Genomic DNA, 42,482 nt, shown 5'->3' with positions numbered 1-42,482 from the left:
AAAATCCTTCATCGAAAAAAAAAACCCGGTCATTAAAAGAACCGGGGATTGTAATTAACATCCTGGGCTATTTCCAGAAGAACTGCCAGGTAATCTTTATCTGCTTCCGGATATTTATTTTTTTTCCATGCTGTAACAGCCAGCTCAAGTACCTGCTTCAATTTCACATTTACTTTACACTTATCGATATTCAGTTTTCATCACACATTCTTTCTGAGTAGATCAGCACATTACCAAGGGTGCAGAAGCGTGACAATATGGTTCTTTAAGGGCGGGCAGATTGCTTTCCACTATCCAATAAACTATCTTTAGCAGCCAGGCGGGTGATTTTGTCTTGTTGTGCCATTCCGGTAAACACAAGCAGCATGCTAGCTTCGTAAAATAGATCCATTTTCAAAGTTGTTGTTTCAGCAACAATAAGGTTTTTAATGAGTAAATACCTTCAATTACAAACCTATCACAAGCACAAATCTTAATTCTTATTACTGGACAATTTGGGAGTTGGATCGGTTATACAACAGCAAACTGCAGCCCGGATAAACTTGTTTCTACTAAAAAGAGGCGCTGGTCTTTTTACCGACAAAAGTAATGATTGATCAAAGTGAATTGATGAGCGGAGTACTATGTAAAACAGTTTAACAAAACCCGGCATGCGGGATCTTCATACTGTGGCAGAGTTGGCACATTGAACAGCGTCGTTACAACATAGCAGATAAAGCTTAGCACAACACAAAGCCCTTTAAAAGTTGGTGAGAAAATTCCCGCATGCCAATGGTTTTCGTTATTCCTTGCACAAGAAAACCTGCCTGGTAAACCTGATATCGTATTACAAAATACAAAACCAATATCTCTATTCATGGATGTTTCTGGCATGGTCATACAAATTGTAAATATTTTACCATCCTTTAAAATAAGAACAGAATGGTAACAAGTAAATCAATACCAACAAAGCCAATGACAAAAGGTAAAAGCATTGAAGAAAAAGGGTGGAATGGTGATTTCATAATTTGGGAATGCAATTAAAAAGGAAAAATGATGGACTCTTTCCCCGCTTAGAAAGTTTGAATGATGATGAGAAAAATCATCATCACCAGATATAGATAAAACTAATTTTCTAAACGTCACAGTTTTAAAACCTGTTGCCTGGGAAACAATCAACGGAAATTTTTCTACAATTACATTGCTGGTATCAAGACCGAAAGCTTTCTCTTCCGAAAGACTTATTTCCTTTAATATAAAAAGGAACCGCAAATCAGCCTTCTTCAAACAACGGAAGTTCATTGTCCTGGCTTAAAATTTTTTCCATCACAATAAAAAGAAAAGTTTACCTGTTACATGGTTTCTCTTCAAACTTTCAGCGGCTTGTTACATTCACCTCTTTATTAGCAACTAGCTCTTCATACAACTTTTCTAAACAACTGATGTATACGGGGTTGTACCCGGAAGCCTAATCTGAAATCTACACGTATGATTTCATTGGGAATTATATGTGTTACTTCATACTCTTTTTGTATATGGATCATCCATTGTATCAACATGCACCAGCCAATAGATATCAGCTCTTTAAGGCATACGGTTTAACATGGAGTAAATCACTTTGTGTTCAATCTCTTTTAGAATGTTGGCACTTGTGGGACCACCAGGTGTGTATTATATTTCGGAATACTTGAGTCGTTACTCAATTCCTGAATCTTGAGAACATAATCATCCAGCCTTACAAATTCAACATAGCAGTTTTTAATTTTTCTTGCCCTGTACCAGGTATACATAACAACAAACAGTAACCCACCAACAAGAAGGGTAACATAACCACCGTGAGGAAATTATCAAGGTTGGCGATAAAAAAACTGATCTCAAATTGTAAGATATACGGCCAGGTACCTAAACCCAAAACGGAGCCAGCGGTGCAGCACAAGGTAATTGTAAATAAAATGGAAGTTGCAATCATGGTGGCAGTGATGGCCAGACCATAAGCTGCTTCCATATATTGGTTGCTTTTAAAATAGGAGGGTTATGCCAACTTCTTCCAACAAACAGTAAGAGGTTAACGGCTGGTAAAAACAACTGGCCTTTTGTTTCGGTAGGATAATTGATTTTCATCTTTGTAGAGAGGTTCAAAACGCATAGCCTCGCTCACCAAGGTAAACGATCCGGAAATTAATGCCCTGACTGGCAATGATGGTTGCAGCGGTTGCGTTACCAACCGCAATATAAAAACCAGGAAAGGCATGATGCCGTAAAACGGATTGAATCCTTTTTCAATTAATTCCTGATGTGATGATTACCCCATTGTAATGATGGAGCAGCCATGCCTCTGGCCCAAGTGGTTTAGGAACCAAACAGGTTTTACCTATCCAGGAGTAACGGATATTCCACTTACCGCAATGACCAAGATCTGAATACAAAGCCTCTGCTCCTGTTGTGCAGAGAATACTTGCCCCCAAAATATAAAACCCCTTAGGATAAGTGCTGAGCAATTTAATGGCATAGTAAGGATTAAAGGCTTTCAACACAGCCGGTTCGTCAAAGAGCTGAAATAATCCCAGTACTGCCAGCATCAGAAACCAGGTGAGCTAATGGGACCAAAGAAACGGCCAATAAATTCTGTACCAAACTGCTGCACAAAAAATAAAACAGAAAAGAATGCCGATAACAATGTAGATAATTGTTTGCTGACTGATACTTGCAAATGCGTGTACTGTTTCAGGCCTTCAATGGTTGATGTTACAGAAATGGGCGGAGTAATCATTCCATCAGCAAGCCATTGCTGCACCACCTGCCATAGCAGGAATCACCAGCGCCACTTTTCTTCTTCGCACCAGTGAGAAGAGTAGGAATTCCACCCCTCTCCTTTATGTCTGCACGCAAGGTGGGATAACATACTTAACCCGTTGTCTGCAGCGTCAACGTCCAGATGATACAGGAAAGGGCGCCGATAATCAGTTCTTCTGTAACCAGTTTTCCATTCGTAATTGCATTGAGTACGTATAAAGGAGATGTTCCAATGTCACCGAAAATAATTCGTCAAAGCAATCAAATCCTGCTGCAGTTACTTTGTTATGAAAGATTCATTTCAAAAGAAAATGATGAAGCGATAAAATTATAACGGAGTTTCATCAAAGCATGCATAACGTTGTAAGCAGAACAAATCTTATAAAATCTTTATACGGGTTTTTGTGTAAAGCATAGCTATGCAGGCTACATTTGCAACAGAATACAGCATATGCGAATTCTTTGCGGAAAATAGAACCATGGAAACAATATTTATACAGTATTGTGCTGGTACTTCTTGTTGCTGCCGTTTGTTGTGCACTCACACCTTATATGGGTTACGTGTATCAGCTTTGGTTCTGCTTGTAACTGTTTCTATTATTGCTGTTTCCTTTGGCGAATACACTTCGGTATTAATTGCTTGCAGCATTATCTGCCTTTATCTCAGATTTCCTTTTTTCATACCACCGCATTTACTAACATTCATAAAAGTTTCTTCCAGTAGAAGATGCTATTCTGCTGGATTATGTCTTTTATCGTTGCTAATGGTGAATGCTGTGCTCACTTATAAAACAGAAACAGATTGAAAAACTGGCGAGCAACGAAAGGAAAAATCAATGCAGTGAAATGTACAATACACTGTTTAATTCCTTATCGCATGAATTAAAAACACCCATTGCTGCCATCATTGGTAACCGATAATCTGCAGGCAGAAAATGAAAACCTTACAGCAGATAATAAAAGCAACTGGTAAGATGAAATTGCCAGAAGCTTCTTTCAGGTTAAATAGGCAGGTAGAAAACCTGCTCAACATGTCAAGAATAGAACGGATTTCTGCAACCCAAAAAGACTGGTGTGATGTTGGCGAGCTGCTGTATGAAGTAACCAGGAGAGTGGAAGAAGAGAGATATACTGCACGGCGTATTGAAATCAATCTAATCCTGCACTGCCATTAGTGAAAACAGAAAGGAATACTGGAACAAGTGCTGTAAATTTATTAATGAATGCGGCAAAATGAAAGAATGCCGATGCAGACAGCCTGATTGTTGTAACAGCTTCACCGCCAGCGTCAATTGCTGCTGCAAGGTAGGAAGAAGACAATGGAAATGGATTCCCCGAAGAAGAAATGCATTATGTCTTTCGAAGTTTTACCGGTGAAAGATGCAATAGGGAAGCGGCACAGGTCTTGGGCTTTCTATTGTAAAAGGATTTACTGAGGCACTTGACGGTACAGTGCAGCCACAGAACAAATAACAGGCGGCAAAGTTCAGCATTCAGATACCGGCAGAAGGTTCAACCCCTGAAACAACAGCCATGAATAAAGCAGAAATTTTAGTGATTGATGCGAAGTACAGATGCGCAGGCTGCTGGAAATTGTTACATTCAAATCAATACAGCGTTGCAGGAAGCATCCACAGCAAAAAGAGGCTTTTGATCATAGGCGTGCCAATCATCCTGGACCTGATTTTGCTTGATATCGGATTGCCCGATAAAGTGGGGACACGAAGTTTTGCAGGAGCTGAGGCAATGGTATACAAATCCGGTAATTATTTATCAGTTACAGCAAGGGAAGAGGAAATCGGTAAGCTTTCGATAATGGTGCCAATGATTATTTAAGCAAACCTTCCGCACGGGTGAATTTAGCGCACGGTATCCGCTCTGCGTTACGGAGTGCTAAAACCGAAGAAACTGACCCGGTGATAACCGGGCAACACCTAAATTGATTCCGCGGTGCGAAACAGAAAAAAAAAGAATGAAAGCGTAAGCTTACTGCTAAGAGTACAAATTTCACCGTTTTTACCCGCAACAAGGAAAAGTGCTCACCCTCAGTATTTATTAAGAGCAGTATGGGGCCTAGTTTTATTAACCAATCACAATACCTGCGGGTGTTTATTGCATGGATTCGCCGCAAAATAGAAACCGATCCCAACCGTCCTGAATACCTGCTCACCGAATCAGGAGTGGGCTATAGGTTTGTGAATAAAGAATAATCTTTTTCAGTGTAATCTTTTTCCGCTCAGCCATTTTCCGCAACGGGAATTGTTGAAATGCAGTTACTTTGCAGTACGGGCTTTAAAGTGCATGAGTCATAAGGCGGCTAAGAAGCCATCATTGTCCTCGTTTTTTTACCGTGTAAAAACAATCCGTTTCTGTATTCAAAAAAAGGAAGTGAGTTTAAAAATAGGAAAGATATTATTCAGAGGTAAAAATATAAGGCATCACTCTGAGCACTATACTGGTGCTTATGTTTTCAATTCCTACCTGTTTCCCCGGATTTGTATCAGATAAAATTAAAAACTAGGCCAACCATGCCATTGAAAATAAACTGAATTTTTCCAAAGCAAGATTGTCTTTCTTCAATCATTTCCCTTCGCTTACGATAACACTCTATGATGTTTCTTTAACCGGTTCTGCTCCTTTTGAAAAGATACACTTGCATCGGCAAAAGAAATTGCACTTGAGTTGACCTCAGCACGGTGTTCCTAAAGCCATCCGTATCAATGAAATTTATATTACCCGTGGAAACGTACAGGTACTTGTGTGGTAAAGAAGGGCAACCCAATTATAATATTTATAAAAGAGAAACTAAACCACATCCGGTACCAGATACAGGACAGCTGCTTCTGATGCTGCATTGAAATTAGACAGGATACAGATCGAGGACTCGCACTGTTATACAACGACCTGTCCATTCATACTCATCAAAGCAAACCGTTTCAATTACCCGGGTAAAGGAAAGTGAAGCGGTGTTTAATCTTAAATCAGAGATCAGGATGGAAGGTGTTGACTTCGTTTATGACGGAGAGCAGTACCTTACCGATAAAAACTGAATGCAAAACTGCGCACAAGAATCAACACTCATTCGCTTGAAACTTGATTTCAGAAGAAATGATTTGATGATTAATAAACTGCCCGTTGCATACCGGAACATTTCCTATTTCTTGAAAATGGTTACCGGATGGACTTCAATGCAAAAACTCCATCAACAGAATTTGAAAACCTGTTTTACTGCTTTGCCCCGGCTCTGCAACATGGCTCGATAAAACAGATGTGGGCGGTAAAATTGAAATGGGCGCATCTCTGAAAGGCGATTTTATTGCAGTGAAAACCGCATGCCCGATCTAACTTCAATGTGAAAGTGAGCAAAAGGTTCTTTTGCTACAACAGCGGTGAAAGAAAAAATCCTAGATCTGTATCTGAACTTTCATTTTGTATTACCGAACTGAATACAAGGAAAAATGATCATAGGTGCTGATACATTGAACGCCTGGCTTGGTAAAGATTATGTAAAGGCATCTTTTGAAACAAAAGGATTGAGCAAACCATCCATCAAAGGATCGGTGCAGGTGGCGGCTGATGTTGAAAATGGGCAAAGATTCTTGACCTGCGAAAACAGCAGGAATAGATGTAAAGGTTTTTGCAGTTGCAGGCAAATTTCATCGGAATCCATAACCCGGCACAGAATCAGTATCCATTGATGAACGCCGCAGTTCAGTGGAAGAAAGGAGTTCTTCAAACAAATTACTATCCACAACCCATCACGGATATTGATGTAGATCCAACATCATTATAGGTAAGGCACCAGCAGAAGTGCAGGTAAAAAAATAAACCGCTTTCACTTCAGTTCGAAGGCCAGCCGTTTACATTGACTGCTGATGTAAAATTTCGACAACCTTGTTTATACCATCAGTTCCAAAGGCAGTCAACATCGGTAAACTATATCTCTTTGCAATAGAGGGGTATGATATAAATGGATTTATTAAAAAACCGATCTGTCATTAAGCGGTACACAGGCTGATGCAGTTGCAGGACGTTATGATCAGCTCAATAACAAGGGAAGCATTGAGATCAGGCAGGTCAACCTCCGTACACCCTGTTTCCCAAACAGTTTTTTAATCAGCTCAGGTCTTTTTCATATTAACAACGATCAGCTAAAGGCTGATCGGTTTGTGATGCATGTATCTCAGCAACACTGTTTCTCTCAAAGGAACATTCGGCAACATCATTAATTATATCATGAAGAAGGATGCTCCTCTGCAGGGAGACCTGTCTTTAACAGGTAAGCAAATTCTCATACAGAATTCATGAGTACAACAGACAGCACTGCAGCAAACACATCCGCAAAAAAGCAAATACAACTCCTGCTGAAACAGCAACCGGAGTAATCATCATTCCTGCCAATTTAGATTTTCAGTTTCATGCTGCTGTTGATAAAGTTGATTATAACGGTTTAACTATTCATAACTGGATTGCAGATGCTGGTATAAAAAACGGCAACCTTAAAATCAGCAAATCAGCGTTTACAATAGTTGGTGCACCGGTGAACATGAGGCAACTTATGCTCCCGTTAACAACATGCAGGCATTGTTCAGTTATCATATCAATGCAAAAGAATTCGACATACAGAAAGCATACAAAGAAATACAGCTCTTCCGTGAAATGCTTACCAGTGCAGCAAAAGTAAAAGGACAGGTTTCCATTGATTATACATTAAACGGAATGCTCAACGACAGTTTATATCCTGTAACAAAAAGTTTAAAGGGGGGCGGCACGGTAAGTATTAAAAACGCAAACATCAGCGGTTATAAATTATTCAGCGCAATCAGTAAAAAAACAGGGAAGGACGCAGTTGATAATCCTGATCTCTCCAAACAAACCATTGAATTAAAAACAACCATTGCCAATAACATCATTAACCTGCAGAAGGTTAAGCTCCGGGTGGCGGGCTTCCGTCCTCGTTTTGAAGGGCAGATTGGTTTCGATGGGCGTTTGAATTTAAAAGTTCGTCTTGGTTTGCCACCCTTTGGTATCCTCGGTATTCCGTTAACCGTTACAGGTACGCAGGAAAAACCACTTGTGCGGTTGGGCCGTGGAAAAAAGAGGGCGGACTTGATGAAGAGGGGCCGATGAAGAAGATAAAAGAAGCGTCCGAAGCAACCGATAAAAACAAACAGCAGAACTGAGAACACCTTCAGCACTTACATTTGTGCAGCAATGAAGCTTCCACTTCAATACGGTATCGATGTTTTACTGCAGCAAACTGCTGTATATAAACACAAACGCATTGCATTTGTTACCAACAATGCTGCCACCACATCAACGGGCGAGTTGAGCCGTGTTACTTTATTGAAGAACGGCTTTAACATCACAATCATCTTTTCACCGGAGCATGGTATTACAACTATGGGTGATGATGGCGCTTTTCAGCAAAATATTACCGATACAGTAACGAGTTGCCCGTCGTCAGTTTATATGGAAACAGGTTAGCGCCAACAGCAGAAGACTTTCAGGATGTTGATTTGGTATTGTTTGATATACCAGATGTTGGCTGCCGTTTTTATACCTATCTCTGGACCATGACACATGTAATGGAAGCATGTGCAGCCAATCAAAAACCATTTGTTGTATTAGACAGACCGAATCCCATTGGTGCAGAACTTTCAAAAACAGAAGGACCTTTTCTTGATGAACAAACCTGTTCATCCTTTATCGGCAGATGGAATATTCCAGTCAAACACAGTTGCACATTGGGCGAATCCTGCTTTATACTTTGCCGCAACAAAAATCAGCGCATTAAATATTGAAGTTATAAAAACGCAGTATTACAAACGAACAGAAACAGCTGTGGCAGATTTTTTCTTTACGCCAACCTCTCCTGCCATACAGCAAATTGAGACCGCTCTGCTTTATCCTGGCACTGGATTGCTTGAAGGAATTAATATAAATGAAGGGAGAGGAACAGAACTGCCTTTTCAAATCTGCGGAGCGCCCTGGATGAAAAATGAAGAGCTTAAACATTCAATGGAGCAGTTGCAACTTCCGGGTATTGCGTTTACAACATGTATATATAAACCTGCTGCAGGAATGTATGCCGGTAAAACCTGTAACGGGTTGCAACTGCATATCACCGAGGCAAAATAGTTTCAGCGGTGAAAACCGGAATAGCTTTAGTGCAGGCAATTATTCAGCTTCACCCTGATTTTGTTGAAGAGCGATTATATACCACCAATGCAAATCCAACCGGCATTGCTCATTTAGATAAACTGCTGGGCGTTCAACATGCATTTACAAAACTGAAACAGGGAAATTATATTGAAACAAATATTGCAACCGAATGGGAACAGAAGATGAAACCGTTTTTGTTGTATAAATAAAAAAAACCGCAATTAACGGAGCATTATTAATAAATATTTACTTGAATCTTAAAGAGGGATACTGACCGTAACCTCACACCCATGCCCGGGGATTGAATAACAGCTGAATTTTCCGCCATTCATTTCCGCCCTGCGTTTGATATTTCCCAGACCAATTCCCTTGCTTACCGATTTTGTGTCGAACCCTTTTCCATTATCAGCAATGCGCAAACTGATTGTATTCTCAATGACCATCACATCTATTTCAACAGTATCTGCGGCAGCATGCTTAAAAATATTATTCATCTGCTCCTGCAAAATCCGGTACAAAGCGGTCTGGATTTCAATACCCACCCGTTCCTGTTCAAAATCATCAAAATGAAGATGAACAGCTATGCTGCAATTCGAGGTTAAAGATTCAATCAGTGACTGAAACACATCTTTAAATGAAAGATTATCTTTTGAAGCTGGCGTAAGCTGATGGCTCAGCTTCCGTATTTCATCAATTGCATCCGATATATGTTTTTTACAGGTGTCGAGGGTTTCAGCAAATACCGTTTCATTTTTTTGATGCTGCCTGGCAATACCCAGGTATAATAGCGATACCGATAATATCTGGTTTACATTATCGTGCAGCTCCATACCAAGCTGTTGCCTTTCTGATTCCTGTGCATCTACAATAGCTTTTGAAATACGGATTTCTTCTTCTTTTTCATACGTAACATCCTGCATAGCACCGATGATGCGGCTTGGTTTGCCCCTGTCATCGTATAACACAAAAGCACGGTCAAAAATATATTTATAGCCGCCATCAGCACAACGGTAACGGTAATCAAGCTGAATGTTTTGTTTGTTTGTGAGAAAAACTTCATTCAGTAATTCAGATACAGTTCCAAGATCATCCGGATGTATATTCTGTTTCCACCAGTCAGGAATATTTTCCACTACTGATTTTTCATAACCAAACATGGTAGTGATGCCTTCATTGTAACGCATCATTTGTGTATGCATATCCCAATCCCAAACGGTATCACTGGTTGCTTTGGCAAGAATATTATAACGGTTAAGGGCTTTCTGTAAATTTATTTCCGATTGTTTCTTTTCGGTAATATCCTTCGTTGAAATATAGGCTCCGGTAATAACTCCTTTTCCATCTTTTACCGGCATATAATTTACCAGCACCCATTCAGGCAAACCGGCAATAGAAAGCTGCAGCTCGTATTCAACCTTTTCGCCGGCAAATACCTTTGCCAGGGTTTCTCTTACAGGTTCATCCTGCTCATCCGGAATCAGCGGAAGAATATTTGTACCTACAGTTACAGGTTTTCCCCAGGCTTTTTCAAGATTGGCTGATGCAGATTTATTGATCAGGGTTACTGTATAATTTTTATCCAGTACATAAAAACTATCTGATGAACTCGACAAAACATGACGGAGCTTTCTTTCCGATTCTGCTAAATGCAATCCGGCCATTTTACGATCGGTAATATCCCTGTTTACACCGCGCCGGGTAAGGCTGAATCTTTTTCGTACAGTTCATACATCCTGTCGTCCCATAGCAGTTGCTGAAGAACCAAATCTCTTTCCCAGATGCCAATCTTAGCTGAACGGGTTGCTAATGAAAGACGTTCTGAAATATTCCTGATTTGTACTTCTGCTTTTTTCCGTTCGGTAATGTCACGTACAAAAGCAAGAACACGGCCATCACTCAGCATTCTCGAATTGATTTCTATTTCTGCAACTGCCCCGTCTTTTCGTTTCAACTTCCTGGTAAATAAAACCTGTTCACCTGCTTTTACTCTTGCCACCACTTCTGAGTTAACAATAACGGGTTCATCAAAAAGAAGATCCTGCAGTTTCAGTGTTCCTAAATTCTTCTCTAGTATAACCTGTTTGTTTATAGGCGGCTGTATTAAAATCATGAATGGTTCCGTCATACGAATAAACAAGAACACCATCCGTTGCCTGCTCAATAAATAACCGGTATCTTTCTTCACTTTGTTTCAGTTCTTCCTCTGCTTTTTTGCGCTGTGTAATATCTCTCACAATCGACTGTATCTTTCCGCCTGCAATCAGCTTCGCACTCGCTTCTGCATAAAATCTTGTGCCGTCTTTACGCTGGTATTGTCTCTCAACCAGCAATATTTTCCCGCTCATCAGGTCATTCATATTGATGGGCATCTTGTTAATATATTCCAGTGGTGTGATATCACTTAAATTCAGATGAAGAACTTCTTCTTTTGTGTACCCCATCATAGCACAGCCGCTGCTGTTTACATCAATAAACCTTCCCTGTATTATTTTCCAGTTCTATTGGTACGCCTTCTTTTAAAATGCGGCTTACAATGTTTGTAACAGACAACCCGGTTGATTCAACCGATACGTCATATACCTGTTGAAGCGGTCTGTTTTCTGCTTCCTGTTTATTCCAGCCGGTAATCTGTTCTGCAGCAGGATTCATGTAAACAATTCCGCCATCCTTATCAGTTGTAATCACCCCTTCTGCCATACTGCTCAGCGTGGTACGGTATCTTTCTTTCTGCATTTCCAGCTCTTTGCTGATCCCTTTGGTGCGGATGTTTTCACGCAGCAACAAATAAAACGAAACAACAATCAGTAAAAGAGCAGCAGCAAGACTGCTGTAAGCAATTTTGTTGTTGGTATCCTTTACCTGCCAAAAAGCTGGTCTTTGATTCACTGATCTGTTGATTGAACTTCCTGAAAGATTACCCCGCTGTATATGCTGATGGAATCAGATAAGTTGAAGCCCTCTGTGCCGGAAAAGAATAATAGAGCTGAATCCCTGTTCTGTGCTGTGAGGGTATTTACTTTTGAAGAAACCGAATCTTCTCATCAATAAAGCTGTCGAGTTTGCATAGGAAAAAGCAATTGTTTCATCAGTTATTGCCGAAGCCTTAATCTGCAAACCGACACTGTTGATGGAATCAAAGAGAATATTAAAATTGCGGAGAAATTGTTCATTACCGGTAAGTGCATACCCACGGCTGTTACTTTCAACCGTCTTCGTATACAGGCCAAGCTTTTCAAATGCATCTTTCTGCTGTACATACACCTCCTGTTTGCTGTATTCTTTCTTAAGCCAGTTGTTTTTTGTGATTAAATGGTAGATAGCTGCACCCGGCAGCAAAAGTGAAAAAAACAGCATATACAGAGGAAATCCTTTTACTGCTAATCCAACCCCACTTTACTCTTCAACTGTATATGCTTGTTTCGTTTTATCACAGGATTTTATTCGTTGCCCGTTTATTGATAGCGTTGATAACGGGTGCTATTTTTTCAAAGTCATTGTATTTATCAAATAAGTAATCAGCCCCACTGTCTCTCAACTGCTTCATGCTGAAATCGCTTGCCAAATTGAACAAAACCATCACCACTGTTTCAGCTGAATACTCCCGGATTTTTTTCAGCAGATCAAATGCCTTGTTTCCTTCAAAATCAAAATCAAGTAACACTACATCTGTTTTCTGTTTGCTCAGGCAGTCAATCGCTTCGGCATATGTAAAACAGTTGTGAAAGGAAACACCTTTATTGGTTTCATCAATCAGCTCAACAATCCGGTTGCTGATATGCTTTGAGCTGCCAAGAATCGTGATAACCATAAGGTAGTTTTCTTACTGCAAAGCACTTTTAAATCAATGAATTAAAAAATAGTGAAGAATTGAATATATAGATAGAAGGATCACAGTTCGGCGTGTAGTTGTTTGGCTACAATAAGATCAAGTGCATACTGCTGTTTAGAGGAGGTTTGCAGTTACAGGTCAATATCAGAAATAATCTGGTGGGTAATGGCATAGCGGGCAAGTTCGGCATTGCTTGAAAGATGGAGCTTTTCCATAATTCTGCTGCGGTTGGTGCTGATGGTGGTGGAAGCTAAAGAAAGCGATTCAGCTATCTGCGAAATGGATTTGCCAATGGCGAGAAGTTTAAAGATTTCAAATTCACGGTTCGACAGTAATTCATGCGGCTGTTTATCTGTTTTCTGCGCCAGTAACCGTTCTGCAATTTCGTTGGTAATATATTTTTTGCCCATGGCAATCCGCTGAATGGCTTTGATCAGTTCATAAGGAGCAGCATTTTTGTTGAGATAGCCCGAAGCTCCGGCTTTTAATGCCCTCACAGCATACAGGTCTTCCGGGTAAATGCTGAGAATTAAAACAGGCAGGTCGGGCTTAATGAGTTTTATCTGCTGCAATGCTTCCAGTCCACTGCGGCCCGGCATATCTAAGTCGGAAATAACAAGGTCCCAATCCTGCTGTGTAACTTCTTTTACCAATGATTCTCCATCGGCCACTTCATGTATTATGGCTGAAGGATATTCATCTTTCAATATCTGGATCAACCCCCAAACGCACAAAACTATGATCATCGGCTAATATAATTCGGTTCATAAGTTTAGGTCTTATATGGCACAGTGATGGTGATTTTTTCCCTTACCGGGAGAAGATACTAGTTGAAATGTTCCGTTAACCGACGACACCCGTTCCTGCATACCCAAGATACCAAATGATTGTTTGCTGTAAGGCATATGCGGATAAAAACCTTTTCCGTCGTCTTCTATTTCCAAAATCAGCCGGTCATCTTCGGTATTCAGTGAGCTGAAGACTCTTTCGCTTCAGCATACCTTGTAATATTCGTTAACGATTCCTGGAAAACCCGGAACATACAGGTGGCAAGAGGCTCTTCCACTTTTAAAACCGTTTCATTACTGTGGAAAAAAATCGGAATACCTGTATTTTTCAGTAAACTGGTTTCCTGCCATTCAAGCGCATCAATCAATCCGTAATCATCCAGCACACCAACCCTCAGCTCGTTTAATATTTTACGGATCGATAAATTACTTCCATCAAGCAGGGTGATGATGTTGCCTAATTTCGTTTTAATCAGTCCTGCTTCATTGGGTGTTTTTTTATTGATCCATGCCACATCCATTTTAATAGCAGTCAACTGCTGACCAAGTTCATCATGAATTTCACGGCCAATCCGTTTCCGTTCTTCTTCACGGATGGTTTGAAGATGTCCTGTTAGCTGCCTCATCTGCAGAGAAGTTTGCTTTACTTCTTCTTCTGCTTTTGCGTTCGGCAATATCAATGCCTGTTCCAATAAGGCAGGGATTGCCTTCATATAACACACGCTTTCCGGTGAAGTAGTAAAAGGAATTTTTCTCCCCCCTTTGTTACAAAATCAGCTTCAAAGGCCGATTCTCCTTCACGCATCGTAATAGCAAAATGCTGCTGCACCAGCAGGCGGCCTTCGTCATCATAAAATTGACCGGGATGAATTTCTTTTATTTCCTCAGCCGAATAACCCGAAACTGTTTCAAAGTTTTTATTCCAGCGCAAAAAAGTTCTGTTGGCATCAAACAAATAAAAGATTCCCGGCAAACTGTTGATGATAGAGTCACTCAGTTCCTTTTCTTTCAATACCTGGTTTTCAATTTTCTTGTGTTCGGTAATATCAGTTACCATCGCAAGGGCTCCCAGGTAATCTCCATTTTTCATTACCGGGTTGGTGCTCATCAGTGTCCACACAACCCTTCCTTCTTTTGTTATAAATTTAAACTCGTGGTCTTCAGCAATTCCCTGCTTGCGGCGTTCAATATTCCTTTCAGAAATATTTCTTCCTTCATCATCCATGAATGCATACAAATGTTTTCCCAGCATTTCTTCTTTGGTATAACCCAGCATTTCAGCCATACGGTTATTCACAAAAGAAGTATGGCTCTGCGCATCAATCATCCAGATTCCTTCCTGGGCTGTTTCTACAATCTGCCGGTATTTTTCTTCACTTACACGCAGCGCATCCTCTGCTGTTTTCCGTTCGGTAATATCCATCATGCTTCCCATCATACCTGTTGCTTTTCCTTCATTATTCCGTATAATATAGCAACGGTCGTATAAATTCCTGTACACATTTTCGCCGGTAAGAAACCGGTATTCGGTAATAAAAATATTTTTTCTTGAAGCAAGAGTTTCCTGCTGCCTCTGTAAAATAACCTGCCGGTCATCGGGATGAATCCGTTGCGCCCACACAGAATGAGCAGGCACAGGATCGGCCATTGTTAATCCATATAATTGCTGGTGTGTTTCATTGCACCATAATTTTCCTGTTTCCAGCTTCCATTCCCATACCGCATCATTCGTTGTTTTTGCAATCATCTCAAAACGGTGGCTGGCCTGCCTGAACTCTTCTTCTGCTCTTTTTCTGTTGGTTATACCCCGCACAAACACCAGCATCCGCTCATCTTTTTAAAAAAACTTTGCGTTTATTTCGGTAAGAATGATTGTACCGTCTTTCTTCCGCATGGGTCTTTCCGACATCACCGGTTCTCCTTTCGTCATTTCCTTGAACTGGAAAGGATTTTTTTCAAGATCTTCTTTCAGAACCAAGTCATAAATCGTCATACCTATCAGCTCTTCCATGGAGTACTGGCTCATCTGCTGTCCGCTGCTGTTCACTGAAATAAAGCGGCCTCTTTTATTGGCAATAAAAATTCCATCTGATGCCTGTTCAACCAATGTGCGGTATTTCTCTTCACTTTCCTTAATGGCCTGCTCGGCTTTTTTTCTGCGGGTAATATCCCTGAAAAAAAGCGACATCCCATCGGTTGATGGATACAGATCAAGCTCAAACCAACGGTCGTACTGCACATAATATTCCTGTGCAGAAACATGCAGCTGCTCATCCTTTGCGGTAAAATATGCTTCATGAAACAGCTGACCAATCCCTTCCGGAAACTCTGTCCATATATGGCGGCCAATCATTTCTTCCGGGTTGCGATTGGTCATTTTACCGGCTCTTGTATTCATATATGTACAGTTGCCGTCAATATCAAGTGCGGCAAAACCATCTGTAATACGGTCGAGCGTATTTTTATATTTCTGTTCTTCCTCCTGCAGTAAATAGGTTTTTTCCTGCACTAATTTTTCCAAACGGGATGGCTGCGAAGCAATATACCAGGCAAACAGTCCTCCCGTTACCGCTAACACTAATCCCAGGAGTGAAAAAATAAATACAGCTGAAAAAGTAATACTCTGTTCATCGGCTATATACAGTTTCCATTCGCCATTGGGAATCTGAACCGGAACAGTAAGCCTTGGTTTGAATGATTTCTTATACTGTAAAAAATATTCTTCTTTTCCTGTTTGATGATTTACTTTTTTCAGTTCATACGAGTAACGCCGGTTGGCTCCCGTATCTATTCCTGCTGCTGTTAACAGGGTCTTCATTTTAATTACGGTAGCTGAAAAACCCCAGAAATGATTGTTTATATAAATCGGTACCCTGCACACAAATCCTTCACCACCCTGTTTTAAATGCAGCGGACCGGAAATAAAAAAGTCTTTTTTCAGAATCGTCAGGATAGCTCCGCTTTTACGGGCAGAGTCGGTTAAAATATTAAAGCCAATCACCGATTCATTTCCCTTCAGCGGATACACATGTGTAATTACGCCACCTTCTACCAGTTCTATCACATCAACGTACTGATTCGCTGAAAGCAGCTGCTGTGCCACACTGTCGAAATGATCGGGCACGCCATAGTTTTCAATAATATAAGCCAGGGTTTGTGTAGTGGAAAAACTATGACTGATTGCCGACTGCAAACCCTCCTTGGCACGGTTGGCCTCGCTGATAAGATCACGCTGTTCAATTTGTTTGCGCAGTAAATAGCGCTGATAAGAAAGTAACTGGGTAAGTAACAGTATAGCAGTGAAAATGAACAGGCCGCTGAATGCTGGCCGTTTAATAAACCGAAAAATGACTCTTTTGTTCATGCTGTATGCCGGTAAACGTATTTTTCAGATGAGGAGCACTGCTGTAAGCAGTTCCTTTCCTGTATAAATGTACAACTGCATTTATGTATGCAGTAATCCATCTTCCCTGTTTTAAGTTACTGAAAAATCCCGAACCGCAAAGGTTCTTAAAAAGCAAACAGAATGTATACATTTTCCCGGCAAAAAATAACTCCAATAAGAAAGGCACCACCCGGTGCCTTTCTTATTTTACGCTTATGTTTATTCAAATGAAACAGCTCATTCATTTATGGTGGTTAGTAACGGCCCTTGCTTCTGTATTCATAATGCACTTTTCTTATTTCACGCTCACGCATATTCTGTAAATGACGCAGCTGACGTTGTTTTTCAAAACGGTTCATAAACAAACTGTTTCTTACACGCTGCATTTTATACTCATATTCATTGTTAATGCGGGCTATTTCCCTGTTCATTCTGCGTTCACGTTCAAAGCGGCCGTTGTTGTAATGATGGTTCCTGTCGTAACGGTTATCGCCACGGGCAATATCATTTCCGTTGCGGTTATTGTTCCAGTCATCACGGCTACCATTCTGTGCATTGGCAGCTGTAAATATTACAACCGCAAATAAGAGGGTAAAAATTTTTTTCATGTCTGTTGTTTTTATGGTGATTAATAATTCTTATACCATAGAGGCAAACCGCAGACCATTGTTTACAAATAAACTGTTAATAGATTTTCATCTGTTTTGTTAGCGTGAAAAAGGAAGAAAAAAAATTTTTCTGAAACTGGAAAAGAGAAAGTGTTATAACAACAAGAAAGAATTATCTGTCTGCAGCAAGAAGAGATTGATGAATTACTTCTAGATCATTGTTCTCAAACATATACCATCTCCTTCTCTACCGATTGCAAATATTCAGGTTTGATGGAACGCTTGGGCACCACATCGGTTTTAATTCCAAAGTAACTTTCTATTTCATCGGCCATGGCAACAAAGTTTAAACCCATCGGCCCGTTTATTTCAACCGCAATATCTATATCACTTTCTGCTGTAGCCTCCCCTCTTGCATAAGAGCCAAAAAACACCAAACCTTGCAACAGGGTATTTCCGTTGCAGTTCGGGCTGATGCTTCCGCAGGATGCTGAGTATTTGCTGTAAAGTGTACACAGTATAAAGTAAATGATTTTTTCTTACTCCACTATTCCTTCACCACTTCAATCTGTTCCTTACTATACAGCACAATCTGCGGTTTATCCTTAAACAACTCCACCTTCCCCGTTACACAAATGTTCTTATTCAGAAAAAACAGTTCCGGAGCAGTTTCAAACTGTTTGCGAACCTCACTCCAGATAACCACTGTAAACAACTGGTTGGGAAAAGCAGCACCAACATTTAAAAGTGTGGGACTGTTTTTGGCCTGTTCAAAATAACGGGCACTGAAAACTTTGCTGCAAATTTTTACACTGTCGCCCACATGTTTGCCAATGTCTTCGGCTTTGATGGTGATTTGTGCAGAAGCTGCTATAGTAAGAACAACACACACAAGAAGAGATAAGAGGTAACGCATGATTCTAATTTGTGCGAAGATGCAGGAATAAACAGCAGGCTCAGTAATTGATTACATCAACGGAGGGAAAAGCGTTTGAACTTTTTCTCAGACGGGTGTCCTGCAAGGAACCCGCCATGTAATCCGTGGCTCTCAAGCTTTCCTGCGATTTGCCGGGGTCTTCCACCTGCCACACCCGAAAAAAGCAAAGGCCCTTTTGTAAAACGATAAAATTTTTATAGTTTTGTATTGCTTTGGGCTGCGGCCCGGAGCCTACGCAGCAGAGCGTTAACTCTTACGGGTTAACGCTCTGCCTGTTTTAAAGCATATGCAAACCTTCATAGATCGTTTCATCAAACACCATTGATCGTTTCGCAATAAACAGGTTTTGCTGCTTTGTAATAATCCAAACCTCCACAATACTCTTATTCCGGTCGGGCTGCAAAGCACCGATAATTCCTTTCTTAATATCCTGAATTGTATAATCCTGTTCTGCAAGATTGAGTACGGCCACTTTTACTTTTTGCTTTGCACAACTGTAAATAATCCGGTTAATTGTCTGTTGCTTTATAACAGTTGTTTTATCGGGTGTTTTAATATCACCAATAAGAATTCCGTTAATCCGTATGTCGGGGTTTTTATATTCAAACACATCAGGTAAAAACTCTTTTCCTAATTCCTGCTCAAAGGCTGAGAAGGTTGGAAGCATTTCAATCTTATGTCCATGATCGGCCAGTATGCGGCAGGCTTTGAGGTTTTGCTGCAGCTCATCTTCTCCGTGCCTGGAGTGCAGCCACACATATCCACCCGATGTTGATTCATAGATTTGCGAATACCCGATCATGAGGTAAAATAAAAAAAGGGAGACTTATTTCATAGTAATAAACCAGCAATCTTCTGTGGTGGTTCCGGCTGGCAAGGCTCAGCCTGTATCAACAGTTTAAGACCCTGCAACTTTCGTGTATTCGTAGCTTCAGGATTCACCGGCCGACTGAATAAGTGATTTTATACATTGAAGAAAAGCCGCATAATTTGCGGCGAATAAATAACCTATTCTCCGCAAATAATGCGGCAAAAAGAAAATCTTGCGGTGAATAAGCTGTATATTCACCGCAAATACTGCGGACAATGAGCGTTTACATCCATCAACTCCCCAACTGGCCCTCCTTTCACTGGAACCTGGAAAGCATTGCCTCACTTTTAGCCGAAGTTCGTCATCAGCAGGGGCGCATATTGGGCCAAATGGAAAACCTCGGCTTTTCTTTACAGAAAGAAGCCTCCCTGCAAACAATCACCATGGATGTACTCAAGTCGAGTGAAATTGAAGGCGAACTGCTCGATGCAGAACAGGTAAGATCTTCCGTTGCACGCAGGTTAGGTATGGATATCGCCGGTCTTGTACCCTCCGACCGGCAGGTAGACGGTGTAGTGGAAATGATGCTCGATGCCACACAACAGTACACCCATCCCTTAACAGCAGAACGTTTATTCGGCTGGCATGCAGCTCTGTTTCCCACGGGCAGAAGCGGCATGCTAAAAATTGAAGTAGCCAACTGGAGAACCAACAGTAAGAACGATCCCATGCAGGTAGTATCCGGGCCCATGGGCCGGGAGCAGGTACATTTTACAGCACCCGATGCTGACAAATTAACTAATGAAATGAACCGCTTCCTCCATTGGTTTAACACAGAGCACAACACTGATCCCCTGATAAAAGCAGCCATTGCACATCTCTGGTTTGTAACCATCCATCCCTTCGATGATGGCAATGGCCGTATTGCCCGTGCCATTACCGATCTGCAGCTGGCCCGAACTGATAACACCCCGCATCGTTTTTACAGCATGAGCACACAAATCCGCAAAGAACGCACAGCGTATTACCAACTGCTCGAACAAACACAAAAAGGAACCCTTGATATTACTGAATGGCTGCTCTGGTTTCTCAACTGTTTCAACCGTGCCCTTGCTGCAACCACCGAAACACTCACTGCCGTTTTTAAAAAGCAAAGTTTTGGGAGCAGCATGCCTCCACACAGTTTAATAACAGGCAGCAGCTTATGATTAATAAACTGCTCAGCGGTTTCGAAGGAAAACTCACCAGCTCCAAATGGGCAGCCCTCACCAAAAGCTCTGCCGATACTGCATTGAGAGATCTGCAGGATCTGTTGCAGAAAAAAGTAATTATACAGGAAGTTGGCGGAGGACGAAGTACAAGCTACAGGTTGCTGTAAAAACGAAAGACAATAATAATGTAACCGGCAGTTATATTTCATAGCATCGTTCCTTGCGTTGCATGCCGACGTTTCAATCGGCATCGAGACCGAAGCGTCTCGACTCTTGTACGGCAATGCAAAAGGCAGCAATAAAAAAAGCCGGTGATTAACCGGCTGATTTATGAATGATGTGTTTTTATATTAAACAGGCAATGGTACGAGTTGAATGTTGAGTGCTGTGGACTGACCGAGTGTTACTACTACTCCGTTTTGTACTTTGGTATTGTAACCTCCTGCCAGGAATGTGAGGTTGTATGTACCGGGTACAGGAATTTTTATTGTGTAATCGCCGGTGGCATCTGATGTTGCTGTATATAACTCATCGACTACGTTAATGGTAACGTTTGGAATTGGCAGGTTTGTTACGCTATCGGTTATTGTGCCTGTTGCCTGTGTTAGATGTTGCTGCATCTAATATGATGCGGTTGTTTCTGTATGTGTTGTAAAAATCTTCTTCTGTTGTTTTGAATTGCAGTGCCAGTTTATCGAGCTGTGATTTAAATATGAGATCGGCATCTTTAAATAAATTTTTGAGTGATGTGCGAACGGCGGAACGGTTTGAAACTGCATTGCGTGGATTAGGAATTAGATTCTGATAATCTTCAATGATATCTTCAAAGGCTGTTACTCTTGCGGCGCTTACTCCATAAGGAATAATTGCTGCTGCATTTGTTGTTGCAATACTTAAAATGTTATTGCAGACGGGGATTAATAATTCATCGTTTGTGTTTTGCAGTTTTGAAACGGGATAGTTTACCTGTTCTTTCATTTCGTTGTCGGAAATAGAAGAGGCATAAGCAAAGATGGCTGCTGCAATACCTGCTGCTTCGTTACAGAGTGCAAGGCGTGCCTGTGTTTTGTCCATTGTAATACCTGTAATGGCGAGTGTTTCCTGTTGCGCTGCATCGATGATGTTGTCGTAAGTGGTGCGGAGTGTTGTTGCTACAGTTGCAAACGCAGGAACGGTTGCGGTGATTACTGCATTGGCTTCGATGTGTGTAAGTACTGCGTTGTACATACTGAGTTTTGCTTCATTTCTTGAGTCCATGATAAAAAGGTTTTGATGTTAAAAAAAAATGAAACTCCAAAATAGTATGCGTGCATTTTTTATGCAATACCACTTTGCGGTAAGTGTTTTTCAGTTCTATAAAAATGGATTTTTGTTATTGTTCAAGCGACTGTAGATATCGTTCAAGACGCTGCAGAATGTAATAAAGGCAGTGCAGAATGAAAAAAGACAGTGCAGCTGTGAATAAAGAAACTGCGGATGTGAATAAAGCTGTTGCAGCTATCGTTCAAGAGACTGCAGAATGTAATAAAGGCAGCGCAGAATGAAAAAAAGACAGTGTAGACATCGTTCAAGACGCTGCAGCTATCGTTCAAGCGACTGCAGAATACGGTTTAAGTGGGTGGGTGGGAATGAGGTTTTTAGGAGGGGAATAAGGAGTTAGAAGCAAGAAGCGGTAAGTTAGAATGGGGAGAAAGAAAAAGATTTCAAACTCCCGGGGGGGTCGGCTAAGGCCAGACCCCGGGCCGACGGAAAAGGACTTCATTTCATTTTTTTGTATATGCTTCATCCAACTCCTGAAATAACTTTACAGCCTGTTCAAATTCATTTTTAATGCTTTCATAAAGATTATTTGCAATTATTGCAATTGCTTTTTTTTCTTCCGTACTTAATGGGGGATATCTGTATTCACCTTCGTCAATATGTTTTTTTATTTTATTCCATCTATCCATGAATTTATCTTTCTCATTATCTCTTGCGCATATGAATGAAAGGTGCTGTTCCCAGCTTTTATAAGAGCTATTTTCATTTCTTGATCTGCCGTTACAGTTGACGCAGGCGGGAACAATATTTCCAGGATGATGAAGTCCAAATTCTACCCTATTGAACATAATTAAATGTTCTATCTGAAGTTTGGAATCACTTTTTCCGCAGTAAGCACATTTGCCCTCAAATATTTCATCCTTTATTCTTAACCAATCCTGTTTACCTTTTCCGATTCCGGTATTGAAACTTCTTTTTAAATAATATTCCCCAATTCTTGTAAGGAAAGCCCTAACTGCTGTATTTGCGGCATCAGCCTGTGTGTTGTAAACTGCCATGGTTCAAGTATGGAATTATTTATTAAAATCTTTGGTGTTAAAAAAAGAGCTAACAGATACCTCAAGTGCGGAAATTAGCCGTTCAAGTATCTCCACAGAAACATTCCTTCTGCCGTTTTCTACATCGGTCACATAGGTCCGGTCAACTTCAGCTTTTAATGCCAAAGCCTCCTGTGAAATATCAAGCTCCTTCCGCAGCTGTCGTATCCGATGCCCAATTTTTTCTTTCATATCCATAAAGGAAAGGTCAGTCTTTGTGGCTTTTAAGACAACGGACTTTAAGGGTCATTTATCTAACTTATAAAACATTGAAGAGTTGAAACAAGAATCCCTATATGATGAGCAAAAGCTATTGGAGATTTGTCTTTTGAGGAAAGTCAAATACTAAGAAGAAAACTAAACTTGATATAATCTGTAACAACATCTCTTTTTTTCAGACGAGCTTTCTGCAAGGGAATCAACAAATGACTGGTATACTTACTGAGTTTAATAGCAAGAAGACTCTTGAATAATCTTGTGTAGAGTTTAATTTATTTCCAAGGTAATTTTATACATGAAGTAGCGTATATTTATGTGTTACCGTCATGCAATGGGAACAGTGCCAACCAAAAAAGATTAACTACAATTATTCATGATAGGGATACGATTTCCTTTAATCACTATTTTGGATCCATATGAACTCAATTACTTTTATTGATACGGAGATTGAACCGAATAGCCGAAAGATTCTCGACATTGGAAGTGTCAAAGACAATGGCAGTTCTTTTCATTCAAATTCTATTGCTGACTTCATAAAATTTCTCAACGGGACACAGTTCATTTGCGGGCACAACATTATAAACCACGACTTACAATATATTCAGAAAGCTGTTATTGATGCCAAAGTAAATCCTGCTAATATCATTGACACTTTGTTTCTCTCTCCTCTTCTGTTTCCGACAAGACCCTATCATGCTTTACTCAAAGACGACAAACTGCAAACAGAAGATTCAAACAATCCGCTTAACGATTCTATAAAGGCGAGAGACCTTTTCTTTGACGAAGTCTCTAATTTTAACAAAGCTGACGAAAAACTAAAACAGATTTATTATTTGCTATTAAACAATAAAAAGGAGTTCAACTCCTTTTTTCGTTTCATTTCATACACAAGCAGCGATACACAAGCAGAAAAACTAATTCGAGAAAAATTTGATTCTGATATTTGCGAACATGCTAACCTTTCACAAATAATTTCGGAACACCCGATTGAATTGGCATATTGTTTAGCTCTCATAAATTGCAACAACCGTTATTCAATAACACCACCTTGGGTTTTAAAAAATTACCCCAAAGTTGAACGGTTAATGTTTTTGCTGAGAAACAAGCCTTGCTTGACAGGTTGTAAGTATTGCAAACAAGCACTTGACATACATAAAGGGCTAAAAGAATATTTCGGCTTTGATGCTTACAGAATTTATGCAGGTGAACCTCTGCAAGAGAAAGCAGTTCAAGCGGCAATTGAAAACAAATCTTTATTAGCAGTATTCCCGACAGGTGGTGGTAAGTCAATTACTTTTCAAGTTCCTGCTTTAATGGCTGGTGAAAACACAAAAGGATTGACAGTTGTGATTTCACCTTTGCAATCGCTAATGAAAGACCAGGTTGACAATCTTGAAAAAATAGGAATCACTTATGCAGTTACAATAAACGGTTTGCTTGACCCAATCGAAAGAGCAAAATCTATTGAGAGAATTCAAGATGGGTCGGCAAGTCTCCTTTATATCTCTCCTGAATCTTTGCGTTCAAAGACAACTGAAAAAATTCTTTTAAGCAGAAAGATCGTTCGTTTTGTAATTGATGAGGCACACTGCTTTTCTTCGTGGGGCCAAGATTTCAGAGTTGATTATTTATACATCGGAGATTTTATTAAATCACTTCAAGAAAATAAAAACCTTGAAGAACAAATTCCAGTTTCGTGTTTCACTGCAACTGCAAAGCAAAAAGTCATTGAAGATATTTGTGCCTACTTCAAAGAGAAGTTAGGATCAAATTGGAAGTTTTTTCCTTCCAAAGCCACAAGAACAAATCTGCAATACAGGGTTTTTGAAAAAGGAGATGATGAAGAGAAGTATAATGCAGTTCGAGATTTAATTGAAGAGAAAGAATGCCCGACTATCATTTATGTTTCTAGAACCAAAAAGGCGAGAGAGCTTGCGAAAGATTATGTTCGAATGGATTTAAAGCAAGAGCATTTCATGGTAAAATGGAAAGTCAGGAAAAAACTGATAATCAAGATGCTTTTATTTCAGGGGATGTTCAGATAATGGTTGCCACTTCTGCTTTTGGAATGGGAGTTGACAAGAAAGATGTTGGAATGGTAATTCACTATGATATTTCCGATTCACTTGAAAATTATGTTCAGGAGGCAGGCAGAGCAGGACGAGACGAAAACATCACAGCCGACTGTTATGTTTTATTTAACGAAGAAGACCTTGGCAAACATTTCATTTTGTTGAATCAAACTAAAATTAACATTCATGAGATAAAGCAAATTTGGAATGCAATAAAATTCATTACAAAATTCAAATCAAGCGTTCAGAAATCTGCTCTAGAAATAGCAAGAGCAGCAGGATGGGATGACAACTTAAAAGAAATTGAAACGAGAGTAACAACTGCAATTTCTGCATTGGAAGAAGCAGGCTATGTGAAACGTAAACAAAACATGCCAAGAGTTTTTGCCACTAGTATTTTATCAAAAACAGCAAAAGAGGCAATTGACAAAATAATGATTTCGCAAAAATTCAGCGAAGAACAAAAGATTACTGCAACGAGAATTATTAGAAATCTTTTTTCAAGTAAAAGCAGGAAGCAAACAAGCTCCGATGAAGCTGAATCAAGAGTTGATTATATCTCTGACAATTTAGGAGTTGAAATAAAGAATGTGATTGCTGTTGTTAACCTGTTGCGTGATGAAAAAATTTTAGCAGATGCAAAAGATTTAACTGCATTCATAAAAAGGGGAGATAACAAAAACCGTTCACTTGTAATTACAGAAAGTTACAGACTTATTGAAAATTTCCTTTGCCCAATGTTTGAAGAGCAAGAAAAATCCTTTCACATCAAAGAACTTAATGAGTTAGCAGAAGAAAGTGGATGTAAGGATGTTTCGCCAAACAAAATAAAAATCATTATAAACTTTTGGGCAATTAAGAATTGGATAAAGCGGCACAACAAAGATTATTCAAAGAATCATATTGTTGCTATCAGTTGTCAACCGACAGAAAAATTAAAAGAGAGATTAGAAAGGCGACATATTTTAGCAGAGTTTATAGTTGGCTATATGTATGACAAGAGCAATAAAATTCTGGAAGAAGGGGAGATAGATAAAGACGAAATACTGGTTGAATTTTCTGTTCTTGAATTACAAGAAGAATTTGCCAAGCAAATTCAACTGTTTGAGGTAAAAGCAACAATTGAAGACATAGAAGATACTTTGTTTTATTTGTCAAGAATTGAGGCAATAAAAATTGAAGGAGGCTTTCTTGTAGTTTACAACAGACTCACTATTGATAGAATTGAACAGAACAACCGAGTCCAATACAAAGAACAGGACTATCAGAAGCTAAGTCAGTATTACGACCACAAGGTTCAACAAATTCATATCGTTGGCGAGTATGCCAAGAAGATGATTGACGATTACAAAGGAGCATTGAAATTTGTTGATGACTATTTCCAATTAAACTTTCCTTCTTTCCTAAGTAAATATTTCAAAGGGAGTAGAGGGCTTGAAATAAAAAGAAATATAACACCAAACAAATACAGACAACTTTTTGATTCATTATCTGATGTTCAACGAAGAATAATTGACGACAAGGATTCAAAATACATTGTGGTTGCGGCGGGACCAGGAAGCGGAAAGACAAAAGTTTTAGTTCACAAGTTAGCTTCGTTACTTTTGATGGAAGATGTTAAGCACGAGCAGTTGCTAATGGTAACATTTTCAAGGGCCGCAGCAACAGAATTTAAAAAGAGATTGGTTGAACTAATTGGAAACGCAGCCAACTTCATTGATATAAAAACATTTCACTCCTATTGTTTTGACCTCTTAGGCAAAGTCGGCACGATTGATAAATCAGATTCAATCTTAAAAATTGCCGTTGAGAAAATGAAAAGCAATGAGGTTGAAGCAAGCCGTATTACCAAGACGGTTTTGGTAATTGACGAAGCACAAGATATGGACGAAAATGAATATGAATTGGTTAAAGTGCTGATGGAAAAGAACGAAGAGTCAATTAGGGTAATTGCTGTTGGTGATGATGACCAAAATATTTACGAATGGCGTGGGGCAGATTCAAAATACATGATGAGTTTAATAAGAGAGAGAAACGCAACCAAATATGAACTTATTACAAATTATAGGAGTAAAAGCAATTTAGTTTCATTCACTAACCAGTTTGTAAAGACAATTAAAGAACGTCTCAAAGAAATTCCGATTGAAGCAAATCAACCCGAAAACGGAAGAATTAAAATTGTCCATTACAAAAATGGGAATCTTATTACTCCGCTAATTGACGACATACTTTCTACTGGGCTTACGGGGACAACTTGCATCTTGACTCATAAAAACGATGAAGCGTTTCAGATTGCCGGACTTCTGACAAAGCAAGGACTCCAAGCGAAGTTGATTCAAACCAATGACAGTTTTAGTTTGTATAATCTTTCAGAGGTACGTTTCTTTTTGGATGAGCTGAAGTTGGATGATGAAGTATTTATTATCAATGATGATGTTTGGGGAAGAGCAAAGAGAAAGTTGATTGATAAATACAAATTGAGTTCAAAATTTGAAATCTGCAATAACCTTATCAAGGATTTTGAAGGGACAAACACAAAGAAAAAATATAAAACCGACTTTGAAGTTTTTATCCGAGAATCAAAGATGGAAGATTTCATTAGCACAAATGGAGAAACAATTTTCGTTTCCACTATTCATAAAGCAAAAGGCAAAGAGTTTGATAATGTGTTTATACTACTTGAAAACTTTGATGCAAGTGATGATGAAAAGAAAAGACAGTTGTATGTTGCAATGACAAGAGCAAGGCAAAACCTTACCATTCACTTAAATGGAAATTATCTTGACAAGTTGAAGACTGCCGAATTAGAAAGGAGTGAAAACAACAATACATTTGCCCCGCCAAGCGGATTGGCATTGCATCTTTCACATAGGGATTTACACTTGGGGTACTTTGAATATGTTCAGAAACGAATAAATGCGCTGACAAGTGGTGATGCGATTTCGATTTCGGATGAAGGATGTAAAAACGAAAAGGGTGAATTGATTTTAAAGTTCTCCAAGAAATTTCTTGACAAATTGGGTGAGTTAAAGAAAATTGGTTTTGTGTTGAAAGAGGCAAAAGTGAATTTCATCGTCTATTGGACAGATGATGTAAAAAACATTGAGGTGAAAATTGTTCTTCCTGAATTACATTTTGACAAAAAATGAAATAATGAATGAGTCGTTGATTGATAGTAACTGCGGTATAAAATTTCTGGATTAGGTCTCACAATCTGATTCTAATACGTTAAAATCAATCTTCTTCTATTAATGCTTCCTGCATTGCCGCACAAGAGTGCGACGCAAGGAACGATGCCATGAAAAACAATAGCTGACAGCCAACTTTCATTGCTCTGCCGTGGCGAATGACGTTAACGAGAAACATTCATCCTGTTTCCCAAACCCAGCATAATTCAATAGATTTGAAACAGCCAAATTTTTCACCTCCTCAATGCAATCATCATGAACAGAAGAAATTTTTTGAAATCAGGTTCTGTTGCCGGTCTCGCCATTGGCACTGTGTCCATCGCATCCTGCAATACAGGAACCGATAAAGAAAAATCAGCAGCTAAACAACGGGCATTTTAAATTGTTGCAACCGGAGTTCCTTTTAACCCTTCACTTACTAAGTAAGATAAAAATTTCGCAAAGGGTTCAATATCGGCACGTACACTTGCTTTCTCCAAAGCTTCCATATACGTTGTACGTTCTTCAACCGGTATTACCGTCCATGGGTAACCACCAGATGCCAGCATTACGTTCATTAAAAACCGCCCCATACGTCCGTTGCCATCCATATAGGGATGAATAAATACAAACATAAAATGACCGAGTACTGCCCTTACGGAAGCTTCGGGTTCATTTTGTAACAGCTCAAATAAGGCCGGCATTGCATCTCGCACAGCATTGTTGTTGATGGGTACATGCATGGAGTTGCTGATGTAAACCTGCTGGTTTCTGTAACCGGCCAGATCGGATGCTTTTAAAATTCCGGCAGCTACACTTGCTGCAAACAGTTCTCTGTACCAGTCGCCATGATCTGCATCAGCAACCTCTCCGGCATTTTTTCCTGTTAATATTTTAATGATAGTTTCCCTTACCTTTTGCGTAGCCTGCCAGTAACCACGGGCTGCCATTGCATCTCTTTGTTTTTTATGTTCCTCATTATTGTTACTGTCCCATGCACCGGTTCGCACATTTTCAATCAATTGAGGCGTAACCTGATACCGCTCTATTGATAAAGAGTTGTAAGCATCTGTTGTATATATATCCTCCACCTGCTGCATATAGTTTTCATGATCATTGGGCAGCCCCGGAGCTTTTGGAAAATACTTTATAACAGTGTCTCTCATTTCATGCCACATCATCCTTATCCTGTTTACATAGGGCGATTTTTCTTTTGCTGAAAGAGCAAGAGCTGTGGCTGTTTCAAATGGATCTGTTTCTTTACTTTATAATCTGCTGATTGCATTGTTTTAACAATATCATCAGCAATTCTGCTGTTCCCGATATTCCGAAAGGCACCTGCAAGCCGTCCTGCAATTACTGTATGACCTCCTTCAAGAAGTATTTCCAGTATTTCGGATGAATCGCCAATCATTGCCAGACAGATTCTTACATCCCTTGCATTTGTTTTGAATACGGATGGCGTAGAATATACAAGTGCAGATGGAAGCGTTAACATTCTTATTCCCTCTATTGTAACTACTGCAGCTTTTTTTGGAAGCGGAACCCCCCAGTTCCACAAGGAAGTTTCATAAGGCAGCGGTGTAATATGATTTGTTCCTTTTTCTGTTCGTATTATCACCTGCTTTGGTACCGTCCAGCTGCCCGAATGTATCTGCAATGATTGTTCGGGAGATATGTAATAAGCTTCTCCGTATCTGTTAGCTAAGAACTGTGCACAAAAATGCCAGTACGAAGCATACCAGGAAGTGCTGTCGCCTTGCTTTTCATCAGGAGGTGTTGCTATATACCATCCTTTTACAACCTCTTTAATAAATCCATTTTTAAAGGCGTACCCGATGAGTTTCGCTTAATTGAGCTGACTTTATCGCTATTATTCCCTTACCCTGAATTTTTTTAAGGACTTCGAGTGATGCTGCTAATTTTTCGCTTGCTGTTGCCATACTTTACATTTCTAAGTAAAAATCGGTTTTTACGATTACCAGGTTTTGGTCATGCACGATTACCAGGTTTTGATCGTGTGTGATTACCAGGTTCTGGTCATGCACGATTACCAGGTTTTGATGCTAAAAATAGTATAAAATATTGAAATTCAAAACCATTTGTGGCAGTATTTTGATTGAATCGGCAGGTAAAATTGCTAAGAAAACTCAGAAAAGGCCGTGTTTTCGGGTAAAGGTCAGCCGATAATAAGCAGGCGTATTCCAGGCATTCTGCAAACCCATCATAATTCAATAGATTTGAAACAGCCAAATTTTTCACTTCCTCAACGCAATCATCATGAACAGAAGAAATTTTTTGAAATCAGGTTCTGTTGCCGGTCTCGCCATCGGCACCGTGTCCATCGCTTCCTGCAATACTGGTACCGATAAAGAAAAAGCAGCAACCACCACATCCCTGCCCGATGATTTTGCACTGAACGAAATAACCATTGATGAACTGCAGCAGAAAATGCAGAACGGCGAATACACAGCGAGGTCGCTCACCGAACTGTATCTTAAACGCATTGAAGCCATGGATAAAAACGGTGCGGCCATCAACTCCGTGATTGAACTCAACCCCGATGCCCTTTCCATTGCTGATGAAATGGACAAAGAACGCAAGTCAGGAAAACTGCGTGGACCCATGCACGGCATTCCTGTACTGATTAAAGACAATATTAATACCGGCGACAAAATGATGACCACGGCAGGTGCACTTGCACTGAAAGGAAATATTGCATCGAAAGATGCATTCGTCATTAAACAACTGCGGGCAAGCGGTGCAGTGCTGTTGGGAAAAACCAACCTGAGTGAATGGGCCAATTTCCGTTCCACCCGATCGACCAGCGGATGGAGCAGCCGTGGCGGACAAACAAAAAATCCGGTGATGCTTGATCGTAATCCCTGCGGATCAAGTTCGGGATCAGGTGCAGCCGTGGCCGCTAATTTTTGTGCCGTGGCCATTGGTACAGAAACCGATGGTTCGGTGATTGCACCTTCTTCTTTCTGTGGTATTGTGGGTATGAAGCCAACGGTTGGTTTGGTAAGCCGCAGCGGCATCATTCCTATTTCAGCCACACAGGATACAGCAGGTCCCATGGCAAGAACGGTGAAAGATGCAGCGATTCTGTTAGGAGCCATGACAGGTGTTGATGCGGATGATGCAGTAACGAATGAAAGCAAAGAACATCTAAAAACCGATTATACAAAGTTCTTAGACGTCCATGCACTGAACGGAAAACGTATTGGTATTGAAAAAGCATTTCTGACAGGACATGAAGGAATGGTTGGATTATATAAGTCGGCCATTGAAGTATTGAAGAGCAAGGGCGCTGTGATTGTGGAAGTGGAGCTGTTGAAATTGACAAGAGAAGCAGGTTCGGGAGAACTGGCAGTGTTGCAGTATGAATTTAAAGACGGGGTGAATAAATATCTGTCAACATCCAATATAAACATCAAATCACTGGCTGATGTGATTGCGTTCAACAAAGCGAATGAAGCAACGGCCATGCCTTATTTTAAACAGGAACAGCTGGAGCTCTGCAATGCAAAAGCGGGGTTAGACAGTAAGGAATACATAGAAGCCGTAAAGAAAACAACATCGGCGAGGAAGATCATTGATGAACTGATGCAGAAAGAAAAACTGGATGCGATTGCAGGTACAAGTATTGGACTTGCCTGTTGTATTGATTTGATTAATGGTGATTATGATACGGGATTTTATTTTTGTCCGCCTGCTGCCATGGCGGGTTATCCGCATATTACTGTTCCTATGGGTGCGGTGCATGAACTGCCTGCAGGGTTATCGTTTATTGCGGGTGCTTACAAAGAAGGTGAATTATTTGCTCTTGCTTATGCATTTGAACAGGCAACGAAGAAACGGATGGCGCCGAAGTTTTTTGAAGACGGGGTTGTATGAGAGTAACAGAGGTAATTTTCAACACAGAGGAAAGGAGTAACAGAGTTGCGCAGAGAGATGGTGAGTAGTTGGTCAGGCGACCAACAAAGGCAATTTTCAACACAGAGAAATGGAGGAACGGAGTTGCGCAGAGAGATGGGAGTAGTTGATCGGGCGAACAACAAATGTAATTTTCAACACAGAGGAAAGGAGAAAGAGAGTTGCACAGAGAAAGAAAAACAAAACCCCGGTCTTTGCAGAACCGGGGTTTTATTCAAATCAAATCAATTTATTTTTTCCGTTTACGCTGGTATTGCAAAACAAGATCAGCCTTGCCATCTTTATTAAAGCGCCATGTTTCCTGGTAGGCAGTTGTATCCTTTACACCTTTTTTATCGGTACTGTAATCAACCACCCAGATCAGTACCCAGTTTTCTTTTTATCAGTACTGTAAACAGGCATGTATGCATCAACAGAATCTACAACGGTGGTAATATTAGCTCTTACTTTTTTTCCATTCGTTGATGAGGCTGTCTTTTGTTCCTGTAAAAGTGGTGCCATCGGCCCATAATGCAGTTACAGTGTCGGCAAAGAAATCGCCTAATCCATCAAACTTGTTGGCTTCCCAGTTTTTCCAGCTGTGGAGTACGGCTTTATCGGCAAGTGCCATATCGCCCATTTCAAATGCATTGGAATAATTGGCGGCAAACATACCGGCCGTTGGGGTTTTCGTTTCTGTTGCTTTGGTTTCGTCTTTTGTGTCGGCTGCGTTTTGACAGGCAACGGCAAAAAGGATGACTGCTGCAAGCAGGGCAAACTGTTTCATTGTTTGAATTGTTTATAATGTGAATAAAGGGATAGGGGGAACTAAGGACAACAGGTGGCTTTATCTTGAGGTGTGTATTAAGAAAGAGTCACCGCTGTAAGTGAAAAGTAAGATATAGTAATTTTTTTCAGGAATGAAATGTTTGAGAAAAAGAGTTGGAAGAAATCAACACAGAGGAATGGAGGAAGAGAGTTGCGAGGAGAGATTTACAGGTTCATGCAGTTACGAATATGGCGTGGAAATGGATATACGCCCAAAAAGATAGCAGGAAACAGGTGAGCTTTTCTTTTTGATTTACTATAAACCCCGATTTTTATTTTCTATCTTTCTAAGACTCAAACCTTCCTGCCATGACGAAAATATTTTTGAAAGCCATAACAGGCCTGTTTCTCACAGCAATTATTTCGGGTTGTGCTTATTACAAATACACAAAGAACAGACAGGACAAATATTACAAATCAGATAAACCTGATCAATGGAAAGAACTGGATAAAAGGAATATACTGGTGGTACATTCTGGAAGTACATTGAAAGAAATATACGATGTTACATTGAATAAAGAAACGAATGTCATAACAGGTAATATCCGCCCTTTGGATGCTACAGCCATGTACTATTACAATAAAATTATGCAGGATGAAGATAGCATTGCAAGAAGAGAAAAGAAGCGGGTCAGTAAAATCGCTACCAAACAAGTTCATTTTTTTCTGAAAAAAGCAGAAATACCCGACAGTACCACTATGAAATTTGTTTTAAGCGATATTGAGAAAGTTGATGTATCTGAGCAGGCCGATGTAAATATTCTGATTAATTTAGGAATTGCGGCGGGAATAGCAGCTGTGGGAGGTGGCGTTTTTTTATTAATAGCCTGTAACTGTCCTCATGTGTATGTTGATAACGGGTCAGGATTACAGATGAATAATTCGATGTACACAGGCGCAAAAGCGCCTCAGCTGGAACTGGTTTGATTACAAACAATTGCCGGACTACTTTAAAGATTCTTCCAGTTTCTCTTTAAGTATTGTAAACGAGTTAAACGAAAATCAATACACCAATATGCTTGAATTGATGGTTGCAGTACATACAGAAAATGTTGAAATTGTAGCTGATAAGCAGGGTAGTTTACATACCATACAGGCTCCTCAACTTCCTGTGCAAGCGGCAGATAATAATTCAAACAGTATACTGAAAGACGTTTCGTTATCAGACAAAATTTCTTATAAATTTAATGCTGATAACAAATCAGAACTGAGTGAAGCGCTGTTAACGTTTAAGACCCCCGAAGACAAACCTTTACACGGGAAATTAATTTTACGACTGAGAAATTCCCCGTGGTCAGCCCATGTGTATCATGAATTTATTACGCTTTTTGGTAAAAATTATTCAAAGTGGGTAGAGAAGAATAAAGATCAGACAAAAGAAAAGCGGGAATTATGGATGAGAGAGCAGGGTATTTTACTGCAGGTTGAAGTTAAAACCGATAAAGGCTGGCAAAGTGCAGGAGAGGTTGATTTGATGGGCGAAGCGAATTTTAATTCCATTGTTGTCCCGGTAAAAATTCCACCTTCTTCAAAAAACCTGGAAATCAGACTTCGGTCAGGATTTATGTTTTGGGAGCTGGATTATGCTGCTGTTGATTTTTCTCCAAACCAGAAAATTGAGATACAGAAGCTAAAACCGCAATCTGCAACAGGAAGTGACGGGCAGGACTTTACTCAGGCGTTAAGTTTTGATGATGATCTATATATGGAACACATGGGCAAAGAGTCTTCAACTAAAGTAACCTTTAAGTCATTACATACAAATCCTGAATTAAAACGAACATTGATACTTCGCAGTAAAGGGTATTACATTTCAAAAAGATGAGTTTACCGGGAAGACCCATCTGAAAGAATTAAAGAAATTTAAGAACCCAGGGCAGTTGTCAAGATTTTCACGTGATCTTTATTTTGATATCATCAACAGAACAGCAAAGAATTAAAGAGTGATTTTGATTCACTGCCCATGATTAAAAAATGAATTTGAACAGAGCAGAATTTATTCTGCTTTACATAAAGCAACCTCAGTTTGATGAGCAGTTATTTTTACTTTGCAGAAAGGGCAGGGAAATAACGTGCCGTCATAATCTAAGAGTGCATAAAATTTCCCCCCGCCACATGGCATTTTTTTTCTTGTACCTGCCGGAAACAAAAAGGTTGGATAAGCAAAGTATTCACGGTTAAAATTGTATTTGTTGCTTAAATTCTGCAGGTAGTCTTTGTGTGATTGATGCAGTTCAACATCTTTATCCTGGTAATTGCCTACCGCTCTCGGTTCTAAAATATTTACAACCGGCACTTCCAGTTTTTTAGCTAAGTCAATAAGTTTTGGTATACCCCCCGAATCAATGTAATGCCTGGATGGACATACGTTGATTGCAACAAATATACCTGTAGCGTGCAGGTTTTTGATTCCCTCTAAAACCCAGTAATAGGAGTTTTTATTACCCCTGAAGGTATTGTGTCCTTCTTCAAGATGATGATCAAGGCTGATGGCAGCACCATCTAATCCGGCTTTTTTCAGCTGCTGTGCTTTTTCAAAAGTTAATCCATACGCTGATGTATACACCCACTGGTTGCATCTTTCTTTAAAATGTGCCAGAAATTTCAACAGATCTTCAAAGCGGCTTAATGGTTCTCCACCGGAGTAGATTAACTGGCCCACACCTTTTTTGAACAAAGGGTTCAATTTTTTCAATAAACTCATCGAAAGTAAAGGGCATCCCTGTTATACAGTGTTGCGGCTTCACTGCAATGTTCGCATTGCAGGGGACATCTTTGGTGATGGCAATGAGCAGCCTCCTGATCGTTTGCTCATTACCGGTAACAGGTTGTAATTCGAGTAAATGGCTTTTATAAAACCTGTTAAAACCTGCAGATGGCCAGGATGGATGAAACATATCCCATACATACCTGCCATCAATTTTATAAGCACGAACAAGGTTTTTGATATCAAGCATATTGCTGATTCTTCTGATAAGCCTGACGATGACTTTAAAAGATGTGAACGGATTTCTGTAGATTTTGCAACCAATCCACCAAATATTACACATTGCCAGAATGCGGACAATATGATATTCCAATTCATGAATTCTCCTGTATTTCGATATCATGTATTTTATTTTTAAGATACCTGAACCGGGGTTGCTCTTTTTTGTTGCAAATGCTACATGTTATTTGAAAGTACTCCGGCAAACCAGCACTCTTAAAAATATAAAAAATTTTGCTTTAATTTCAACTGATTCATTTATTAAGTACAACGGGCTGTCATTAAAGTTTTGCAGGTTCATTAAGCCCTTTTTATATCTTGTTCAGCAATCTGCAACGGCGAAGAGATCCTGCTTTACATTAAAAACAAAACAGCTTCTTTATTTCAAAACGGGTAACATCAACAGACCTAAACGATCCGCCCATTTTTTATATTCAGAACCGGAAGGATGCAGCCCATCCGTTGCAATCAGTGAAGGGTTATATCGTGCTTCACGGGTAGAAGGAGTAATATCTAAGTAAGCACAATTGTAAGATGCGGTTACTTCTTTATTGATAGCGTTGAACCAGTCAATTTCCAAACGGATGCGTGCTGTATCATAACCGGCAGCAAAAGGAGTTACGCTGTAATCGGGGATAGAAAGCACAAATACATTTTCTTTTTTACCTCTTGCAAGCTGAATGGCTCTTTCTAATAGCAGCGTAAAACGCTGACGGTATCCGGTTGTATCATGTGTTTGATACTGATCGTTTACCCCAATGAGCAAACTCACCACATCATGGTTTACCGGGTTTTGAACATTGAGTGCGCTTTGGAGGCTGTTGGTAGTCCAACCGGTGGTGGCCGTAACATTTAATACCGTAAGATTGATGCCACTGAGTTTTAACCAGGCGGCAGTTTGATTGTGAAAACGGGCGGCTTCGGGAACACGCTGCCCGATTGTATAGGAATCGCCTAAAGCAAGATATGTTTTTGCCGGACTGGTAAGAACAGGAGGAATTACAGGTGGTACATATGGTCTTGGCGCTTCATACCCCTTCTTTTGGTTGCATGCAAACAGGAGCTGAAAAACAAGTATGATGGAAATAAAGCGATGCATTATTATAAATACGAATAAACCGGCTGTTTGGTTCAACTTTCCAGCAACTTCATTCCTGTCTTCGTCAGTTCAATCTTTTTTTCCTTGTAGAGTTTACCCACCGTCATCTTGAAGGTTTTCTTACTCATACCAAATACTTCATAGATTTCTTCCGGTGCTGATTTATCATGGTAAGGCAGGTAACCGCTTTTTTGCTTGAGTAGACGCAGGATCTTATCTGCTTCATCTTCTACTTTCTGATAACCGGGTTTACCAAGGGCAACATCTATTTTATTATCGGGGCGGATGGTTTTGATAAATCCTTCCAGTTTATCGCCAATGGTAATATTCTGAAATACTTCATTAAAGTATAAAAGTCCGAGGTGTTTGTTATTGATGATAACAGCATATCCCAATTCCGTTTCACGGAATACCAGCAGTTCCACCAGTTCCAGTTCTTTTACGGTGAGTTCTTCATTGCTTAATCCCTGTTCAATATATTCTGTTGCTGCAACTCTGCCGGTTTGCTCATCAATAAAGAGTTTCACTAAATAATCACCGGCCAAACGCATGGGGCTGATCTGTTTGCTTTTGGGCACAAATAAATCTTTCATCAAACCCCAGTCTAAAAAAGCGCCCTGCGGCGTAGTTGATACAACCCGCATCAGTGCTATATCGCCAACCACTGCATTAGGATGAAGTGTGGTGGCAATCAATCTTCCTTCTGAATCATGATACACAAATACATCCAGCTCATCACCCACTTTTGCATCTTCAGGAACAAAACGCTTGGGTAACAATAAGCCTTCTTTGCCATCGTTTAAGAAAGCACCCGTTTGGTTAAAACGTTGTACCTGCAGCCTGTTATAATCTCCAACTTTGATCATGTGAGGGCGAAGATACAAAGAAGAAGCCGGGCTGAGAGTTTGAAAGGGAAGGCGACGCTAAGAGTTCAAAGGAGGGAAAAGAGTTAAAGGAGGAAAACAAAAGTAATAAGGCAAAAGAGGTAAAGGCGGGAGGCAAGGAGTGAAGGCAAAGGGAAAAGAGTTAACTTTGAATTGATTGCAGAAGCAATCAGTATAAACAGAAACAATAAATCCTCAGTTATGTCATTGTTCAATACAGGCAAGAATAAAAAAGATAAAAAGAAAAGCACATTACCCGCTAATAAGTCAGCGTTTATTGGTCCAAAGGGTGGCGGTAAGGCCAATACCAAAACATCCAGCAGTGCAGGCAAGCATGTAGGTGGTGCACAGAGAGGTGCTTAACTTCTTTTCCATACCATAGTTTCTCACACAAAAGTTTACCCAGTTAGCTTGCTGTAAATTGCAGGCTTCTCTTCTTTTGGCTCAGCTTTGTTTTCCTTCAACAGGGATTCGACAGGCTCAACCTGACAACAGGAAGACATTTACAATTTATGATTGATTATTTAAAAGGATTGAATGAGCGGCAGCAGGAAGCGTGAAGCATATTGACGGACCGCTGATGATTGTGGCGGGTGCAGGCAGTGGAAAACAAAAGTGCTCACAACAAGAATTGCGCATTTAATGGCGCATGGAGTTGATGCATTTAATATTCTGGCACTGACCTTTACCAATAAGGCGGCCAAAGAAATGAAGGAACGTGTGGAGCATATCCTGGGCAACCACGAAGCAAGAAATTTATATATCGGAACATTTCACAGCGTGTTTGCACGCATCTTACGGAGTGAAGCAACCAAGATGGGCTATCCTTCCAACTTTACGATTTATGATACGGATGATGCAAAGAGTGTGGTGAAAACGGTGATCAACGAAATGAACCTGGATGATAAACATTACAAACCATCTACTGTTTACAACCGGATCTCTTCTGCAAAAAATGCATTGGTGGGTCCGGCAGAGTATGCAACGGATTATCATATTCAGCAGGAAGATATGCGGGCCAACCGCCCGGCCATTGCACAGATCTTTGATTCATATGCCAAGCGTTGTTTTAAAAAAGGGCCCATGGATTTTGATGATCTGCTGATTAAGTTTTATGAGTTGCTGAACAATTTCCCCGAAAGTTTAGGCAAGTACCAGCGCAAGTTTAAATACATCATGATTGATGAGTACCAGGATACCAATCCTGCCCAGTACGAAATCATCAAGTTGCTTGGTGCCATGCATGAAAATGTTTGTGTGGTGGGTGATGATGCACAAAGTATCTACAGTTTTCGTGGTGCAACCATTGAAAATATTTTACAGTTTCAGAAAGATTATGATGATGTGAAAGTGGTGAAGCTGGAACAGAACTACCGAAGTACGCAAAACATTCTGAAAAGTTGCCAACGAGGTAATCAGTAATAATAAAAACCAGATTGAGAAAATCCTGTTCACGAAAATGGAGAAGGAGAAAAGATCAAGCTGATCAGAACAATGACAGATAATGAGGAAGGAAAGTTTGTTGCTGATACCATCCAGGAACAGAAGCTCCGCAATCATTACCGTAATAAAGATTTTGCCATTCTGGCCGCACCAATGCACAGAGCCGTGCATTTGAAGAAAGTCTGCGCCGCATGAATATTGCCTATATAATTTATGGCGGTATCAGTTTCTATCAACGCAAAGAGATCAAAGATTTTATTGCATACATGCGGTTGATCGTGAACCTAAGAGATGAGGGAAGCTTTAAAACGGATCATCAACTTTCCTGCAAGAGGTATTGGTAAAACAACCGTTGATAAAGCAGTGTTGTTTGCGAATGAAAATAATATCAGCATGTGGGAAGTGCTCACAAGAGCTGCACAGTTTGGTTTTCGTGCAGGCACTCTGGAAGCGATTGATGGTTTTGTAATCATGATTAAAAGTTTTGCCAGCATGCTGCAGAAACACAATGCCTATGAAGTGGCGGTGCATGTGGGCAAGCAGACGAATATTGTAAAAGAATTATTCAACGATAAGAGTACAGAAGGTTTACAGCGTTATGAAAACATCCAGGAATTATTAAACTCCATTAAAGAATGGGTGGATGATACGCAGAACAGGAACCAGATTGATGATGATGGAGTGGTGTTACCCCTCCGCCCCCTGAAGGGGGAAGTGCTAACTCACAAAGCCAGCTTTTCAACGAATCAAATATAAATGCAGACTCTCCACCCACTGGCGGAGAAATTCAGAGGAGGCTTTAGGGGCTGTTACACTTGGTTCTTATTTACAACAGATCACATTGTTAACAGACGCAGATAATAAAGATCCCGATTCGGACAGTGTAAAACTGATGACCATTCATGCGGCAAAAGGATTGGAGTTTGGCTGTGTGTTTGCTGCAGGGCTGGAAGAAATGTTATTCCCCAATGCCATGAGCATTAACACAAGGGAAGAACTGGAAGAAGAGCGACGTTTGTTTTATGTGGTGATCACAAGGGCAAAAACAAAACTCTGGATCACTTATGCTAATACCCGTTACAAGTTTGGACAAATTGTACAAAATGAGCCAAGCCGTTTCTTAGATGAATTACCCGAAGAACAGGTAGATAAAAGTTTTGCAGGTGGTGGCATGAAAAATCAGAACACAGGATTTGGCAGCGGTTCTGCATTTGACCGTATGAAAGGCTGGGGTAATAAAACGGATTATAATGATGCTGCTCAGGTGGAGAAGAAATATGGTGCTCCACCAAAGAAACAAAGTTCAACACCCTCTTATATAACACCGCCTTCACGACCGCAAACAGTGGAACATAAACCTGCTGCTGATTTTGTGGCGAGTGATACCAGTAATTTGCAGGAAGGACAAAAAGTGGAACACCAGAAATTCGGTTTTGGTGAAGTGATGAAAATGGAAGGCAGTGCACATAACCCTATTGCTACTGTGAAATTTGAATTGAACGGTGAGAAAAAGATTATGCTGAATTATGCAAAGCTGCGGATCATTGACTGAAAAAATTATAACAACAGAAAGCCACAGAAATTCCTGTGGCTTTCCTGTTTATCATAAAAGGAACATGGGTTGCATATTGAAAATAAAAACTGCTACCATTTTATACTGCCTATAATTTCATCTACTATCAAAGGAAAACGCACCTGATCTTCTCTTAATAATCCAACACTGATATAAATAATTTCTTTTGCATCTGCATACCAGAAATGACGTTGATGCATCAACTCCATAAAGAAGTGCTCCGTTGTTTTAAATTGTTTACCACCGATTACAAAATCGGTAATTGGATTTGCTGGGTATTAATGGCCGGATTCATGCGGGTAGTCAATTGTATCAGCTGTTCAATAGTAAGCTTTCCTGTGTTTGGTGTACGGATAATCTGTATAATTTCGATTTGTTTGTACTCCGTAAAACCAGTTTGTTATCTGTTTGTGCCTTGCTCATAAAAATTGAGTTGTAACGGCCCAGCTTATAATCCCATTCCCAGGGGTATTTCAGTGCTACTTTCGGAGGCTGTGTTTTCAGGTGTTTCCATTTCTGAATACCAACAGGCGACAGATAATTTTCAATAACAGGAACAAGCCATTGCAGAGCCTTCTTCTCAGTTGTAAAACTGTCTACCTGTGTTTGACCCATGAGGAAAGTTGCTTCGTATGATGTAGCAATGGCAATTCCTCTTGTATCATTATTATGCCATGTTTTGGGAACGATCATCCCAATCAACTGTTTGTGCATTATAAAGATAACGGTGAAGTCCTTCGGCAAGCTCAGCAATTGTGTCAATGGTAACGCCTGGAGGTAAACGCAGACTTTGTGCAGTAATGCTGTTACAGAAAGAGCAGTAACAGAATGTTTCGCAGTTTTTTCATAATGAATTATTGTTTACTATTTCAACCCTGCGGTTGAGTGCTTTGCCTTCTTCTGTTGTATTAGTTGATACAGGGCATAAGGATGCGACTCCATCTGAACCAAGACGTGCAGGTTGTTTTGCCTGTTGTTACCAGGTAATTTTTACAGAGAGCGCTGTCTTTTGATAGTTTGCTGTTATTTCCAAAACGCCGGTATTGTCTTATGACCAACGACATAAATCTTTACCGTTGGATTGGCATTGAGATAGTCAATTACTGTCTGCAATGCTTTTTCCGATCTCGGGTTTTATGGTAGCTCTATTTACATCGAACAAAATGCCGTACAAAGCAATTTTCCATCACGGTCAATTCCATACTTCATATTTACTTCAATATCCTGTTTCATTTCGTCTACTTCCACAATGATAATTTCAAAACCTCTGTCATCTGTATCAACTGCATTGTCTATTTGAAAATAAACAGTCTTGCTTTTTGCTTCATTTTATAAAGCTTTTTGTTTAATGCAAGTGATTCGCCTTTTGCTTTATAACGGCATTGTAATAGTTGGTGTGAATCTGTACACCACTGAACAGGCGTGCTTCT

At 40.0% G+C, this 42,482-nt stretch carries 40 protein-coding genes and 7 pseudogenes; 19 read left to right on the top strand and 28 right to left on the bottom strand.

What is annotated here, in order from left to right:
* Positions 1-746: 746 nt before the first annotated feature.
* Positions 747-909: pseudogene (locus IPK31_20660) on the top strand (hypothetical protein).
* A 27-nt stretch (positions 910-936) separates the two neighbouring features.
* Here IPK31_20660 and IPK31_20655 read toward each other — a convergent pair.
* Positions 937-3,021: pseudogene (locus IPK31_20655) on the bottom strand (KUP/HAK/KT family potassium transporter).
* Positions 3,022-3,543: 522 nt separating this feature from the next.
* Between IPK31_20655 and IPK31_20650 the strand changes: the two are divergent.
* The 4 genes from IPK31_20650 (at position 3,544) to IPK31_20635 (ending at position 4,982) form a co-directional block, all read left to right on the top strand.
* The gene (locus IPK31_20650) at positions 3,544-3,693 is read left to right on the top strand and encodes a hypothetical protein (protein MBK8090130.1); all 150 of its coding nucleotides are present in this window, start codon (positions 3,544-3,546) and stop codon (positions 3,691-3,693) included.
* Positions 3,694-3,746: 53 nt separating this feature from the next.
* The gene (locus IPK31_20645) at positions 3,747-3,947 is read left to right on the top strand and encodes a hypothetical protein (protein ID MBK8090129.1); all 201 of its coding nucleotides are present in this window, start codon (positions 3,747-3,749) and stop codon (positions 3,945-3,947) included.
* A gap of 358 nt (positions 3,948-4,305) precedes the next feature.
* Complete coding sequence (locus IPK31_20640) at positions 4,306-4,608, top strand: hypothetical protein (protein ID MBK8090128.1); 303 nt, start codon at positions 4,306-4,308, stop codon at positions 4,606-4,608.
* Between the two features lie 230 nt (positions 4,609-4,838).
* Complete coding sequence (locus IPK31_20635) at positions 4,839-4,982, top strand: winged helix-turn-helix domain-containing protein (GenBank protein ID MBK8090127.1); 144 nt, start codon at positions 4,839-4,841, stop codon at positions 4,980-4,982.
* Positions 4,983-6,274: 1,292 nt separating this feature from the next.
* Here the strand turns inward: IPK31_20635 and IPK31_20630 are convergent.
* Complete coding sequence (locus tag IPK31_20630; protein MBK8090126.1) at positions 6,275-6,508, bottom strand: hypothetical protein; 234 nt, start codon at positions 6,506-6,508, stop codon at positions 6,275-6,277.
* 839 nt (positions 6,509-7,347) lie between these two features.
* Here IPK31_20630 and IPK31_20625 point away from each other — a divergent pair.
* The 5 genes from IPK31_20625 to IPK31_20605 all read left to right on the top strand — a co-directional run bounded on the left by IPK31_20625 (position 7,348) and on the right by IPK31_20605 (position 9,146).
* Positions 7,348-7,902: a hypothetical protein gene (locus tag IPK31_20625; GenBank protein MBK8090125.1), complete on the top strand. Its 555-nt coding sequence runs from the start codon at positions 7,348-7,350 to the stop codon at positions 7,900-7,902.
* Between the two features lie 84 nt (positions 7,903-7,986).
* Entirely contained in the window at positions 7,987-8,259 is a 273-nt protein-coding gene (locus IPK31_20620; GenBank protein MBK8090124.1) for a DUF1343 domain-containing protein, read from the top strand.
* Positions 8,226-8,576, top strand: a complete 351-nt coding sequence (locus tag IPK31_20615; GenBank protein MBK8090123.1) for a DUF1343 domain-containing protein — start codon at positions 8,226-8,228, stop codon at positions 8,574-8,576. Before IPK31_20620 ends, IPK31_20615 begins: the two co-directional genes overlap by 34 nt.
* Positions 8,458-8,913: a DUF1343 domain-containing protein gene (locus tag IPK31_20610; GenBank protein ID MBK8090122.1), complete on the top strand. Its 456-nt coding sequence runs from the start codon at positions 8,458-8,460 to the stop codon at positions 8,911-8,913. Before IPK31_20615 ends, IPK31_20610 begins: the two co-directional genes overlap by 119 nt.
* A gap of 8 nt (positions 8,914-8,921) precedes the next feature.
* Positions 8,922-9,146: a hypothetical protein gene (locus tag IPK31_20605; GenBank protein ID MBK8090121.1), complete on the top strand. Its 225-nt coding sequence runs from the start codon at positions 8,922-8,924 to the stop codon at positions 9,144-9,146.
* 48 nt (positions 9,147-9,194) lie between these two features.
* Here IPK31_20605 and IPK31_20600 read toward each other — a convergent pair whose 3' ends face one another.
* From IPK31_20600 to IPK31_20535, 14 genes and pseudogenes are all read right to left on the bottom strand, one after another.
* A complete protein-coding gene (locus IPK31_20600) occupies positions 9,195-10,589 on the bottom strand; it encodes a PAS domain-containing protein (protein MBK8090120.1) in 1,395 nt (464 codons plus the stop codon).
* A gap of 32 nt (positions 10,590-10,621) precedes the next feature.
* Entirely contained in the window at positions 10,622-10,933 is a 312-nt protein-coding gene (locus IPK31_20595) for a PAS domain S-box protein (GenBank protein ID MBK8090119.1), read from the bottom strand.
* A 28-nt stretch (positions 10,934-10,961) separates the two neighbouring features.
* Entirely contained in the window at positions 10,962-11,381 is a 420-nt protein-coding gene (locus tag IPK31_20590; GenBank protein MBK8090118.1) for a PAS domain S-box protein, read from the bottom strand.
* Between the two features lie 22 nt (positions 11,382-11,403).
* The gene (locus IPK31_20585) at positions 11,404-11,823 is read right to left on the bottom strand and encodes a PAS domain-containing protein (protein ID MBK8090117.1); all 420 of its coding nucleotides are present in this window, start codon (positions 11,821-11,823) and stop codon (positions 11,404-11,406) included.
* Between the two features lie 54 nt (positions 11,824-11,877).
* Positions 11,878-12,291, bottom strand: a complete 414-nt coding sequence (locus IPK31_20580; GenBank protein MBK8090116.1) for a hypothetical protein — start codon at positions 12,289-12,291, stop codon at positions 11,878-11,880.
* A gap of 73 nt (positions 12,292-12,364) precedes the next feature.
* Positions 12,365-12,745, bottom strand: coding sequence for a response regulator (locus IPK31_20575; GenBank protein MBK8090115.1), 381 nt, complete (start codon positions 12,743-12,745; stop codon positions 12,365-12,367).
* A gap of 152 nt (positions 12,746-12,897) precedes the next feature.
* Positions 12,898-13,534 (bottom strand): annotated as a pseudogene (locus IPK31_20570) (response regulator transcription factor).
* A gap of 199 nt (positions 13,535-13,733) precedes the next feature.
* Entirely contained in the window at positions 13,734-14,267 is a 534-nt protein-coding gene (locus IPK31_20565) for a hypothetical protein (GenBank protein ID MBK8090114.1), read from the bottom strand.
* The gene (locus tag IPK31_20560; GenBank protein ID MBK8090113.1) at positions 14,264-15,379 is read right to left on the bottom strand and encodes a PAS domain S-box protein; all 1,116 of its coding nucleotides are present in this window, start codon (positions 15,377-15,379) and stop codon (positions 14,264-14,266) included. The genes IPK31_20565 and IPK31_20560 overlap by 4 nt, the downstream gene beginning before the upstream one ends.
* Before the next feature lie 12 nt (positions 15,380-15,391).
* Positions 15,392-16,918 carry a PAS domain S-box protein gene (locus IPK31_20555; protein ID MBK8090112.1) on the bottom strand — a complete coding sequence of 509 codons (1,527 nt, stop codon included), beginning with the start codon at positions 16,916-16,918 and terminating at the stop codon, positions 15,392-15,394.
* Between the two features lie 275 nt (positions 16,919-17,193).
* A complete protein-coding gene (locus IPK31_20550; protein MBK8090111.1) occupies positions 17,194-17,547 on the bottom strand; it encodes a hypothetical protein in 354 nt (117 codons plus the stop codon).
* A gap of 224 nt (positions 17,548-17,771) precedes the next feature.
* Positions 17,772-17,984, bottom strand: coding sequence for a nucleotidyltransferase domain-containing protein (locus IPK31_20545; GenBank protein ID MBK8090110.1), 213 nt, complete (start codon positions 17,982-17,984; stop codon positions 17,772-17,774).
* Between the two features lie 110 nt (positions 17,985-18,094).
* Complete coding sequence (locus IPK31_20540) at positions 18,095-18,463, bottom strand: hypothetical protein (GenBank protein MBK8090109.1); 369 nt, start codon at positions 18,461-18,463, stop codon at positions 18,095-18,097.
* A gap of 298 nt (positions 18,464-18,761) precedes the next feature.
* Positions 18,762-19,286: a hypothetical protein gene (locus IPK31_20535; GenBank protein ID MBK8090108.1), complete on the bottom strand. Its 525-nt coding sequence runs from the start codon at positions 19,284-19,286 to the stop codon at positions 18,762-18,764.
* A gap of 284 nt (positions 19,287-19,570) precedes the next feature.
* Here IPK31_20535 and IPK31_20530 point away from each other — a divergent pair.
* A pseudogene (locus IPK31_20530) lies at positions 19,571-20,673 on the top strand (Fic family protein).
* A gap of 183 nt (positions 20,674-20,856) precedes the next feature.
* On the opposite strand, the gene IPK31_20525 reads toward IPK31_20530, so the two are convergent.
* The 4 genes from IPK31_20525 to IPK31_20510 all read right to left on the bottom strand — a co-directional run bounded on the left by IPK31_20525 (position 20,857) and on the right by IPK31_20510 (position 23,061).
* The gene (locus IPK31_20525) at positions 20,857-21,126 is read right to left on the bottom strand and encodes a carboxypeptidase regulatory-like domain-containing protein (protein ID MBK8090107.1); all 270 of its coding nucleotides are present in this window, start codon (positions 21,124-21,126) and stop codon (positions 20,857-20,859) included.
* A complete protein-coding gene (locus IPK31_20520) occupies positions 21,083-21,763 on the bottom strand; it encodes a hypothetical protein (GenBank protein ID MBK8090106.1) in 681 nt (226 codons plus the stop codon). The genes IPK31_20525 and IPK31_20520 overlap by 44 nt, the downstream gene beginning before the upstream one ends.
* 506 nt (positions 21,764-22,269) lie before the next feature.
* Positions 22,270-22,824, bottom strand: a complete 555-nt coding sequence (locus IPK31_20515) for an HNH endonuclease (protein ID MBK8090105.1) — start codon at positions 22,822-22,824, stop codon at positions 22,270-22,272.
* A 15-nt stretch (positions 22,825-22,839) separates the two neighbouring features.
* Positions 22,840-23,061, bottom strand: a complete 222-nt coding sequence (locus IPK31_20510; GenBank protein ID MBK8090104.1) for a helix-turn-helix transcriptional regulator — start codon at positions 23,059-23,061, stop codon at positions 22,840-22,842.
* Between the two features lie 437 nt (positions 23,062-23,498).
* Here IPK31_20510 and IPK31_20505 point away from each other — a divergent pair.
* Positions 23,499-28,303: pseudogene (locus tag IPK31_20505) on the top strand (RecQ family ATP-dependent DNA helicase).
* Positions 28,304-28,597: 294 nt separating this feature from the next.
* Entirely contained in the window at positions 28,598-28,723 is a 126-nt protein-coding gene (locus tag IPK31_20500) for a twin-arginine translocation signal domain-containing protein (GenBank protein MBK8090103.1), read from the top strand.
* Here IPK31_20500 and IPK31_20495 read toward each other — a convergent pair.
* A pseudogene (locus IPK31_20495) lies at positions 28,720-30,264 on the bottom strand (Fic family protein). The gene IPK31_20500 and the pseudogene IPK31_20495 overlap by 4 nt on opposite strands.
* Before the next feature lie 337 nt (positions 30,265-30,601).
* On the opposite strand from IPK31_20495, the gene IPK31_20490 reads away from it, so the two are divergent.
* Positions 30,602-32,221, top strand: coding sequence for an amidase (locus tag IPK31_20490; protein MBK8090102.1), 1,620 nt, complete (start codon positions 30,602-30,604; stop codon positions 32,219-32,221).
* 475 nt (positions 32,222-32,696) lie between these two features.
* Here the strand turns inward: IPK31_20490 and IPK31_20485 are convergent, their stop codons facing one another.
* Entirely contained in the window at positions 32,697-33,026 is a 330-nt protein-coding gene (locus IPK31_20485) for a hypothetical protein (protein ID MBK8090101.1), read from the bottom strand.
* 350 nt (positions 33,027-33,376) lie between these two features.
* Between IPK31_20485 and IPK31_20480 the strand changes: the two genes are divergently transcribed.
* Positions 33,377-33,994: a hypothetical protein gene (locus IPK31_20480; protein MBK8090100.1), complete on the top strand. Its 618-nt coding sequence runs from the start codon at positions 33,377-33,379 to the stop codon at positions 33,992-33,994.
* Between the two features lie 10 nt (positions 33,995-34,004).
* Entirely contained in the window at positions 34,005-34,892 is an 888-nt protein-coding gene (locus tag IPK31_20475; protein ID MBK8090099.1) for a hypothetical protein, read from the top strand.
* Between the two features lie 171 nt (positions 34,893-35,063).
* On the opposite strand, the gene IPK31_20470 is transcribed toward IPK31_20475, so the two are convergent.
* The 4 genes from IPK31_20470 to IPK31_20455 form a co-directional block, all read right to left on the bottom strand.
* A complete protein-coding gene (locus tag IPK31_20470; GenBank protein MBK8090098.1) occupies positions 35,064-35,729 on the bottom strand; it encodes a radical SAM protein in 666 nt (221 codons plus the stop codon).
* On the bottom strand, positions 35,683-36,177 hold the full coding sequence (locus IPK31_20465; protein ID MBK8090097.1) for a hypothetical protein: 495 nt from the start codon (positions 36,175-36,177) through the stop codon (positions 35,683-35,685). Before IPK31_20465 ends, IPK31_20470 begins: the two co-directional genes overlap by 47 nt.
* Before the next feature lie 255 nt (positions 36,178-36,432).
* Positions 36,433-37,152: an SGNH/GDSL hydrolase family protein gene (locus IPK31_20460; protein MBK8090096.1), complete on the bottom strand. Its 720-nt coding sequence runs from the start codon at positions 37,150-37,152 to the stop codon at positions 36,433-36,435.
* A gap of 32 nt (positions 37,153-37,184) precedes the next feature.
* Complete coding sequence (locus IPK31_20455; protein MBK8090095.1) at positions 37,185-38,018, bottom strand: RNA-binding protein; 834 nt, start codon at positions 38,016-38,018, stop codon at positions 37,185-37,187.
* 219 nt (positions 38,019-38,237) lie between these two features.
* Between IPK31_20455 and IPK31_20450 the strand changes: the two genes are divergently transcribed.
* The 3 genes and pseudogenes from IPK31_20450 (at position 38,238) to IPK31_20440 (ending at position 41,031) form a co-directional block, all read left to right on the top strand.
* Positions 38,238-38,399: a hypothetical protein gene (locus tag IPK31_20450; protein ID MBK8090094.1), complete on the top strand. Its 162-nt coding sequence runs from the start codon at positions 38,238-38,240 to the stop codon at positions 38,397-38,399.
* Positions 38,400-38,548: 149 nt separating this feature from the next.
* Positions 38,549-40,118, top strand: a pseudogene (locus IPK31_20445) (UvrD-helicase domain-containing protein).
* 106 nt (positions 40,119-40,224) lie between these two features.
* Complete coding sequence (locus IPK31_20440; protein ID MBK8090093.1) at positions 40,225-41,031, top strand: ATP-binding domain-containing protein; 807 nt, start codon at positions 40,225-40,227, stop codon at positions 41,029-41,031.
* 92 nt (positions 41,032-41,123) lie between these two features.
* Here IPK31_20440 and IPK31_20435 read toward each other — a convergent pair whose 3' ends face one another.
* Positions 41,124-41,261 carry a hypothetical protein gene (locus IPK31_20435; GenBank protein MBK8090092.1) on the bottom strand — a complete coding sequence of 46 codons (138 nt, stop codon included), beginning with the start codon at positions 41,259-41,261 and terminating at the stop codon, positions 41,124-41,126.
* A 103-nt stretch (positions 41,262-41,364) separates the two neighbouring features.
* Positions 41,365-41,796, bottom strand: a complete 432-nt coding sequence (locus IPK31_20430; GenBank protein ID MBK8090091.1) for a hypothetical protein — start codon at positions 41,794-41,796, stop codon at positions 41,365-41,367.
* Positions 41,797-42,482 lie beyond the last annotated feature (686 nt).

The sequence above is a fragment of the Chitinophagaceae bacterium genome (assembly GCA_016713085.1).
GTDB lineage: Bacteria > Bacteroidota > Bacteroidia > Chitinophagales > Chitinophagaceae > Lacibacter.
Note: the sequence above shows the minus strand (reverse complement) of the source record. Positions and strands in the feature narration are given on the sequence as shown.

Excerpts from the sequence above, each read along its gene's own strand:
- IPK31_20625 (MBK8090125.1), top strand. The coding sequence starts at position 7,348 with ATGCAGGCATTGTTCAGTTATCATATCAATGCAAAAGAATTCGACATA.
- IPK31_20460 (MBK8090096.1), bottom strand. The coding sequence starts at position 37,152 with ATGCATCGCTTTATTTCCATCATACTTGTTTTTCAGCTCCTGTTTGCA.
- IPK31_20485 (MBK8090101.1), bottom strand. The coding sequence starts at position 33,026 with ATGAAACAGTTTGCCCTGCTTGCAGCAGTCATCCTTTTTGCCGTTGCC.
- IPK31_20500 (MBK8090103.1), top strand. The coding sequence starts at position 28,598 with ATGAACAGAAGAAATTTTTTGAAATCAGGTTCTGTTGCCGGTCTCGCC.
- IPK31_20565 (MBK8090114.1), bottom strand. The coding sequence starts at position 14,267 with ATGAAGGCAATCCCTGCCTTATTGGAACAGGCATTGATATTGCCGAAC.
- IPK31_20535 (MBK8090108.1), bottom strand. The coding sequence starts at position 19,286 with ATGATCGGGTATTCGCAAATCTATGAATCAACATCGGGTGGATATGTG.
- IPK31_20610 (MBK8090122.1), top strand. The coding sequence starts at position 8,458 with ATGAACAAACCTGTTCATCCTTTATCGGCAGATGGAATATTCCAGTCA.
- IPK31_20490 (MBK8090102.1), top strand. The coding sequence starts at position 30,602 with ATGAACAGAAGAAATTTTTTGAAATCAGGTTCTGTTGCCGGTCTCGCC.
- IPK31_20635 (MBK8090127.1), top strand. The coding sequence starts at position 4,839 with ATGGGGCCTAGTTTTATTAACCAATCACAATACCTGCGGGTGTTTATT.
- IPK31_20455 (MBK8090095.1), bottom strand. The coding sequence starts at position 38,018 with ATGATCAAAGTTGGAGATTATAACAGGCTGCAGGTACAACGTTTTAAC.
- IPK31_20515 (MBK8090105.1), bottom strand. The coding sequence starts at position 22,824 with ATGGCAGTTTACAACACACAGGCTGATGCCGCAAATACAGCAGTTAGG.
- IPK31_20650 (MBK8090130.1), top strand. The coding sequence starts at position 3,544 with ATGCTGTGCTCACTTATAAAACAGAAACAGATTGAAAAACTGGCGAGC.
- IPK31_20525 (MBK8090107.1), bottom strand. The coding sequence starts at position 21,126 with ATGCAGCAACATCTAACACAGGCAACAGGCACAATAACCGATAGCGTA.
- IPK31_20575 (MBK8090115.1), bottom strand. The coding sequence starts at position 12,745 with ATGGTTATCACGATTCTTGGCAGCTCAAAGCATATCAGCAACCGGATT.
- IPK31_20640 (MBK8090128.1), top strand. The coding sequence starts at position 4,306 with ATGAATAAAGCAGAAATTTTAGTGATTGATGCGAAGTACAGATGCGCA.
- IPK31_20435 (MBK8090092.1), bottom strand. The coding sequence starts at position 41,261 with ATGGAGTTGATGCATCAACGTCATTTCTGGTATGCAGATGCAAAAGAA.
- IPK31_20480 (MBK8090100.1), top strand. The coding sequence starts at position 33,377 with ATGACGAAAATATTTTTGAAAGCCATAACAGGCCTGTTTCTCACAGCA.
- IPK31_20555 (MBK8090112.1), bottom strand. The coding sequence starts at position 16,918 with ATGAACAAAAGAGTCATTTTTCGGTTTATTAAACGGCCAGCATTCAGC.
- IPK31_20550 (MBK8090111.1), bottom strand. The coding sequence starts at position 17,547 with ATGAAAAAAATTTTTACCCTCTTATTTGCGGTTGTAATATTTACAGCT.
- IPK31_20520 (MBK8090106.1), bottom strand. The coding sequence starts at position 21,763 with ATGGACTCAAGAAATGAAGCAAAACTCAGTATGTACAACGCAGTACTT.
- IPK31_20540 (MBK8090109.1), bottom strand. The coding sequence starts at position 18,463 with ATGCGTTACCTCTTATCTCTTCTTGTGTGTGTTGTTCTTACTATAGCA.
- IPK31_20620 (MBK8090124.1), top strand. The coding sequence starts at position 7,987 with ATGAAGCTTCCACTTCAATACGGTATCGATGTTTTACTGCAGCAAACT.
- IPK31_20560 (MBK8090113.1), bottom strand. The coding sequence starts at position 15,379 with ATGCTGGTGTTTGTGCGGGGTATAACCAACAGAAAAAGAGCAGAAGAA.
- IPK31_20590 (MBK8090118.1), bottom strand. The coding sequence starts at position 11,381 with ATGATGGGGTACACAAAAGAAGAAGTTCTTCATCTGAATTTAAGTGAT.
- IPK31_20450 (MBK8090094.1), top strand. The coding sequence starts at position 38,238 with ATGTCATTGTTCAATACAGGCAAGAATAAAAAAGATAAAAAGAAAAGC.
- IPK31_20510 (MBK8090104.1), bottom strand. The coding sequence starts at position 23,061 with ATGGATATGAAAGAAAAAATTGGGCATCGGATACGACAGCTGCGGAAG.
- IPK31_20645 (MBK8090129.1), top strand. The coding sequence starts at position 3,747 with ATGAAATTGCCAGAAGCTTCTTTCAGGTTAAATAGGCAGGTAGAAAAC.
- IPK31_20580 (MBK8090116.1), bottom strand. The coding sequence starts at position 12,291 with ATGCTGTTTTTTTCACTTTTGCTGCCGGGTGCAGCTATCTACCATTTA.
- IPK31_20465 (MBK8090097.1), bottom strand. The coding sequence starts at position 36,177 with ATGATATCGAAATACAGGAGAATTCATGAATTGGAATATCATATTGTC.